The sequence below is a fragment of the Roseibium limicola genome, from assembly GCF_017313085.1.
Classification (GTDB): Bacteria; Pseudomonadota; Alphaproteobacteria; order Rhizobiales; family Stappiaceae; genus Roseibium; species Roseibium limicola.
In genome coordinates this window covers 169442-227112 of record NZ_JAFLNF010000007.1, presented here as the reverse complement: position 1 = coordinate 227112, position 57671 = coordinate 169442, and the positions used below count along the sequence as shown (strand labels likewise).

General features: G+C 58.4%; 51 protein-coding genes and 1 pseudogene (2 of these 52 running past the window's edge). 19 read left to right on the top strand and 33 right to left on the bottom strand.

Translation table 11 applies throughout. The annotated features are described in order from the left end of the window. Nucleotides 1-342: the start of an ABC transporter permease gene (locus J0X15_RS16150; RefSeq protein WP_206942881.1), read on the bottom strand. It extends 2229 nt beyond the left edge of the window; only the first 342 of its 2571 coding nucleotides appear in the window; the start codon lies at nucleotides 340-342; the stop codon falls past the left edge of the window. Then, nucleotides 339-1043 (bottom strand): ABC transporter ATP-binding protein, encoded by a 705-nt coding sequence (locus J0X15_RS16145; RefSeq protein WP_206942879.1) that lies wholly within the window; start codon nucleotides 1041-1043, stop codon nucleotides 339-341. Before J0X15_RS16145 ends, J0X15_RS16150 begins: the two co-directional genes overlap by 4 nt. 129 nt (nucleotides 1044-1172) lie before the next feature. Between J0X15_RS16145 and J0X15_RS16140 the strand changes: the two genes are divergently transcribed. The 3 genes from J0X15_RS16140 (at nucleotide 1173) to thpR (ending at nucleotide 3670) form a co-directional block, all read left to right on the top strand. After that, on the top strand, nucleotides 1173-1811 hold the full coding sequence (locus tag J0X15_RS16140; protein ID WP_231710452.1) for an arylesterase: 639 nt from the start codon (nucleotides 1173-1175) through the stop codon (nucleotides 1809-1811). Between the two features lie 53 nt (nucleotides 1812-1864). Beyond that, the gene (locus J0X15_RS16135; protein ID WP_206942877.1) at nucleotides 1865-2917 is read left to right on the top strand and encodes an NADP(H)-dependent aldo-keto reductase; all 1053 of its coding nucleotides are present in this window, start codon (nucleotides 1865-1867) and stop codon (nucleotides 2915-2917) included. 216 nt (nucleotides 2918-3133) lie between these two features. Next, nucleotides 3134-3670: an RNA 2',3'-cyclic phosphodiesterase gene (gene thpR, locus J0X15_RS16130; protein ID WP_206942875.1), complete on the top strand. Its 537-nt coding sequence runs from the start codon at nucleotides 3134-3136 to the stop codon at nucleotides 3668-3670. A 17-nt stretch (nucleotides 3671-3687) separates the two neighbouring features. Here the strand turns inward: thpR and J0X15_RS16125 are convergent, their stop codons facing one another. Then, nucleotides 3688-4887: a glycosyltransferase family 4 protein gene (locus J0X15_RS16125; protein ID WP_206942873.1), complete on the bottom strand. Its 1200-nt coding sequence runs from the start codon at nucleotides 4885-4887 to the stop codon at nucleotides 3688-3690. A gap of 75 nt (nucleotides 4888-4962) precedes the next feature. On the opposite strand from J0X15_RS16125, the gene J0X15_RS16120 reads away from it, so the two are divergent. Next, nucleotides 4963-5751: an alpha/beta hydrolase gene (locus J0X15_RS16120; RefSeq protein WP_206942872.1), complete on the top strand. Its 789-nt coding sequence runs from the start codon at nucleotides 4963-4965 to the stop codon at nucleotides 5749-5751. 6 nt (nucleotides 5752-5757) lie between these two features. Here J0X15_RS16120 and J0X15_RS16115 read toward each other — a convergent pair whose 3' ends face one another. Then, nucleotides 5758-6411 (bottom strand): DNA-3-methyladenine glycosylase family protein, encoded by a 654-nt coding sequence (locus J0X15_RS16115; RefSeq protein ID WP_209015395.1) that lies wholly within the window; start codon nucleotides 6409-6411, stop codon nucleotides 5758-5760. 128 nt (nucleotides 6412-6539) lie between these two features. On the opposite strand from J0X15_RS16115, the gene gluQRS reads away from it, so the two are divergent. Then, nucleotides 6540-7448, top strand: a complete 909-nt coding sequence (gene gluQRS / locus J0X15_RS16110; RefSeq protein WP_206942870.1) for a tRNA glutamyl-Q(34) synthetase GluQRS — start codon at nucleotides 6540-6542, stop codon at nucleotides 7446-7448. 343 nt (nucleotides 7449-7791) lie between these two features. Continuing rightward, nucleotides 7792-9792 (top strand): putative bifunctional diguanylate cyclase/phosphodiesterase, encoded by a 2001-nt coding sequence (locus J0X15_RS16105; RefSeq protein ID WP_206942868.1) that lies wholly within the window; start codon nucleotides 7792-7794, stop codon nucleotides 9790-9792. Here J0X15_RS16105 and J0X15_RS16100 read toward each other — a convergent pair. After that, nucleotides 9784-10746 carry an AEC family transporter gene (locus tag J0X15_RS16100; protein ID WP_206942866.1) on the bottom strand — a complete coding sequence of 321 codons (963 nt, stop codon included), beginning with the start codon at nucleotides 10744-10746 and terminating at the stop codon, nucleotides 9784-9786. The genes J0X15_RS16105 and J0X15_RS16100 overlap by 9 nt on opposite strands. Before the next feature lie 190 nt (nucleotides 10747-10936). On the opposite strand from J0X15_RS16100, the gene J0X15_RS16095 reads away from it, so the two are divergent. Both J0X15_RS16095 and J0X15_RS16090 read left to right on the top strand, forming a co-directional pair. Then, on the top strand, nucleotides 10937-12115 hold the full coding sequence (locus J0X15_RS16095; RefSeq protein ID WP_206942864.1) for an ATP-binding response regulator: 1179 nt from the start codon (nucleotides 10937-10939) through the stop codon (nucleotides 12113-12115). 95 nt (nucleotides 12116-12210) lie between these two features. Then, nucleotides 12211-13044, top strand: a complete 834-nt coding sequence (locus tag J0X15_RS16090; RefSeq protein WP_209015394.1) for a phosphatase PAP2 family protein — start codon at nucleotides 12211-12213, stop codon at nucleotides 13042-13044. Nucleotides 13045-13068: 24 nt separating this feature from the next. On the opposite strand, the gene J0X15_RS16085 is transcribed toward J0X15_RS16090, so the two are convergent. From J0X15_RS16085 to J0X15_RS16075, 3 genes and pseudogenes are all read right to left on the bottom strand, one after another. Then, complete coding sequence (locus J0X15_RS16085; protein ID WP_206942859.1) at nucleotides 13069-13521, bottom strand: baeRF12 domain-containing protein; 453 nt, start codon at nucleotides 13519-13521, stop codon at nucleotides 13069-13071. Nucleotides 13522-13615: 94 nt separating this feature from the next. Then, nucleotides 13616-13915, bottom strand: a complete 300-nt coding sequence (locus tag J0X15_RS16080; protein ID WP_206942857.1) for a hypothetical protein — start codon at nucleotides 13913-13915, stop codon at nucleotides 13616-13618. A 52-nt stretch (nucleotides 13916-13967) separates the two neighbouring features. Continuing rightward, nucleotides 13968-14433 (bottom strand): annotated as a pseudogene (locus J0X15_RS16075) (low molecular weight protein-tyrosine-phosphatase). 191 nt (nucleotides 14434-14624) lie between these two features. On the opposite strand from J0X15_RS16075, the gene J0X15_RS16070 reads away from it, so the two are divergent. Beyond that, a complete protein-coding gene (locus tag J0X15_RS16070) occupies nucleotides 14625-14915 on the top strand; it encodes a 4a-hydroxytetrahydrobiopterin dehydratase (protein ID WP_331461931.1) in 291 nt (96 codons plus the stop codon). Nucleotides 14916-14929: 14 nt separating this feature from the next. Here the strand turns inward: J0X15_RS16070 and J0X15_RS16065 are convergent, their stop codons facing one another. Continuing rightward, complete coding sequence (locus tag J0X15_RS16065; RefSeq protein WP_206942855.1) at nucleotides 14930-15163, bottom strand: sulfurtransferase TusA family protein; 234 nt, start codon at nucleotides 15161-15163, stop codon at nucleotides 14930-14932. 116 nt (nucleotides 15164-15279) lie between these two features. Here J0X15_RS16065 and J0X15_RS16060 point away from each other — a divergent pair, with 116 nt between their 5' ends. From J0X15_RS16060 to J0X15_RS16045, 4 genes are all read left to right on the top strand, one after another. Further along, a complete protein-coding gene (locus J0X15_RS16060; RefSeq protein ID WP_206942853.1) occupies nucleotides 15280-15831 on the top strand; it encodes a DUF924 family protein in 552 nt (183 codons plus the stop codon). A gap of 536 nt (nucleotides 15832-16367) precedes the next feature. Continuing rightward, nucleotides 16368-16706: a P-II family nitrogen regulator gene (locus tag J0X15_RS16055; protein WP_206942851.1), complete on the top strand. Its 339-nt coding sequence runs from the start codon at nucleotides 16368-16370 to the stop codon at nucleotides 16704-16706. 20 nt (nucleotides 16707-16726) lie between these two features. Further along, nucleotides 16727-18040: an ammonium transporter gene (locus J0X15_RS16050; protein ID WP_206942849.1), complete on the top strand. Its 1314-nt coding sequence runs from the start codon at nucleotides 16727-16729 to the stop codon at nucleotides 18038-18040. Nucleotides 18041-18365: 325 nt separating this feature from the next. Continuing rightward, the gene (locus J0X15_RS16045) at nucleotides 18366-19586 is read left to right on the top strand and encodes an ammonium transporter (RefSeq protein WP_206942847.1); all 1221 of its coding nucleotides are present in this window, start codon (nucleotides 18366-18368) and stop codon (nucleotides 19584-19586) included. A 54-nt stretch (nucleotides 19587-19640) separates the two neighbouring features. Here J0X15_RS16045 and J0X15_RS16040 read toward each other — a convergent pair whose 3' ends face one another. The 10 genes from J0X15_RS16040 to J0X15_RS15995 all read right to left on the bottom strand — a co-directional run bounded on the left by J0X15_RS16040 (nucleotide 19641) and on the right by J0X15_RS15995 (nucleotide 29319). After that, a complete protein-coding gene (locus tag J0X15_RS16040) occupies nucleotides 19641-20327 on the bottom strand; it encodes an HAD family hydrolase (RefSeq protein ID WP_206942845.1) in 687 nt (228 codons plus the stop codon). Nucleotides 20328-20343: 16 nt separating this feature from the next. Beyond that, nucleotides 20344-21162 (bottom strand): carbohydrate ABC transporter permease, encoded by an 819-nt coding sequence (locus J0X15_RS16035; protein WP_209015393.1) that lies wholly within the window; start codon nucleotides 21160-21162, stop codon nucleotides 20344-20346. Nucleotides 21163-21321: 159 nt separating this feature from the next. Further along, nucleotides 21322-22209, bottom strand: a complete 888-nt coding sequence (locus J0X15_RS16030) for a cation diffusion facilitator family transporter (RefSeq protein WP_206942843.1) — start codon at nucleotides 22207-22209, stop codon at nucleotides 21322-21324. A gap of 161 nt (nucleotides 22210-22370) precedes the next feature. Beyond that, nucleotides 22371-23183 carry a DUF1223 domain-containing protein gene (locus J0X15_RS16025; RefSeq protein ID WP_209015392.1) on the bottom strand — a complete coding sequence of 271 codons (813 nt, stop codon included), beginning with the start codon at nucleotides 23181-23183 and terminating at the stop codon, nucleotides 22371-22373. Nucleotides 23184-23298: 115 nt separating this feature from the next. Beyond that, nucleotides 23299-23907 (bottom strand): DsbE family thiol:disulfide interchange protein, encoded by a 609-nt coding sequence (locus J0X15_RS16020; protein WP_206942841.1) that lies wholly within the window; start codon nucleotides 23905-23907, stop codon nucleotides 23299-23301. After that, entirely contained in the window at nucleotides 23904-24095 is a 192-nt protein-coding gene (gene ccmD, locus J0X15_RS16015) for a heme exporter protein CcmD (protein WP_206942839.1), read from the bottom strand. The genes J0X15_RS16020 and ccmD overlap by 4 nt, the downstream gene beginning before the upstream one ends. Before the next feature lie 5 nt (nucleotides 24096-24100). Beyond that, on the bottom strand, nucleotides 24101-24868 hold the full coding sequence (locus tag J0X15_RS16010; protein ID WP_206942837.1) for a heme ABC transporter permease: 768 nt from the start codon (nucleotides 24866-24868) through the stop codon (nucleotides 24101-24103). Between the two features lie 131 nt (nucleotides 24869-24999). Beyond that, nucleotides 25000-25683, bottom strand: a complete 684-nt coding sequence (gene ccmB, locus J0X15_RS16005) for a heme exporter protein CcmB (RefSeq protein WP_206942835.1) — start codon at nucleotides 25681-25683, stop codon at nucleotides 25000-25002. Next, nucleotides 25680-26321 (bottom strand): heme ABC exporter ATP-binding protein CcmA, encoded by a 642-nt coding sequence (gene ccmA, locus J0X15_RS16000; RefSeq protein ID WP_206943044.1) that lies wholly within the window; start codon nucleotides 26319-26321, stop codon nucleotides 25680-25682. Before ccmA ends, ccmB begins: the two co-directional genes overlap by 4 nt. Before the next feature lie 205 nt (nucleotides 26322-26526). Next, nucleotides 26527-29319 (bottom strand): bifunctional aconitate hydratase 2/2-methylisocitrate dehydratase, encoded by a 2793-nt coding sequence (locus J0X15_RS15995; RefSeq protein ID WP_206942831.1) that lies wholly within the window; start codon nucleotides 29317-29319, stop codon nucleotides 26527-26529. A 626-nt stretch (nucleotides 29320-29945) separates the two neighbouring features. On the opposite strand from J0X15_RS15995, the gene acnA reads away from it, so the two are divergent. Then, nucleotides 29946-32621 carry an aconitate hydratase AcnA gene (gene acnA, locus J0X15_RS15990; RefSeq protein WP_206942830.1) on the top strand — a complete coding sequence of 892 codons (2676 nt, stop codon included), beginning with the start codon at nucleotides 29946-29948 and terminating at the stop codon, nucleotides 32619-32621. A 91-nt stretch (nucleotides 32622-32712) separates the two neighbouring features. Here the strand turns inward: acnA and J0X15_RS15985 are convergent, their stop codons facing one another. The 6 genes from J0X15_RS15985 to J0X15_RS15960 form a co-directional block, all read right to left on the bottom strand. Further along, nucleotides 32713-33354, bottom strand: coding sequence for a hypothetical protein (locus tag J0X15_RS15985; RefSeq protein ID WP_206942827.1), 642 nt, complete (start codon nucleotides 33352-33354; stop codon nucleotides 32713-32715). Between the two features lie 179 nt (nucleotides 33355-33533). Then, nucleotides 33534-34862: a signal recognition particle-docking protein FtsY gene (ftsY, locus tag J0X15_RS15980; protein ID WP_206942825.1), complete on the bottom strand. Its 1329-nt coding sequence runs from the start codon at nucleotides 34860-34862 to the stop codon at nucleotides 33534-33536. A gap of 49 nt (nucleotides 34863-34911) precedes the next feature. After that, nucleotides 34912-36180, bottom strand: coding sequence for a tRNA (N(6)-L-threonylcarbamoyladenosine(37)-C(2))-methylthiotransferase MtaB (gene mtaB / locus J0X15_RS15975; RefSeq protein ID WP_206942824.1), 1269 nt, complete (start codon nucleotides 36178-36180; stop codon nucleotides 34912-34914). Beyond that, nucleotides 36177-37091: a diaminopimelate epimerase gene (gene dapF / locus J0X15_RS15970; RefSeq protein WP_206942822.1), complete on the bottom strand. Its 915-nt coding sequence runs from the start codon at nucleotides 37089-37091 to the stop codon at nucleotides 36177-36179. Before dapF ends, mtaB begins: the two co-directional genes overlap by 4 nt. A gap of 200 nt (nucleotides 37092-37291) precedes the next feature. Continuing rightward, entirely contained in the window at nucleotides 37292-38197 is a 906-nt protein-coding gene (ypfJ, locus tag J0X15_RS15965; protein WP_206942820.1) for a KPN_02809 family neutral zinc metallopeptidase, read from the bottom strand. Between the two features lie 40 nt (nucleotides 38198-38237). Next, entirely contained in the window at nucleotides 38238-38765 is a 528-nt protein-coding gene (locus J0X15_RS15960) for a L,D-transpeptidase family protein (protein WP_231710451.1), read from the bottom strand. Between the two features lie 208 nt (nucleotides 38766-38973). On the opposite strand from J0X15_RS15960, the gene J0X15_RS15955 reads away from it, so the two are divergent. Together J0X15_RS15955 and J0X15_RS15950 are read left to right on the top strand one after the other, a co-directional pair. Beyond that, the gene (locus tag J0X15_RS15955; RefSeq protein ID WP_206942816.1) at nucleotides 38974-39657 is read left to right on the top strand and encodes a response regulator transcription factor; all 684 of its coding nucleotides are present in this window, start codon (nucleotides 38974-38976) and stop codon (nucleotides 39655-39657) included. Between the two features lie 105 nt (nucleotides 39658-39762). Then, on the top strand, nucleotides 39763-40248 hold the full coding sequence (locus J0X15_RS15950) for a Crp/Fnr family transcriptional regulator (protein ID WP_206942814.1): 486 nt from the start codon (nucleotides 39763-39765) through the stop codon (nucleotides 40246-40248). A gap of 17 nt (nucleotides 40249-40265) precedes the next feature. Here J0X15_RS15950 and J0X15_RS15945 read toward each other — a convergent pair whose 3' ends face one another. The 3 genes from J0X15_RS15945 to argC form a co-directional block, all read right to left on the bottom strand. Beyond that, entirely contained in the window at nucleotides 40266-41138 is an 873-nt protein-coding gene (locus J0X15_RS15945) for a protein-methionine-sulfoxide reductase heme-binding subunit MsrQ (protein ID WP_206942812.1), read from the bottom strand. Nucleotides 41139-41270: 132 nt separating this feature from the next. Further along, nucleotides 41271-41876: a 3-isopropylmalate dehydratase small subunit gene (leuD, locus tag J0X15_RS15940; RefSeq protein WP_206942809.1), complete on the bottom strand. Its 606-nt coding sequence runs from the start codon at nucleotides 41874-41876 to the stop codon at nucleotides 41271-41273. A 52-nt stretch (nucleotides 41877-41928) separates the two neighbouring features. Further along, nucleotides 41929-42879, bottom strand: a complete 951-nt coding sequence (gene argC, locus J0X15_RS15935) for an N-acetyl-gamma-glutamyl-phosphate reductase (protein WP_206942808.1) — start codon at nucleotides 42877-42879, stop codon at nucleotides 41929-41931. Nucleotides 42880-43303: 424 nt separating this feature from the next. Here argC and J0X15_RS15930 point away from each other — a divergent pair, with 424 nt between their 5' ends. After that, complete coding sequence (locus tag J0X15_RS15930; protein ID WP_206942806.1) at nucleotides 43304-48109, top strand: NAD-glutamate dehydrogenase; 4806 nt, start codon at nucleotides 43304-43306, stop codon at nucleotides 48107-48109. 82 nt (nucleotides 48110-48191) lie between these two features. Then, on the top strand, nucleotides 48192-49565 hold the full coding sequence (locus tag J0X15_RS15925) for an MFS transporter (RefSeq protein WP_206942804.1): 1374 nt from the start codon (nucleotides 48192-48194) through the stop codon (nucleotides 49563-49565). Nucleotides 49566-49616: 51 nt separating this feature from the next. Here J0X15_RS15925 and purH read toward each other — a convergent pair whose 3' ends face one another. The 4 genes from purH to htpX all read right to left on the bottom strand — a co-directional run bounded on the left by purH (nucleotide 49617) and on the right by htpX (nucleotide 55894). Then, nucleotides 49617-51233, bottom strand: coding sequence for a bifunctional phosphoribosylaminoimidazolecarboxamide formyltransferase/IMP cyclohydrolase (gene purH / locus J0X15_RS15920; protein ID WP_206942802.1), 1617 nt, complete (start codon nucleotides 51231-51233; stop codon nucleotides 49617-49619). Between the two features lie 171 nt (nucleotides 51234-51404). Beyond that, nucleotides 51405-53243, bottom strand: a complete 1839-nt coding sequence (locus J0X15_RS15915; protein ID WP_206942800.1) for a heparinase II/III family protein — start codon at nucleotides 53241-53243, stop codon at nucleotides 51405-51407. 133 nt (nucleotides 53244-53376) lie between these two features. Continuing rightward, complete coding sequence (locus J0X15_RS15910) at nucleotides 53377-54708, bottom strand: RsmB/NOP family class I SAM-dependent RNA methyltransferase (protein ID WP_206943042.1); 1332 nt, start codon at nucleotides 54706-54708, stop codon at nucleotides 53377-53379. A gap of 232 nt (nucleotides 54709-54940) precedes the next feature. Beyond that, nucleotides 54941-55894 carry a zinc metalloprotease HtpX gene (gene htpX / locus J0X15_RS15905; RefSeq protein WP_206942798.1) on the bottom strand — a complete coding sequence of 318 codons (954 nt, stop codon included), beginning with the start codon at nucleotides 55892-55894 and terminating at the stop codon, nucleotides 54941-54943. Nucleotides 55895-56074: 180 nt separating this feature from the next. Here htpX and J0X15_RS15900 point away from each other — a divergent pair, with 180 nt between their 5' ends. Next, nucleotides 56075-56317, top strand: a complete 243-nt coding sequence (locus J0X15_RS15900) for a DUF1674 domain-containing protein (protein WP_209015408.1) — start codon at nucleotides 56075-56077, stop codon at nucleotides 56315-56317. A gap of 168 nt (nucleotides 56318-56485) precedes the next feature. On the opposite strand, the gene pyc is transcribed toward J0X15_RS15900, so the two are convergent. Then, nucleotides 56486-57671: the end of a pyruvate carboxylase gene (gene pyc / locus J0X15_RS15895; protein ID WP_206942794.1), read on the bottom strand. The gene runs 2255 nt beyond the window's last position; the window shows 1186 of its 3441 coding nt (coding positions 2256-3441); its start codon lies beyond the right edge, outside the window — the gene reads right to left on this strand; its stop codon occupies nucleotides 56486-56488.

Genomic DNA, 57671 nt, shown 5'->3' with positions numbered 1-57671 from the left:
AATCAGCAGCTGATCGCTATCGTCTGTCGTGCGGGCCATGGCGCGCATGGTTGCGCTTTCAGAAACCTGACCCAGGCCGCTCAAATAGGTGCTCTCTGCCTCGCTCACCTGTCGGTGGACGATGGAAAAGGACATGTCGCCACCTAGGATCGCCTGGCCTTCCTGCGAGATCCCTTCGGTCAGAGAACGCGACAGCGAGGTGACGCCGGTGATTGCCGCTACGCCAAGCGCGATGCAGGTCAGGAAAATATAGAAGCCACTCAGGCCACCGCGCAGCTCGCGCCAGGCAAACCGCATGGCAAGGCGGAGGCCGCTCGGGGCGGCTGGGGAAAAGCTGTTCATGCCAGCTGGTCCTGCAGTGCCTTGCTGGGTTCTTCAATCTCGCCGGAGCGGACGCGTATCACCCGGTCGCATTGTTCCGAGAGGTTGAGGTCGTGGGTGACCAGTACCAGTGTCATGCCGCGGTCGCGCTGGGCAGAAAACATCAGATCGATAATCTGCTTGCCGGTGGTTTCGTCGAGATTCCCGGTCGGTTCGTCGGCTATCAGAATTTCTGGTTGAACAACGAGAGCACGCGCCACGGCAACGCGCTGTTGCTCGCCCCCGGACATCTGGGAGGGGTAGTGGTTGAGGCGATGGGCGAGGCCAACGGCCTCAAGCTCTCGTTTCGCCTTGGCAAAGGCAGCTGAGTCACCAGCGAGTTCCAGCGGAACGGCGACGTTTTCCAGTGCTGTCATGTTGGGGATCAGATGAAACGACTGAAAGATGATGCCAATGTTGCGGCCCCGGAACTGGGCGAGAGCGTCTTCGCTCAAAGGCTGCAGCGCGTGACCGGCAACAGTGACATCGCCTTTGTCGGCGCGTTCCAGACCGGCCATGACCATCAGGAGGGTGGATTTTCCCGACCCTGAAGGTCCAACGAGCCCGACGGAGGAGCCGGATTCGATCTTCAGATCAATTCCTTTGAGAATGTGGACCCTGCCGGCGCCGTGTCCGAGGCTGAGATGAACGTTTTTCAGGTCGATTGCCGGCTGATTTGCCATTCTTATCCCAATCTGGTCGTGAAGTTGCCGCTGTTGCGGCCCCATTCCTGCGGCAATATCTTGCCTGACGGGCTCCCGCGACCATATGGGGTCTGACTGCTGCTGATCCAGAGGCGAGGCGAAGGCAAAATGTATCGAAATTGTACCATGCGCATGAGCGCACTGTTTGCGGGCCTGTTGCTGATGACGGTTTCCAGTTGGGCCGAACCGCTGAAACTTGTCGTCTTTGGCGACAGTTTGACAGCTGGTTATCAGCTAGCACCGGAGGACGCTTTTCCGGTTCAATTGGAAAAAGCGCTGCAGGCGAAGGGGCTTGATGTCAGCGTTACCAACGCCAGCGTTTCCGGTGATACCACGTCCGGCGGGCTGGCTCGGCTCGACTGGTCGGTGGGCGAGGATGTCGACGCGGTGATCGTCGAACTGGGCGCCAACGACATGCTGCGCGGCCTGCCACCGGAGACCACCCGCAAGAACCTGAGCGAAATCGTCAGCCGGTTGAAAGCAAAAGGTGTGGAGGTGCTGGTGGCCGGAATGATGGCCCAGCGCAACCTCGGCGAAGGGTTTGCCGCAAGTTTTGACGGCATTTTCCAGGATATCGCTACGCAAAATGACGCGGTTTATTATCCGTTTTTCCTCGAGGGCGTGGCATTGGACCCGGCGCTGAACCTGGCAGATGGCATGCATCCGAACGGCGAGGGGGTTTCTGTTATTGTCGACAATATGATACCAGTCATCGAGACTCTTCTCTCGCGGGCGTCTGCTTCCTAAGGCAGCCCGCTTTTCATCATATCCGGAATTTTACAGCCTAAAGGACACTCCTTATGGATTACCGCCGTCTTGGCCGCACCGACCTGAAAGTCAGTTCCCAGTGCCTGGGAACGATGACCTGGGGTGAGCAAAACTCTGAGGCCGAAGGCCACGACCAGATGGATTATGCCATCGACAAGGGCATCAACTTCTTTGATGTCGCCGAACTTTATCCGATCCCGCCGAAGCGCGAGACCCAGGGGCGGACCGAGCGCGTCATCGGAACATGGTTCAAGGAGCGGAGCAGTCGCGACAAGGTCATTCTCGCCACCAAGGTGGTCGGCCGGACCGATATGGACTGGTTCCGCAAGGACGGCTCCAAGCCGCGTCTGGATGCCAAGAACATTGAGGAAGCGGTTGAGCAGTCGCTGCGCAATCTGCAGACAGACTACATCGACCTGTATCAGATTCATTGGCCGGACCGGAACACCGGTGGCTTCGGCTCCAACCCGACGCGCTGGAAAGATGTTGAGCCGGCTGCCGATGAAGTGCCGATTGCCGAGACGCTGGAGGTGATGGACAAGCTGGTGAAGGCGGGCAAGGTGCGCCACATCGGTCTGTCCAACGAGAGCGCCTGGGGCACCATGACCTACGTCAAGGAAGCCGAGACCAGGGGTCTGCCGCGCGTCGCTTCCATCCAGAACGCCTACTCTCTGGTGAACCGGACGTTTGAAGTGAACCTGGCCGAAGTGGCGCTGCGCGAAGATGTTGGGCTTCTGGCTTATTCCGCACTGGCTCAGGGGTATCTGACCGGAAAATACCGCAACGGGGCGCGTCCTGCGGGCGCACGAAAGACCTTGTTCGAACGTCTCTCGCGCTATGAAGGCGTGGGTGCCGATGAGGCCATGGAAGCTTATTTTAAGCTGGCTGAAGAGGCCGGGCTTGATCCGGCCCAGATGTCACTCGCATTTGCGGAAAGCAGATCGTTTGTTACGTCTCTCATCATCGGAGCGACGAAAATGGACCAGCTGAAGACCGATATAGATGCTTCCGAATTGAAGCTGTCAGATGACGTGCTGGACCGGATCGACGAGATCCATCAGCTGACCGGAAACCCTTGCCCGTAAGGCTTGCGGACTGACGACAACGAAAGGCCGGCTTGTTGCTGGCCTTTTTTGTTAGGCGGATGAGAATCAGCTTGGAGCGTTCATGCGCGTGTCGCTTTTTGCAGGATGTCTTTCGACTGAAGTTTTCGAATGCAGCCAGAGGGTTAGGGAAATCTCTTGCAGAGCAGCAAAAATTCGATTCCTGTTGAAGTCATCGGTATCAGCAGGGGGTGACCCATGCCACGACTATTCACAGGGCTTGAGCTGCCGGCACAGACCGGAATGATGCTTTCCATGCTCCGGGGCGGCTTGAAGGGTGCGCGCTGGATCGATCCCGAGAATTACCACATCACCTTGAGGTTCATTGGCGACATCGACGACCGAACGGCCGACGAAGTGGTCAATGCGCTGGATCGTATCCGGCGAGACCCGATTGAAATCCAGCTCAACGGGCTGGGTGCCTTCGGCAATGGCAAGCCGCATGCGGTGTGGGCAAGGGTTCAACCGTTGGCGGCCTTGGCAGAGTTGCAGGCGGAGCAGGAACGTATTCTGCAGCGGCTGTATCTGCCGCCGGAGCGGCGCAAATTTATGCCCCACGTAACTGTTGCGCGCTGTCGCAGCTCGACGAGCGAGGAGGTTGCCCGTTGGTTGTCGGAACGGGGCAACTTCCAGGCTCCGACCTTTACAGCGGGGAGGTTCGTGCTGTTTTCGGCAAAGTCCAGTGTCGGGGGCGGGCCCTATGTGGTGGAAGAAACCTATCCACTGGCTGCCTGAGCTGGGATTGCGTGCGCTTATAGCAGCTCGGCATAAACCTTGAGCGTGGCCCGACACATGGCTCCCACCGAGAAGTGTTGGCGGGCATGAGCGAGGCCTCTGTCGCAGAGTTCCTGCTTTGCTTGTGGAGGCAAGGCCAGCGCATGCTGGATAGCATCGGCCAGGGCGCCAGCATCTCCGGGGGGAACCCGCCAGCCAGTACGCTGATTGCTTGGCACTTCCGGTGGTGCGAGCACGGTTTCCGGCACTGCGCCAAGGTCTGACACGATCACCGGGACACAGGCGGCTTGCGCTTCGACTGCGGCCCTGCCAAAGGCCTCGGGCTCGACCGAGGCCACGACAGCCAGGTCCGCAAGAGCCAGGGCTGCTGGTACGTCCTGACAGTGGCCGACAAGGCGCACCCACCCACCCAGCCCGTAGCCATCAATCTTTTCCTGCAGCTCTGCCCGGTAGGCATCGCGACCTTGTGCATCACCAGCCAGCAAGACGGTCACCGGTGGCGCGCCTCTGCGGCCCAATTCCCCGGCAGCATCAATCAGGATCTTCTGGCCTTTCCAGGCGGTCAGCCGGGCCATGTTGATGATGACGGGTCCACGCTCTGAAGGGTCGGCTGGAAGATCCCAGGCTTGGGCCAGCGCCTGTGTTCGGTCGGCTGACACCGACCCTGGATGCAGGGCCTCGAGATCGGATCCGCGATGAATGACCCGTAATCGGCCTTCGGCAAAGGGGTGCCGGTCCGTGATCAGTGCTGCTGTGTAGCGGGAGTTGGCAATCACCCGATCACCGCGTGCCATGACCGAGTTGTAGAGGCCTTTCACGGCCGAGGACTGATTGTAAATACCGTGATAGGTGGTGACGAAGGGGCAGTTTTCGGCCCGTGCTGCGCCAAGGGCTGACCATGCCGGGGCGCGGCTGCGCGCATGGACCAGCGCGATGTTCTCTTGCCGAATGAGTTGCTGCAGTCGGTGCTTGTTGGCAAGCAGGGTGATCGGGTTCTTCGATTTGACCGGCAGGGTGATATGTCGGGCGCCAACGGCCTCGAGTTCGGCCACCATCGGGCCGCCCTGACTGACGACAAGTGCCGTTCCGCCTGCGGCCTGAATGGCAGCAGCAACATCAATGGTGGTGCGTTCGGCACCGCCGGTGACGAGATCTGGAATAACCTGCAGGATGACGGGTGCGTTTTTCCGGCGAGGTGTGGCTGCTTTGGCGGACATTCGGGTTTCGCCCTTCTTTTTCCGCGCCGGCTATGTCACATCGGCGTCAGGTGAATTCAGAGACAGAGCCATAGTATGTCCGACCATGATCCGCAATTCCTCGACGTTGGTGATCCGCTGCCCGGTCAAAAGGATTCGTCGCGGCGGATTGCCGTGATGCATCGCCCGGAGACACTACCCGGGCGACCGCAGCTGTTCTGGCTCTCGGGTTTCAAGTCCGACATGATGGGATCCAAGGCCGTCGCCCTGGATGGATTCGCGTGCGAACAGGGTCTTGCCTGTACCCGTTTCGACTACACAGGTCACGGCCAGTCGGGCGGGACCTTTGAGGACGCCTGCGTTTCTGACTGGCTGGAAGATGCGGTTGCGGTTTTCGACCGCCATTGCAATGGGCCGACGGTGATTGTCGGCTCGTCGATGGGAGGCTGGCTGGCGCTGTTGCTGGCCCTGTCGCGTCAGCAGGCGGATATTGTCGGGCTCGTGCTGATTGCTCCGGCGGTGGATTTCACCGAAGAGCTGATGTGGAAGCAGCGCTTCACCGACGAGATCCGCGAGACCATTTTGCGCGAGGGGCGCTGGGCGCAGCCGTCAGCCTATGGCGATGATCCTTATGTGATCACTGCCAGGTTGATCGAGGACGGACGCAAGCACCTGCTGCTCGGCAAGGAGATTGTCACCGGATGTCCGGTCCGTATCCTTCAGGGTGCCAAGGATCCGGATGTGCCGTGGCAACATGCGATGCGGCTGGTGCAGGCCTTGCCTGCGGCTGATGTGACTTTCTCGCTTGTGCCTGATGGCGATCACCGGCTGTCTCGCCCTCAGGACCTTGAGCTGCTGCAGCGTGCCGTAATGGAGATGCTCTGAAGCGTCTCAGACAGGCAGGGTCTCCTGGCCTTGCCGGTCGGCCTTGTACCAGGCCCAGAACAGTCGGGCGGCAATGGCGCGATAGGGTGCCCACTTTCGAGTCAGTGTGATCAGGTCTTTTGCCGGTACCTTTTCGCCCAGGTTTAGGGCGCGACCGACGGCGACCTGAAGCGCCAAGTCTCCAGTCGGGAAAATATCCGGGTGGCCGGCGCAAAACAGCAGATAAACATCGGCAGTCCATGGGCCGATTCCAGGCAGAGCGCAGAGGTCCGCATGGGCCGTTTCTGCCGGTCGATTGGCCAGGGCTTTGAGGTCAAGCCCGTCCAGGCAGGACTGGCTGAGAGCCCGCAGTGTCTTCAGCTTCGCCCGGGAGAGGCCCAGTCCGAGCAACTCTTCATCTGACAGGGCCTGAAAGCCGGACGGTGTGAGCGGAGAGGTTGCCGCTACCAGACGGCCAAATATGGCGGCGGCGCTGGCAACACTCACCTGTTGACCGACAATTACCTGAGCGAGACCGGCAAAGTCAGGCTGCCGACGCCGAAGCGGCAAATCTCCGGCCACTTCTGCAACAGGTGCAAGCGCTGGATCGAGTTGCAGAAGAGCCGCAAGCCCCCCGCGCAGATCCGTGTCTGTCTCAATGATCTTCAGGGGCTGGCTCATTCGGTCGTCTCAGGGTTTTTGGTCTTTGCAGAAAGAGGTGATAGGACGAAAATCGCGTTCCGCCCAGCCGGGTATTACCTGTCGGGCAAGAGATCGCTTGAAATCCGTCTTTTTGGGTCCGGCCAGCTTTGACCAACACACTCCCCTGCTTCCGATTTGCGCCATCTCCGAACGGGCACTTGCATCTGGGGCATGCATTGTCCGCCCTCCTGAATGGCCAGGCGGCGCAGGCAACGGGTGGAAAGCTTCTGCTGCGGATCGAGAACATCGATACGGTTCGTTGTACAGCGCGGCTTGAAGCGGATCTTCTGGAGGACCTTGCCCGACTGGGACTGCGATTTGAGGCAGAGGTCTGGCGGCAGTCGGATCGGTTTTCTGTATATGGCGAAGCCTTGAACCGGTTGGAAGCGTTAGGGGTGACGTATCGCGCGTATCTGACGCGGGCGGAGATCAGGCGCCATGTGGCGTCGCAGGAGTCATCAAGCGTTTCTTGGCCACGAGATCCGGATGGCGCACCGCTTTATCCGCGCGATGAGCTGGTGCTGAGTGGCTGCGAGATTGCACGACGGCGTGCCGATGGAGCGCCGTTTGCGCTCCGGCTGGATATGGCAGCAGCGCTTTCTTTGGTGAACCGTCCGCTTTTCTGGTGGGAAGGCGCTTCGGAGTTCGACGCTCGGGCAGCATTGCTTGCAGCTTGGGACGAGGGGCAGCTGATTGAAGCCGATCCGGCAGCCTGGGGGGATGTGGTTCTTGCCCGCAAGGATTGCCCGACCAGCTATCATGTCTCTGTTGTTGTCGACGACGCTGCGCAAGAGGTGACCGATGTCATTCGGGGGCGGGATCTTTATCATGCGACGTCGGTGCATCGGCTTTTGCAGGAGCTCCTAGGTTTGCCGGCTCCACGATATCGGCATCACCGGCTGATTGCGGCAAACGATGGCATGAAGCTGTCCAAGTCTTCTGGATCGCAGAGCCTTCGGGAGCGGGATTTTCAAATTTCTGAAATCTATTCCATTTTGGACTTAGTTGATAGATGATAATATCATTGTAAAAAATCACATTAATACTTCAATAAACAGATTTTTTGAAGCTTTAGTGAATTGTACATTTTAAAAACCTAATCTTCTGCAGGTCTGATTGTGGGGTTAAGGACTTTCTCTACTTCAGGTGGCGTGGCTTACTTCGGTTTTTGAGCGGTATCAGCTCTTCAGCTGAAGTTGCCTGTTTGCGGCGACTGCAAGATTGACGGGAAAGCGCTCTATTATGCCAAATTTTTCACGGGCCGTCCGAAGAACACGCCGTATCCTTGGTCGCGTGTTTGTCCGTTCGACGCTTTATATTGCTATCGTCCTGTTGGCTCTTTCAGTTCTCAACGGATTCGTGAGTTATCTTAATTCTACAAAGAAATTTGAGGCGCAACTGGTTGAGGACGCCTCCCATCATGCACAGGTTCTCATCAATCTGAGCCGCGGACACATCGTAGATTTCGACTGGAGCGAAATCCGCAGGCTTGCTCGCGGCATGACATTCGATACGCAGGTCGTTGGCGTCGATGTCTTCGACGCTTCGGGCGAGAGCTTTTTGCGTGACAAGCTGCGTCCGATCACCAGCCCGGAGATCCTGCAGTCGGTTTATGAAAATGGGCAGAGCAGCAAGATTGAAGATGCGGAAACACTCACCTGGTACGAACCTGTCATTGTCAGCTCTGAGGTCTCTGGTGTTGTCGCTATCGTCGTGACCAAGCAAGGATTGGCAGAGGCCAGAGCTGAAATCATTCAACAGTCCATTCAGACTACTTTGTTGATTTTCTTGTTCTTCTTACCAGTTGCAGCATTTTTGCTTTACCGCACGACCAAAGGCATCAGCACGGTCACCGTTGCGGCGAATGAGGCAGCTCAGGGGTTTCTGGATCCACATTTCAAGACTGACAGTGGTGGAGAAGTCGGAGAACTTCAGACTGCCTTCCGGATGATGGCTCAAAATCTCCAACGCACAATCATGCGGATCGAGCATCTCGCCAATGTGGATCACATAACTTATCTGCCCAATCGGCTGAAGTTCGGCAATGTAGCGAACAAGAAAATCGATCAGGTTCCAGGTGCCAAAGGGGCGATGCTTCTGGTCGATCTGGATCGCTTCAAATCGATCAACGACATGTACGGCCACGAAGTGGGCGACCGCTTGCTTTTGATGGTTTCGGAGCGTCTAGGATTGCTGTTTGAGCGGGCGGTGAAAGATGGACTGGACACCAAGCCGTTCCTGTCGCGTTGGTCGGGAGATGAGTTCGTCGTTCTGCTTCCCAACATTACGGACACTGACATCGTCAATGCACTGGTTGAGGAGATCCTGCGCGAGCTGAGACGCCCGCTCCGTGTCGACAATCTGAATTTGAAGGTCAGAGGGTCGGTCGGGGTGGCGATGTACCCGGAGCACGGAGAAGCGTCTGACGAGGTTTTGAGAAGCGCAGACATGGCAATGTTCGCGGCGAAGCAAAGCGGTCGCGACCGGATGGTCGTCTACAATCAGGCTATCCGCAATGCAGCGGAAGAGCGTGAGACCATCGAGAAGCATCTGCGTGAAGCACTGAACCACAATGAATTGCAGGTCTATTATCAGCCCAAGGTGGATCTGAAATCAGGCCGCATCATCGGTGCCGAGGCGCTGTTGCGCTGGCACAATCCGGAGCTTGGCAATGTGTCGCCGTTCCGTTTCATTCCAATGGCGGAAGAATGCGGATTGATGTCATCGATTGGCGAGTTCGTGCTTCAACAATCCCTGACAGATATGCAGCGTCTGAGCCTGGAAGGTTTCCGGCAGAAAATTGCCATTAATGTCTCGCCCGTGCAGTTTCAGGCGGATTTTTTCACGGATCGGACGCTTGGATTGCTCGGGGAAAGTGGGTTCCCGATGGATCAGATCGAGCTTGAAATTACTGAATCCGCGCTGGGCGCCTCAGCCGAAAGCGTGCGCCAGCAGATGATGCCGCTTAAAGAGGAAGGTGTGTCTTTTGCCATAGATGATTTCGGTACCGGTTTTTCCAATCTCGGCACACTGACATCTCTGCCATTCGACACGCTGAAGATCGACCGGTCCTTCGTCATGAACATCGGCGAGGACGAGAACAGGCGTGGAATGATTCAGGTCATTCTGTTGCTAGCACGGCAGCTGAAGATGCGCACTGTGGCCGAAGGCATCGAGACGGACCTGGAGCATGATTTTATGCGCGAGCTTGGCGCGAACATCGGCCAGGGCTATCTCTGGAGTCCACCAGTGCCTTATGACAAATTCCGTGAAATGGTGATCAAGGCTGACGCAACGGCCAATCTGGCAGCAACGAGCAAAGGGTTGGACATCCAGCGAACCGGCACCTCATCAGCCTGACCACATGTGCAGGAAACTGCCCCACATGCCTGTTGTGAGCACGGCAAAGAGGGTGGTCAGGGTGATCGAGTTGGACGACATGGCGTGGCCGGTGCCGTATTTGTTGGCAAAGATATAGGCGTTGACGCCGGTCGGGCAGGCGGCGGTCAAAGTTGCGACGGACGTCCAGAGCGGCGACAGGTTGAAGACGAAAGCCCCCAGGCAAAACACCAGAGCCGGCATTACCGCGACCTTCAGGCTGCTGAGCAGAATGCCCGGTATCAGGTTTCCACGAATGCCGTAGGCTACCATGCTCATGCCAAGAGAGAGCAGGGCCACAGGCAGCGCCGTCCCGGCAATTCTTTCCAGTACATCCTTCAAGATGCCGGTGACGGGCAAGCCGAAAAGGCGCCAGACAACGGCGGCGAGCAGGCCGATGACAATCGGGTTGGTTGCCAGGCTTTTCAGAACGCTTTTCAGGGTCTGTCGCAGGCTGGATCCTTCTCCTACCCCATCGCTCTGGGCGGCACGCTCCATGATCACGGCAATCAGCACAGTCATCACCGGCAAGTGGATCGACAGGATGAGGAGAAGGGCCGTCATGCCCTCATCGCCATAGACAGCGGACACCAGCGGCAGTCCAACCATCACCGTGTTGGCGAAGGATGAACTGATACCGGCGATAGCGCAGGCGCGGGCGTCACGATGAAACACCTTGCGGATCATCAGCGCGGCAATTGTCCAGTTGATGAAGACACCGCCGAAATAGGTCGCCCACAGAGCCCAAGGGGTTTCTCCTCCCAGATCCACGGTGCTCAGGGTCTTGAAGAGCAACACGGGGATGGCGATCACATAGACGAATTGTCCCAGAGCCTCTCCGACTTCCGGTGACAGAAGTCCAAAGCGCGCAACCAAGTATCCGATACCGATGAGGAGGAAGACCGGGGCGACAATGAAGAGAATTTCCAAAGACATTAGGTATTCGCCTGAAGCGGGAAGGCTGTGACGCCGGAGAGGCGGGGCGGGCAAATTTCGGTTCTGCTGCGCCTGTGGGACTGGTAGGCTGCCGAACAATGATTAACCGCGTAGAAATTCGATTGTGCGGTGCATCTGGATACAATTGCAAAAATGACCTGAGCAACGCGGTCTGGCAAGGGGGCGCCACTTGAAATCGGAAGAACGTCTGTCTTTACTTCTCCATGACCTCCGAACGCCTTTGTCTGCGATGCGGTTGACGGCAGATCTGATTGCCGAGGACGGGTTGAATGACCGGCAGGCACAGAGGATGGATCTGATGGTCGGGGCTATCGATGCGCTTCTGGATCTGACGCGGGAACTGGAGCCGACATCCGGCGATGATGGGGAAGGCCGCTCAACGGGGGACCCTCATGCGCCTGAAGCCCGCGCTCAGGATGGGGCTCGACTGATCAGGGACGTTGTTGCTCTCTTTCAGGCACGTGCAGACCAGCAGGATGTTGCCATCGCAGTGGATGAGGGGCGCGATGCGGTTCGCCTCAACGGCTCTCTGAGCCGGGTTCTGCGACGCACGGTGTCGGTTCTGCTGGATAATGCGTTGAACTACGCGGGATCGGGCGACGTGCATGTCTCGGTGGCAGTTGTTGCAAAGGCCGATGAACAGCGCGACCTATCCGGTGATGCTGCGTTTCTGCAGGTTATTGTCCGCGATCACGGCCCGGGAGTTGAGCCGGGTCTGGGGGATGGGCTGTTCAAGCCCTACGTCCGTGGGGGCCTTAGTGCAGAGCGAGCCGGCGGGCAAGGACTTGGGCTTTATGGTGCCCGAACGCTGCTGCGGGAGCATGGCGGCGAACTGTCGTATCGTGCCCCTGTAGATGGGTCCGGGGCAGTCTTTGAAGTGTCTGTTCCGCTTGCTCCGGAAAATCTGGTGCCGGTGGTTTGTGACCTCGCAGCAGCTGAAGATATTTCTCGGGGCTGCGGTCATGTGATGATCATTGATGACAATGGGCCGAACCGGCAGTTGCTGTCGGCTGTTCTGCAGTCATTTGCACATTCTTGTGACGTGGTCGGGGAGGTGGAAACTGCGCTGACACTGCTCGACCAGCGCAGTTACGACGGCTTTATTGTCGACCTTCACATGCCGGGTGGAAACGGCATTGCATTTGCTCATGCGCTGAAAACTCTGGAGGGGCTCAACACACCCCCGGTCCTTCTGGTGACGGCCGGCTCCGAGACCTTTTCGGAAGACACATGTCGGGAAGCTGGTATCACCGCCATCGTTCGTAAGCCGGTTGATCCTGCGATCCTGTATGAGGCTACCGAAGTGGTGCGGACCTATCGGGAGCGGATCCGGGAGGGCGTGCTTTGAAGAAACCGGTCCGGCGACGGGTTGTTTCGGCCATTGGCGCTCGCGACTGAATGGGCTAAAGAGCGCCGATGGAAGATGGCTTGGAAAACAAGACTATGAAAACTGCGGCTCTGTCAGCTGGCTGTCGCTGGATTGCACATCGGCCGGTTGTTTCTGTCTGTCTTTATATCGTGGCAGTGTCGGCGTTCTTTTTGCTGTTTCCACAGGTCGACCTGTGGGCGAGCGGGCTGTTTTATTCCGATGTGGGCGGATTTTTCGCCAAGTCTGAGCCGTTGCTTCGTCGCTTTCGCCATCTTGGGCCGCATCTGGTTAAGCTGATCGCGATTGCCTGCCTCCTGACCCTGTTACTCAAGCTGGTGCTGCCAGGACGGCGCCCGCTGATGCCACTGCGCATGCCGGTGTTCCTGCTGACCAGCCTGATCCTCGGTCCCGGCGTTCTGGTCAATTTGATCCTGAAGAACAATTGGGGGCGGCCGCGTCCGGTGATGGTCGAGATTTTTGGCGGCGATATGCCCTATCAGCCGGTCTGGAAAATCACCCAGTGGTGCGACACCAATTGCTCCTTCGTGTCCGGGGAGGCTTCTGCCGGCATGTGGCTTGTGGCAGCTGTCGTTTTTGTGGCGCCGCTGGCCTGGAGACCGCTGTTTCTGGCGTTCTTCCTGCCCCTAAGCCTGTTGCTATCGCTGAATCGGATCGTCTTTGGCGGGCATTTTCTGTCCGACACACTGCTGTCCTGGGGGCTGACGCTGCTTGTCATCCTGCTTGTCCATCGGCTGATTTATCGCCCTGGAGCGGGAGGTTTGCGGGATAGCTGGCTGGACGAGAAATTCACCCGTTTTGGACGCAGACTTCATGTTGAGGCAAAAAGAACCGGTGCGCGGTTATCAGGGGCCGCGCACCGGTTTCTTGGTAAGTTCAAAAGCGGCTGATCACCGCTCAGACCTAGGCTGACATCAATGGATGTTGGCCAGGATCTTTTCGATCTCATGGGGCGGGTGCCCGGTCAGTTCCTTGTCGACTTCAGCCACGATTCTGGACTTGACCTCCTTGTGGAACGCCTTTCGCAGGTCGCCCAAAATCATTGGCGGAGCCGCGACGACCAGTTTCTTGAAGTCGCCTCTGTGGGCTGCCTTGTAGAGCATATCCGCCATATCCTTGGCGAAGCGGTGCTTCTCCAGTGTGTGCCAATCTGTGGTTTCCGCCGCACTGCGCTGCGGGCCAGGGCCGTCGTTGAAGCGGCCCGGGGCATCGGTTCCCTGTTCGCTGGTCTTTGGATTATCGGACTGCACATGTCGGATCACCTGAAGGTTCGGGTAATCCTTGTCGCCTTCATTGCGGAAGACGAGCGCCTTCTCTCCATCTCCGATAAACACCCAAGCGTCATGGTCGATGCTGATGCCAGTCATGGCTGAACTCCCAGTTGAGCGATGCGGTCATGATGGCCGCAACGCATGTGCCCAGTTAACCCCAAGACTCGATGTGGAGATCCGAAATGTGACTTCAAGAGGACGTTTGTGGCAGTTGCTGCTGAGGCGCTGTTGGTCGTGTGGCCGGGCGCGTCCGGCGCAGAATGCGGGCGAATTGGCTCGGCGTGCGGTCTTCGATCCAAATGAAGAGGCTGTTGAGCCGGCGGCCGGTTTTGCGTCGTTTTCGCAAGGTCCGTGCTGCCTTGCGGCTGCTGCCGATCAACAGGATCAGGCCGAATGCCATCAGAGGAACGCCTGTCGGGATCGGTAACCAGACAGTTGCCAGCCCAAGGGCAAACAGAAATAAGGCAATAACCGACCAGATCAATTTCATTGAGGAGTCACCTTCTCAAACGGCTTCCATGTTTTAGAAAGATCGCGCAACGCTATTGTGAACGTGTGTTCGGTCTCACTTCATCGAGAAGGCGTAGGCTGCCTTGGGAAATCAGCTGGAACACGGTTTCGAATCCGTCCTCACCACCATAGTAGGGGTCTGGAACGGCTGCCGGCGGATCTTGCAGAAACAGCCGGGGACGGGTGCCGCCAAGCTGTTTGTGTAGACGCGTCAACGCGGCAAGATTGTCCGGATCCATAGCCAGAATGAAATCAAACTGCTGAAAATCCGCGGGCTGGACCTGCTGGGCGCTGCCGGGAAATGTCGATGCCATTGGCGTCGGCGATCGCGATCGAGCGCGGGTCTGGCGGGTTGCCCACATGCCAGGCGCCTGTCCCGGCGGAGGCGACTTGAAATTCGCCCTCGATGCCGGCGCGTTTCACGGTTTCGCGGAAGATACCTTCGGCCAGAGGCGAGCGGCAGATGTTTCCAAGACAGACAAAAAGCACAGAGGTCATGGCTGATCCGAATTGTGTTGCCGGGCTTTGCCGTCGGGTGAAATGATGTGGAACCGGAGCGGTCCGCGAGACGTCTGCTTTCTGGATACTCCTTCGTGGCCGCCCTGTCAGCGGCGTGTGACGAGGGAGCGACGAGCGGCGCAAGAGACGAAAGCGCTCATTCTCAAACTGCGGTCGAAATGGAGGTAAAAGTGGCTACACGACTGACACCAGGTGAAGTGGCGGTGAAATTGCAGCCGTTGCAGGGATGGAATGCCTTGGACGAGAGCGGCGGGGTCATCTCCAAGACGTTCAAGTTCGCAGACTTCAGTGAAGCGTTTGGTTTCATGTCGCGCGTGGCGCTGATGGCGGAAAAGCTCGATCATCATCCGGAATGGAGCAATGTCTACCGCACGGTGAATGTGAAGTTGACCACCCATGACGCGGGAGGTTTGACCGATCTGGATTTTGAACTGGCGGCAGCCATGGACAGCTACGTCTGAGGCGGTCCCGTCGATCAGGCCTTCTCGATCAGGAAGCGTCCGTTGTCGCCATCCTTTTCGCTGCTCTTCAGCTTGTGCCCGTGCTCATTGCAGAAATGCGGAATGTCGATGAAGGCCATGGGGTCCGTGGTGATGACTTCCACGGTGGTGCCGCTGGCGAGGGCCTTCATGGCCTTTTTCGTTTTCAGCACCGGGAGCGGGCATTTCAAACCCTTGAGATCCAAAACTTCTACGTCGGGCAAAGCCATGATCCTGTACGTTTCTTAAAGAAGGCCGCTGGCACAACTTCTTCTGTCTGCCGGACTTCCTATATCGCAAACAGGCGGTGCGTGTCTCGCATCGGATAGAGCAAAGGGACGGTAACATGGACAAGGGTACAGCCGGAGCAATCGACGTTATAGACTTTTGGTGGGCGGCTGGCGCACCGAAGTGGTTCGCACGCGACGACGCTTTCGACGCGGAAATCCGCACCAGGTTTTCAGAGGTGATGAAACTGGCCAGTGAGGGCAAGCTTTCTGATTGGGAGGCCACACCGCATGGGACGCTGGCGTTGATCATCCTGCTCGATCAGTTTCCGCGCAACGTCTATCGTGGTGACGCCAAAGCCTTCGCGAGCGATCCGGATGCCTTGAGGTTGGCGCGTCATGCCTGCGACAATCGGTTTGACATTGTCTTCCCCAAAGAGGTCAGGGCGTTTTTCTACCTGCCGTTTGAACACGCTGAAGATATGGCTGCGCAGGACATGTCTGTTGATCTCTGCCGGCGTCTCGGCATTCAGAATTATTACCACTATGCCCTGCTGCATATGGATGTGATCCGCCGGTTTGGCCGGTTTCCGCACCGCAATCAGGTCTTGGGTCGCGACACCACCCCGGAAGAAGCGGCGTACCTGAAGGACGGCGGGTTTTCCGCCTGAGGCTTGGCGTTTCGAGAGAAACGCATGTGCCTGGCTGCGCTGATCTTGCGGATTGGCGCGGCACCGAGCCAATTCTTTCTCAAAGGTAAATCGCTGCTGTTTGCGTCCAAAGCCACGGCGTTTGCTCCAAACTGCAGCAGAAACCTTGCATGGATTTTAGCCGATGACATGGTTTCGACATGTCTTTGCGTGTTTTGTGTGCGTTTTTCAGTAATTGCACATTTTCTGTGCGATTGACGGGTATCGCACCTGCCGAATCCCCCTTCGTAATTTTCCGCATTCCTCCGTTCACTTGCTTGAAACCCCGGAATTCTGCCGTTCTGCGACATGGTCTGCCGAGTTGGCACGGTACTTGTTTCTAAGAGACCGACACCGGCTCCGGTTTTCGTCTCTCCCTGTCCGAAAGGGGGGCGGGACAGGTCCGAGAGAGGAGGCTCTTCCGAGAGCCTTCACCGGGACCCGAGAGGGGACCATACGGGCCGGTTGAGTGCCTCTTCACCGGGAGGGGGCAACAGGAAAAGGAATGGGAACGAGCAATGAAAATTGTGATGGCCATTATCAAGCCGTTCAAGCTCGATGAAGTGCGTGACGCGCTCACCGGCATCGGCATCCAGGGCCTGACTGTGACCGAGGTAAAGGGTTATGGCCGACAGAAGGGTCATACCGAAATCTACCGTGGTACCGAATACGCGGTCAGCTTCCTGCCGAAACTGAAGATTGAAGTCGCTGTCTCCGGCGACGCAGTCGAAAAGGTCGTGGAAGTCATTTCCGTTGCTGCCAAGACCGGCCAGATCGGCGACGGCAAGATCTTCGTCTATTCCATCGATCAGGTGGTCCGTATCCGCACCGGCGAAACCGACGCCGAAGCTCTTTGATTGTCTTGAGGGAAAAAATCATGACCAAACTTGTCGCTAAAGGCGCGGCTACGCTTGGCGCTCTTGGGCTTATGGTAGCCCCTGCGCTGGCTCAGGACTCCGGTGTGACCGCTGAGACCCAATATATTCTCAACACCCTGCTCTTCCTCATTGGCGGCTTCCTCGTCATGTGGATGGCTGCAGGCTTCGCAATGCTTGAAGCCGGTCTCGTTCGCTCCAAGAACGTTTCCATGCAGTGCCTGAAGAACATCGCCCTGTATTCCATCGCAGGCCTGATGTTCTGGATCACAGGGTATAACCTGATGTACGCTGGCGTTGACGGCGGCTTCATCGGCTCCTTCGGTCCGTACTCCTTCGATCCGGTCGGCGGGAATGCGCTCGACACCGGTTACTCCACAGCGTCCGACTGGTTCTTCCAGATGGTGTTCTGTGCCACGACCGCGTCCATCGTGTCCGGTACCCTGGCTGAGCGCATCAAGCTGTGGCCTTTCCTGGTCTTCACGGTCGTGCTGACCGGCTTCATCTACCCGATCGCCGGTTCCTGGCAGTGGGGCGGTGGCTTCCTTTCCGAAATGGGCTTCTCCGATTTCGCTGGTTCCACTCTTGTTCACTCCGTTGGTGGCTGGGCAGCTCTCGCTGGTGCTCTTATCCTTGGTGCTCGAAAGGGCAAGTACGGCGCTGACGGCTCCGTCTTCCCGATGCCGGGTTCCTCCATGCCGCTGGCGACCCTGGGTACATTCATCCTGTGGCTCGGTTGGTTTGGTTTCAACGGCGCATCCCAGCTCGCAATGGGCACAATCGGTGATGTTTCCGACGTTTCCCGCATCTTCGCCAACACCAACATGGCTGCTGCAGCCGGTGTTGTTGTTGCCATCATCCTGACCCAGATCCTCTACAAGAAGGTCGACGTCACGATGGCCCTGAACGGTGCTCTTGCTGGTCTCGTCTCCATCACTGCTGAGCCGCTGGCTCCGTCCGTGCTGCAGGCTGTGATCATCGGTGGTATCGGTGGTGCGATTGTTGTCTTCGCCGTACCGGCGCTGGACAAGCTGAAGATCGATGACGTTGTTGGCGCCATCCCGGTGCACCTGCTTGCAGGTATCTGGGGCACCTTCATCGTACCGTTCTCCAACGCTGACACGTCCTATGGTACCCAGCTGATCGGTATCGTCTGCTACGGTGTGTTCACGCTGGTTGCTTCTGCGATCGTCTGGTTCATCCTGAAGGCAGTCATGGGCATCCGCGTGACGGAAGAGGAAGAGGCACTGGGTCTCGACAAAGTCGAAATCGGCGTCGAAGCCTATCCGGAATTCGGCATCGGCTCCGGTCGCTAAAAGCCAACTTCCATAGCGGTCTGCTCGTTCAGACTGTCAGAATTAAGCCCGGGGTTCGTCCCTGGGCTTTTTTTGTCTCCGCAGGTCTCTTGTCGCTTTTTGACCTTAAGAACTGGCGGAGATGTTGATTTGACTATTTTTATTGCGTTTGCCTATTTTTTGCGCCCTTTATTTAGGCGATGACTGCCGATCCTGAAGAATCTTGCTTGTTTCTGTTTCATTTGATGTGGAATTGGGCGCTTCTGCCTGACTGGCATGCGGCTTGTATAGCAGGTGGCTATAAACCGCCTAAAAAATAAGCGGGCGGCATAAAAGGGAGCAACTAATGTCCAATTCATCGGTGGGCGGAGACGTGTTCTTCGTCCTGATGGGAGCCATCCTGGTTTTCGCCATGCACGGCGGCTTCGCCTTTCTGGAAGTCGGCACGGTGCGGCACAAGAATCAGGTGAATGCCCTGGTGAAGATCCTGGTCGATTTCGCCATCTCGACCGTTGTCTACTTCTTTGTCGGCTACAGCTTCGCCTATGGCACCAGCTTTCTGGTGGATGCGGCCACATTGTCGGGCGGCGGGGGGGACTTCGAGCTGCAAGGTCTGACCTTGGTCAAATTCTTCTTCCTGACGACATTTGCAGCCGCTATTCCGGCTATCATTTCCGGCGGCATAGCCGAGCGGATGAAATTCCTGCCGCAGTGCCTGGCAACGGCTGCCCTGGTGGGGATCGGGTACCCGCTGTTTGAAGGTATTGTCTGGAACGGCAACTTCGGTCTGCAGAGCTGGCTTGAGCTGACATTTGGCGCAGGCTTTCACGACTTTGCGGGGTCTGTTGTGGTGCATGCCGTCGGTGGCTGGATCGCCCTGGCGGCCGTACTGCTGCTCGGCACCCGTCTGGGGCGCTATGATGCCAAGGGGCGTGTTATCGGCATTCCGCCGTCTTCCATTCCGTGGTTGGCGCTGGGATCATGGATGCTGTGCGTTGGCTGGTTCGGCTTCAACGTCATGACCGCTGGCTCGCTGGGAGCCGCTTCTGGGCTGGTTGCCATCAACTCGCTGATGGCGATGGTCGGCGGCATCCTGACTGCGCTGGTGGTGGGTCGCAATGATCCGGGCTTCGTCCACAATGGCGCACTGGCGGGTCTGGTGGCCGTGTGTGCCGGCTCGGACATCATGCATCCGGTCGGCAGTCTGATTGTCGGTGGTCTTGCCGGTGCGCTCTTCGTCAAGGGTTTCGAGCTGTGTCAGAACAAGCTGAAGATAGACGATGTGCTGGGTGTCTGGCCGTTGCATGGGCTTTGCGGCCTGTGGGGCGGTATTGCTGCGGGGATTTTCGGGCTGGAAAGCCTGGGCGGTCTGGGAGGTGTATCGCTCGTCTCGCAGCTCATAGGCACCTTCGCCGGCGTTGCCTATGCCTTCGCGCTGGGGCTCGTGGTCTATGGCGGACTGAAGGCTGTCATTGGCCTTCGGCTGAGCGCAGAAGACGAGCGCAAGGGTGCGGATCTGGCCATTCACAAGATCAGCGCGACACCGGAAAGCGATATCCTGCGCTGAGCAGCTCTAGAATATCATTTCAGGCCCGGGTGGAGTATTTTCGCCCGGGCTTTTTTATGCGCTGGCCAACCGGGCCAGATGATCGGCCATTTCTGTGTGGTTGGTGAAAACCCTGTCAGCACCAGCATCCATCAGGGTCTCTGACAGGCCGTCGTAGTTGTGGCCGCCACCGACAAAACCCCAGACAGTCATGCCTGCTGCAATGCCGGCCTGAACGCCGTTGCGGCTGTCCTCGATGACAATGCAGTCTGCCGGAGGGGTGGCGATGGCCTGCGCTGTCATCAGAAAGAGATCGGGTGCCGGCTTGCCGTTTTCGACCTGATCGCCAGAGTAGATGTGGTGATCGAAGAAAGGTGAAATTCCGGTCTTTTCGAGCTTCCAATGTAGCTTGTCGAGCGCGGAGGAGGAGGCCACGGCGCGCGGTCCGATGTGGCTGCGCAAGAGGTCGTGGATGCCGGAGATGGCTTCGAGGTCTGTCTCCATCCGTGCGTAAGCCGTGTGCATCATTCTGACATGGAAATCCTCAGGAAAAGTCCCGGATCCCATTTCTTCGTGGTCGGCGCGCAAGCCGGAGATAAGGTCTCGGCTGTTCAGACCGAGAAAGCGCTTGCGATAGGCGTTTTCGTCATATGTCAGGCCAATCGTTGCCAGGTGCTCGGCCTCTGCTGCCAGGTAGATGACTTCTGAATCGACCAGAACGCCGTCGCAATCGAAGATGATGGCGGGATGAGCATGAGACATGGGCGGGGTTTCCTGATCAGTGACTGCCATCGAACAAGCCTTTGACGAACTGGCGCTGAAACACGAGGATCAGCAGGGCGGGGGGAAGGACGGCTAAACAGGCCAGCATCTTGCCGTAAAGGCTTCCGTTGCCGAAGTACTGAAGACCGCGAACAAGGGTGTATCCGTCCTCGCTTGAGGTGACGAGCACCGGCCAGAGATATTGATTCCAGCCGGTGACAAACAGCACCAGGAACAGGGCGCCGGCCATTGGTGCGGAGAGCGGCACGAGAATGTCGCGAAAGAAGCGGAAAGGCCCGGCGCCATCGAGGCGCGCGGCTTCGACCAAGGTTTCCGGCAGGGTTTTCAGGAATTGCAGAAAGAAGATGGTTCCCAGCCCGGAGGCAGCCAATGGCAGCACGAGTCCTGCGGTGGTGTCGACCAGCCCGAAGTGGGTCAGCACGTCGAAAGTCGGCAGGAAGCGGGATTCCAGCGGCAGCATCAATGACAACAGCAACAGCCAGAAGATGAAGCCAGCCGCAGGAACCCGGAAGTAGCTCAACCCATACGCTGCGGCCAGCGAGAAGCTGACCTTGACCGCTGCAAAGCCGGTGGCGAGCAGAAAGGAATTCCAGATCATGCCAAGGGCTGTGATATCGCCGCCAAAGCCGGCCTTCAGGGTCAGCATGTCCCGGTAATTTTCTAGAAAATGCGATCCGGGGACCAGGGTCAGGCCACTGCTACCCGGTGTACCTGCTTCGTGTGTGGTTGCCAGAAACACCATGCAGAGCGGGACGCACATGATCAACGAACCGGCGATCAGAATAGTGTGGTCGACGAGGTTTTGGCGGGTCAAGAGCTGGTCCGGCGTAGGGGCATTCGAAAGGTGATACCTGCACAAGCAGAAGTACCGGGACGGTTCAACACCTAGTCCATTCGTAATTTTTGAACAAGCAGTTGGTGGCTCTTTGTGGCAGCTAAGAAAAGCAAGGTGTCGCGCATGTGCGACAGATGCTCAAAGCACAAGAATTCCGCTGTGTTTTGCCTTGTGCTCCGGTTCGACGTGGATGGTGACGTGAGCTCCGGGAACCTTGTGCCCGATTGCCTGTTCAACGCGGTCGCATATCTCGTGTGCGGCATCGACGCTCAGTTCTCCTGGAACCACCAGATGGAAGTCGATGAAGGTCACCTTGCCGGAGAGGCGGGTGCGGAGATCGTGGGCTTCCAGTGCGCCGTCGCCATGGTCGCGGATCATGGCGCGGATCTGATCTTGAACGTCTTCGGACGCCGCTTCATCCATCAGGCCGGAAACCGAATCCTTCATTACGCCCCATCCCGTCCAGAGGACGTTGAGGCCTACAAGTCCAGCCAGGATGGGATCGAGTTTCTGCCAGCCGGTCAAGGTGACCAGGCCGACACCGGCGAGTACACTCAAGGAGGTGACAACATCGGCGACGAGATGTTTCCCGTCGGCCTTGAGGGCAGGTGAGCGGTGCCTCTTGCCCGTTCTTATGAGCACAGTTGCCCAGATCGCGTTCAGCCCGGCCGCTGCAGCATTGACGCCAAGTCCGAGGGCCGAATAGGTCACCGTGGCGCTGCTGACGTAGCTGTTCCATGTGGCGTGGAAGATCGAGATCGAGGATAGGACAATAAGCACCCCGACGAGAACAGCGGCGAAATACTCGGCCTTGTCGTGGCCGTAGGGGTGATTGGAATCCGCCGGCTTGGCAGCGAGCCACACTGCGAAGATCGTCGCTAGAGAGGAGGCGACATTGACGATGGTTTCGAGGGCGTCGGCGTAGAGCGCGGTGGATCCGGTGAGCCAATAAGCGTAATATTTGAGGCCGAGGGAGAGAATCCCGACAAGAAGGCTGCCGAGGGCAATTGTAATCCGTGTGGACATGAGCAGGTCTGCCGTCGTTACGTTGGACCAGCTGTTTGCCGACCCGATCTCCCGCAGCGACAGGTATCAGATTTCGAAGCGCGCGAAAACTCCGGCATTTGGATTAGCCGTGGACCCACGCGTTTAGTAATAGTCTGTGAGAGTGGCAAAGCCGGCCGCGGCTACTTGTTGTCTGTCCAATTGATCGTCTGGGCGCCGAGAATGCGGCTGGGGCCAGTTTCGGTTTCAATCTGCACCAGAACGACGCAGGTGTGCATGCCGGTCAGCTTGATCTCGCTCATCGGCATACGGAAGATCTCGTCACCTCCGGACCACATGCCGATCGGTTGCAAATGGTGGGCAACATTGACGTAGGTCACGGTCTCGCCGGCATTCTCGCCGCGGTTGATCGGGACTTCACGGCGCGGTTCCAGCATGCCGAAGAAGACGGTGGCCATTTTCACGTTTTTCGGCAGGGTGCCCTTGATCCGGGCTTCGACCGCCATGTCGTTGAGGGAGAGCGCAACGTGCGTGGTCAGAGGGTCAGCGCGTTCCAGGGCGGCTTTCACGTCTGTCGGCTTGCTGCCAATGACGTGTTCGCCGCCGTTGATGACCATCTGAGGCGTATAGACTGCGCGGTCGCCGCGAAACTCGGCATAGGCGTGCTGGCGATTGGAATTGGCGCGGCTGGCCAATGTGTCCTTCCAGCCAAGGTAATCCCAGTAGTCGACAGGCAGGGAGAGGGCCAGAATGCCGTCCTGCGCGCTCAGCTGCTCAAGCAGTTCATCGGCTGGGGGGCAGGAGGAACAGCCCTGGCTTGTGAAAAGCTCGATCACGGCCTTGGGCTGGGCGTGCACCGGCGTTGCAATGAGCGCAGCGCAAACGCCGAGAAGGCGGATCGCGCGCTTCATGTGACGACGCATACTGTTGCGGCTGAGAATTGCCTCGCCGTCTGGTTTCTGCGCGCTTGCCTGGTGGCTGTATGTCCGGTGCATTTCCACTGGATCCTTATGACCAATATTTCAGCACACTATTGTTTTTGCCGATCGAGAGCTATTCACGAGCCGGTTATAGGGGCGTTCGGGCGGTCACAGTGTCGCGAGGAAGACGTTAACTGGCGGGTTGTTCGCTCTGTAGTTTTCGCAGTTCCAGCAGAAACCCTTGATAGTTTTCCGGAGTCAATGGCCCGAACATTTTGTAGCGGATCATTCCGGTCCGGTCGACCAGAAAGGTTTCGGGAACGCCAGTGACGCCCCATTCAATGCCGGTGCGGCCAGTTTCGTCGGCGCCGATGCGGTCGAACGGGTTGCCGAAGGTGCTGAGAAAGCGGCGCGCATTCTCTGGCGGATCCTTGTAGTTGATAGCGATCATCTGCAAACCGGGTTCGCCGGAGAGTTCCTCAAGCAGCGGGTGCTCCAGCCGACAGGGGCCGCACCAGGAGGCAAAGACGTTCACTGCGGATATTTTCCCGATGAAATCGTCATTGGTAAAGCCGGGAACATCCGCGCCGTTGTCGGTGAAGCCGACAATTGGCGGAAGGTTTGTTGTCGGCGCGGCTTTGTTGAGCAGTGCCGAGGGGATGACGGAAGGGTCACGTCCCAGCGTCAGCTGCACCAGAAACAGCATGGCCAGGGCGACGAAGAGAAACAACGGCAGCAAGACAAGAACAGGAATGCGGTGGCGTTTCGGCTGAGGCGCGGTTTCGGGTTGGCCGGTCATTTGGTCTCCGAAGATGCGGGTGTCCTGGCGCTCTTGATCTTGCGGGAGTGTCCGTGTGCCGCGAGTTGTTTCAGGCTGTCTTCCAGGGTCTTCCGATCAATTCGGATCCAGGCAATCAGCGCGATGATGATCAGCGCCGAAATGCCATAGGCGGCATAAATGAAACTGGCATATGGTCCAAAATCCATGTCGGTTACTCCGCAGCAGTCGAGGTGGCGGTCATGCGGGCAGGCCGCGTGCTCGAGGCGGCCCTTAGGCGGAGCGCCCGGACCCGGCGGCGCATGATCTCGTTCTGCATCGCCTGCAGGTGCAGGACGAAGAACAGAAGTGTCGACGCAAGGGCCATGATCAGCAAGGGGGTCAACAGCGCCGGATGGATTGTCGGCCCGTCCATGCGCATGACGCTGGCTGGTTGATGCAGCGTGTACCACCAGTCGACGGAAAACTTGATGATCGGCAGGTTCAGCGCGCCGACCAAAGTCAGGATTGCTGCAGCCTTGCCGGCCTTGATCGGGTCTTCCATGGTCCGCCACAGGGCGATCAGGCCGAGGTACATCAGCAATAGAACCAGCACGGAAGTCATCCGGGCATCCCACTCCCAATAGGTGCCCCACATGGGGCGCCCCCAGAGTGAGCCGGTGATCAGTGCGATCAGGGTGAAGGCTGCCCCAATCGGGGCTGCTGCCTTGGCAGACACATCTGCCAGTGGATGCTTCCAGACAAGCGTGCCGAGTGACGACAGTGCCATGATCGAATAGGTCATCATGCACAGCCAGGCTGCCGGAACGTGAATATACATGATCTTGACCGTCTGGCCTTGCTGGTAGTCTTCAGGCGCCACGAAAAGGCTCATGTAGAGACCGACGGCAAAGGCAATCACGCATGCGCCTGTGAGCCAGGGAAGGATCCTCTGGCTCAGGCGCAGGAAACGTGTCGGGTTTGCATAGTCCAGTAAGGCCATGGATCACAATCTAGGTGTTTGATCGGTTGCAGCAAAGAGCCAGATTGCCGCATTTCTCGCATTGCGTTTAATCAAAGCCGAGGCAAGAGGCCAGAGCCTCGGCTTCAGTTTTCCGTTATCGCAGTCCTATCCTAATCTGCTGAAAAGCGCAGGGCCATGGCCGCTGCGACCGGACCAACGACGCCGGAAATCAGGCTCAGGGCACAAAGAACGACAAAGGGCACTTTGAAAGGTGTGCCGACGACCAGCGCTGCATTGGCGGCGCTGACCCCGAAGATCAGCACGGGAATGGTCAACGGAACGACGAGGACTGCGAGCAACAAGCCGCCTCGGCGTAGGCTGACTGTCAGTGCTGCGCCAACAGCTCCGATTAAGGTAAGAGCCGGGGTTCCGGCCAAAAGAGTCGCAGTGACTGCGCCCATGGCCAGTGGTTCCAGATTGAGGAAGATACCAAGAATGGGGGCCGCGAGGACGAGTGGCAGACCTGTCGCCAGCCAATGCGCCAGGCATTTGATCAACACAACCAGTTCCAGTGGTCGGCCAGCCATCAACATCAGATCCAGTGTGCCGTCATCACGGTCGGCCTGAAACAGTCGGTCGAGTCCCAGCAAGGTGGCGAGCAGGGCACCGATCCACAGGATCGCCGGGCCGATGCGTGCTAGAAGATTGAGATCGGGCCCCACGCCGAAGGGGATGACGGTCACCACCGCCAGGAAGAACAGCACGCCGACCAACGCCCCGCCACCGATCCGAACGGCGAGGCGGAGTTCGCGTTGCAGAAGTGCGAGGGCCCAGTTGTTTTCTGGAGACGTCACGCCGGGCTCTCCTCTTCATCCGCCAGCTGCAATGTCAGACACGGAGACATGGTCAGCGGCGTGTGGGTTGCGGTGACAATCATGCCACCATTGTCGAGATGCGCCTGCATCAACTGCAACAGCAATGCCTCGGAGGCCGTATCGAGTGCTGATGTGGGTTCATCCATCAACCAGATGGGGCGCGGACAAACGAACAGTCGGGCCAGAGCCAGTCGACGGGTTTGTCCAGCCGACAAATAGGCTGCAGGCAGGCTGGATGTGTGTTCCAGACCCAGCAGCTCCAGAATTGCGGAAGGCGATTGGGCCTGCGGGGTGAACCCGGCAGGCAGTGCTGGACTGAGAAAGTCCTGCCAGAAGACGAGATTTTCCAGCGTTGTCAGGGCCGGCTTCACGGCACTTTGGTGGCCAAAGTAATGGGCATGCTCGGCGACGGTCTTTTCAGGTTCAGCGCCTTCCAGGGAAAGCTGTCCCTGAGATGGAGGAACAAGCCCGGCCAGTGTTCTCAGGAGTGAAGACTTGCCAATGCCGTTTGGCCCGGTGACGACGAGGCCATGTGCTGCAGGCAAGGCAAATGACAGGCCGGTGAACACCCGGCGTCCGCCACGGTCGATCGAGAGATTTTCGGCAATGAGTTTCAGGGGAAACGCTCCGGGTGGACTTCGGCCCCTGGCGGGCTGGGCTATCTGCCAAGTCGTGAATAACGATCAGATTTGCGCAAACTGAAGCTGTTTTCCTTCAAAAAGCAAGAGGGCAGGATGTCTCTCGACATCCTGCCCTCCTCAGATTCTTGGCTCTTTGCCGGTCCAGGCGAGATGGCGCGGACCGGAACAAGGAAGCTGTGTCCTAGAAATGGACCGACAGGCTGTCCAGCGGCTTTTGCAGCGGCGGGGCGAACTTGGTCAGATCGATCCCTTCGACGGCGGTCTTGTATTCTTCGATTGTTGGTGTGCGACCGAGAATTGCGGAGAGTACGACGACCGGCGTGGACGCCAGCAGGGACTCACCCTTCTTGCCCTCGGCATCGGCCACAACACGGCCCTGGAACAGGCGGGTGGACGTGGCCAGCACTGTGTCACCCTTGGCTGCCTTTTCCTGGTTGCCCATGCAAAGGTTACAGCCGGGACGTTCGAGGTACAGAATGTTTTCATATTCCGTACGGGCGACGCTCTTGGGTGCCGTGTCGTCAAACTCGAAGCCGGAGTATTTCTGCAGGACGGACCAGTCGCCCTCTTCCTTCAACTCGTCGATGATGTTGTAGGTCGGGGCTGCAACCACCAGCGGGGCCTTGAATTCGACCTTGCCCTGCTCCTTCTCCAGATTGCGCAGCATCTGGGCGACGATCTTCACGTCTCCTTTGTGCACCATGCAGGAGCCGACGAAGCCCAGGTCCACCTTCTTTTCCGCGCCGTAGTAGGAAATCGGACGAATGGTGTCGTGGGTGTAGCGCTTGGAAACGTCAATGTTGTTGACGTCAGGATCAGCGATCATCGGCTCATCGATCAGGTCCAGGTCGACCACGACTTCTGCCGCATACTTGGCATTGTCATCTGGTGTCAGCGCCGGCTTTTCACCGGACCGGATTTCCGCGATGCGCTTGTCCGCCTTGTCGATCAGGCCCTGCAGAACCTGGGTGTCGTTGTCCATGCCCTTGTCGATCATCACCTGGATACGGGCTTTCGACAGTTCCAGAGAACCGATCAGCGTTTCGTCATTGGAAATACAGATAGAGGCCTTGGCCTTCATTTCTGCGGTCCAGTCGGTGAAGGTGAAGGCCTGATCGGCGAGCAGTGTACCGATGTGGACTTCAATAACGCGGCCAAGGAAGACGTTGTCGCCATGTTGCTGCAACATCTGGGCCTGGGTTGCATGCACCACATCGCGGAAGTCCATGTAATCCTTCATGGCGCCTTTGAAGGTCACCTTGACGGATTCCGGGATCGGCATGGTGGCTTCACCTGTTGCCAGAGCCAGTGCAACCGTGCCGCTATCGGCTCCGAAGGCAACGCCTTTGGACATGCGGGTGTGGCTGTCGCCGCCGATGATGATGTCCCAGTCATCCACAGTGATGTCGTTCAGCACCTTGTGGATCACGTCCGTCATCGGATGATAGACGTCCTTGGGGTCGCGGCCGGTGATCAAGCCGAACTTGTGCATGAAGGACATCAGCTTTGGCGTGTTGGCCTGTGCCTTGAGATCCCAAACCGACGCGGTGTGACACCCAGACTGATAGGCACCGTCAACGGTCGGGGAAATCACGGTCGCTGCCATGGCTTCCAGTTCCTGCGAGGTCATCAGGCCGGTGGTGTCCTGGGAGCCAACGATGTTGACCTTGACGCGCGTATCGGAGCCTGCGTGCAGGACCTTGCCCGGCGTGGAGCCGACGGCATTGGCGTTGAAGATCTTTTCAACGGCGGTCATGCCCTGACCCGCGTGAGAGACTTCCTTTGAGGGAGCGAAAACCAATGGCGCTTCGATGCCAAGCACTTCAGCGGCCAGTGTCTGGAGCTTCTTGCCGAAGACGACGGCGTAGGAGCTGCCGGCTTTCATGAACTCGACCGACTGCGGCAGGAACGCGGAAGAAACGTCGTTCAGCTCTTCGCTTCCGTCTGCATTGTAGAGCTTCTTGGTTTTTGTGTTGATCTTGAGGACAGTGCCCGTTTCGACAGAGTACTTCTGTTCCAGAACCGGGTTGCCGTCGTTGTTGAGGATCGGCTTGCCGTCGGCGTCGAGCTTCTTGACCCAGTTCTTCAGGTCGAGACCAATACCACCTGTCACGCCAACAGTGGTCAGGAAGATCGGCGAAATGCCGTTTGTTCCGGCGACCACCGGAGCAAAGTTCACGAACGGAACATAAGGGCTGGCCTTCTTGCCGGTCCAAAGGGCGACGTTGTTGACACCAGACATACGGGAAGAACCGACGCCCATGGTGCCTTTTTCGGCGATCAGCATGACGCGCTTGCCCGGGTGCTGCAGCTTCAGCTCTTCGATGTGCTTTTGAGCCTGCTCGGAGATCATGCACTTGCCGTGCAGTTCACGGTCGGAGCGTGAGTGCGCCTGGTTGCCCGGCGACAGCAAATCGGTGGAGATGTCACCTTCGGCCGCAATATAGGTAACGACCTCGATTTCCTCGTCCACGTCAGGAAGCTTGGTGAAGAACTCGGCCTTGGCGTAGCTGTCGAGAAGGTCAGCTGCGATCTCGTTGCCGGCCTTGTAGGCGGCTTCCAGGCGGTCCGTGTCTGCTTCGTAGAGGAATACCTGGGTTTTCAGGACTTCCGCAGCGTCGCGGTTGACTTCTTCGTTCTCACTCAGCGCCAGGTCGAGAAGGACCTCGACCGACGGGCCGCCCTTCATGTGGGACAACAGCTCGAATGCAAAGGCAGGGGTGATTTCCTTCACCACTGCTTCGCCAAGGATGATTTCCTTGAGGAATTTCGCCTTGACACTGGCGGCGCTGGTTGTGCCCGGCAGGGTGTTGTAAATGAAAAAATTCAGAGACTCGTCGCGGTGTTCGTTGTCCAGATCGCGGATCTGGGCAATGAGCTCGTTTACCAGCGCGCCGTCGTCAATCGGCTTGGGGTGCAGGCCGTCAACTTTGCGGCTTTCAATTTCTTTGAGGTAGTCTTTGTACAAGCTCATTACGATACCGGCGTCCTTTTTTAGTTGAAGCTCGTGCGCCGGATCGCGTCGCGTACTCGCGAAGCCGGGCCAAGCTTGCTTGACGGGGTCATATTATAGTATACATATGTATGCAAGATAATTTCAGTCGCGCTAATCTGGACTTTTCGCAAAATCGTGGGAGTTCGCGCCTTCGTTATGCGCCATCGCTCTTCCTTTGCCGAATGGCCTTTGTTGGACAGCGCCTTCGAAAACGGACGGTCGCCTGAGACCCCGCACACAATTGCTGTCTTTTGGCACGGTGTCTCAGCCAGCCGCGTTGGTGTTTGCAGTGTGTCGCATTTCAGCCCCTGCCCAAATTTCTTCGGAACGGATTTCCAGCAGGGGACTTGATTTCCTGACATGCTTTCCGATTTTCTGCCCGAGAATGCGGCGGCGCACCATCTAGCGGTTGGAGACAAAATTTTGTAAAACAAACACGTTAATAATTGCGGCAGCGAAAATGGGGGAGAGGCTCTGTTTGCGTCAGCTGCGCGACGGCTCCTCGGAGCCAAACAGACTTCCCGCCCTGGGAGGCCTGCAGAGACCAGCCCGGTGGTCAGGGGATGCGACCCTGCCGCAGGAGGCATGTGAAGGAGATCGCCCGCGTGACCCAATCCCTCGACAGCTTCAAATCGAAAACAACGCTGCAGGTCGGTGACAAGACCTATACCTACTTCTCTATTCCCGAAGCGGAAAAGAATGGCCTGGAGGGTGTCTCCAAGCTGCCTTACTCGCTGAAGGTGGTTCTGGAAAACCTGCTCCGTTTCGAAGACGGTCGCACCGTGAAGGCCGAAGACATCAAGGCTGTCGCTAAGTGGCTTGTCGAGCGCAAGTCTTCCCATGAGATTGCCTACCGACCGGCCCGCGTGCTGATGCAGGACTTCACCGGGGTTCCGGCGGTGGTCGATCTTGCCGCCATGCGTGATGCTGCCGTGAAGCTCGGCGGTGATCCGAAGAAGGTCAACCCGCTGGTTCCTGTTGATTTGGTCATCGATCATTCGGTCATGGTCGACTATTTTGGAACCCAGGATGCGTTCAAGAAGAACGTCGAAATGGAATATGAGCGCAACGGAGAGCGCTACGAGTTCCTGCGCTGGGGTCAGTCCGCCTTCGACAATTTCCGTGCTGTTCCACCGGGAACCGGCATTTGTCACCAGGTGAATCTGGAATACTTGGCCCAGACCGTCTGGACCAAGGATGAGGATGGCGAAACGGTCGCCTATCCGGATACGCTGGTCGGCACAGACAGCCACACCACCATGATCAATGCGCTGGCCGTATTGGGCTGGGGTGTCGGCGGCATCGAAGCAGAAGCAGCGATGCTGGGTCAGCCGATCTCCATGCTGATCCCGGAAGTCATCGGCTTCAAGATGACCGGCAAGCTGAACGAGGGCATCACCGCCACCGATCTCGTGCTGCGGGTAGTTGAAATGCTGCGTGCCAAGGGCGTTGTCGGCAAGTTCGTCGAGTTTTACGGCGAAGGCCTGGATCATCTGTCTCTGGAAGATGAAGCAACCATTGCCAATATGGCCCCGGAATATGGCGCGACCTGTGGCTTCTTTCCGGTCGACCGCGACACTCTCAACTATCTGGAAGCCACCGGCCGCGACAAGGATCGCGTCGCTCTGGTGGAAGCCTACTCCAAGGCGCAGGGAATGTTCCGCTCAGGGACGGAAGAACCGGTTTTCACGGATACCCTGGAGCTTGATATCTCCACGGTTGTTCCGGCTGTCTCGGGTCCGAAGCGCCCGCAGGACCGGATCAACCTGTCCGATGCCGCTGCAGGCTTTGCCAAGACGATGGAAGACGAATTCCAGAAGGCCGGCGAACTTTCCAAGCGCGTTGCCGTTGAAGGCAAAAGCTTTGATATCGGCAACGGCGACGTCGTCATCGCGGCCATCACGTCTTGCACCAATACGTCCAACCCGTCCGTTCTGATCGGCGCGGGCCTTGTTGCCCGCAACGCTCTGGCGAAGGGGCTGAAGGTCAAGCCGTGGGTCAAGACCTCGCTGGCTCCTGGCTCCCAGGTGGTCACCGACTATCTGAACAAGGCCGGCGTTCAGGACGACCTGGATGCGCTGGGCTTCTCGCTGGCAGGCTACGGCTGCACCACCTGTATCGGCAACTCCGGCCCGTTGGATCCGGCGATTTCCGAGGCCATCAACGCCAACGATCTGATTGCCTGTTCTGTTCTTTCGGGGAATCGAAACTTTGAAGGCCGAGTAAACCCGGATGTGCGCGCCAACTACTTGGCGTCTCCGCCGCTTGTCGTTGCCTATGCCATCGCCGGCAACCTGAACATCAATGTTGCCGAAGACTCTCTCGGCGATGATCAGGATGGCAACCCGGTGTACCTGAAGGACATCTGGCCGAGCACCGCAGAAATCGCGGCGCTGATCCGCTCTTCCATCAATGAAGGGATGTTCCGCGAGCGCTATGGCGATGTGTTCAAGGGTGACGAGCATTGGCAGGCGATCAAGGTCGAGGGCGGCATGACCTACAAGTGGCCGACGTCGTCGACATATGTGGCGAACCCGCCGTATTTCGAAGACATGACCATGGAGCCGAAGCCGCTCGAGGACATCGAAGGCGCGGCCGTGATGGGGCTGTTTCTTGACAGCATCACCACCGATCACATCTCACCGGCAGGGAATATCAAGGCGGAAAGCCCGGCGGGTGAATATCTGGCCGAGCACCAGGTCGCCCGCAAGGACTTCAACTCCTATGGCGCGCGCCGCGGCAACCACAACGTCATGATGCGTGGCACTTTCGCCAACATCCGCATCAAGAACCAGATGGTTCCGGGTGTCGAAGGGGGGGTGACCACCAAGGACGGCGAGAAGAAGTGGATCTATGACGCCTGCATGGAGTACCAGGAAGCCGGGACGCCGCTGGTTATCTTCGCCGGCAAGGAATACGGCTCGGGCTCGTCGCGTGACTGGGCTGCCAAGGGAACGAAGCTGCTCGGTGTCCGCGCGGTGATTACGGAGTCGTTTGAGCGTATTCACCGGTCCAACCTTGTTGGCATGGGCGTCATTCCGCTGGTCTTCAAGGAAGGCGAAAGCTGGCAGTCGCATGGCATCACCGGCCAGGAACGCGTCACCATCAAGGGCATTGCGGACATCAAGCCGCGCTGCATGATGGATGTGGAAGTGACCTATGCCGATGGCACAACCAAGGTTATCGAGTGCCTATGCCGCGTCGATACCGAGGACGAGCTGGAATACATCAAGGCCGGCGGCATCCTGCACTACGTGCTGCGCAACCTGGTCAACAGCTAAGCTTTCTTACAAAGCTTTGTCAGATCATCAGAGCGGGCGTCGAAAGGCGCCCGTTTTTCCGAAGAATCCAGTTTATCTATGAATATTTAATTTAGTATTTTTCTATTCTTATAGTTGAGCCTTTTAAGGCGTTATTTGAGATAATTAGAAATTTGTCCCATTTATTCGAGCAATCCACCTTTTTGTCTGTTATAATACAAATTTCTTGTTTAATTAATTCGTATTCTGTTTCCGGGACATATTCTGTGCCGCCTGGTCGCCAAGTTATGTTGCCTCGGCCATCCGCTGTATAAAGTCCGTAAAGAGCATTCAAAAACACACTTACACTCAGACAAAACTCATCAAATGCTTTCTGCATTTCCTTATTGTGAAAAGGAAATCTATCCTCATCATGATAGGTTCGAATTTCTTTGAGACCATCATATGATGGTTGTTCGATGTATGTTTCGATTGCATAGTTCTTCAATATATAAGATTGCTGAAAATCAATTTTCTTTAAGATGAAGTTCAATTTTTCTGCGTCTTGATTTACTTCGTTTTGCCTAGATTTGTCGATATTTGGAAGGTCTGCTATTTCAATGGCGACCCATGTTATTAAGCAACCCATAAATATTGTCAGTGCAGCAGGGCTAACTTCTTCTAGATTAAGAGGCCATTGAATCCAAATAAGTGAGCCAAGGAGCGATAAAATAGCCCCAATTCTCGCTAGTTTCTTAGGATGCTCTGGTATCATCAAAAATTTCTTTATGTTTTTTTGTTCTCAAGAATTACTGTTTTAATGAGCTAATGTATCATCTCTTAAATACCTTGGAGAGATTGCTATGCGCGTTGATTTGAAATCAGCGAAAATGGCGTTCGTTTTCCTGAATTTTTTGCAGGGACTGTCAGCGCGAGTGTATTGGCCGCCCATCCTTACGCCCCACCGGCGATAGCTGTCGCAAAATCCTTGGCGGAGAAGGGTTCCAGGTCCTCAACGCCTTCACCGATGCCGATAAAGTGGACCGGGAGTTTGAACTTGGCGGCGATGGCGACGAGGATGCCGCCGCGGGCCGTGCCGTCGAGCTTGGTCATGACAAGGCCGGTGACGCCTGCAACACGGCCGAAGATCTCCACCTGATTGAGCGCATTCTGGCCGGTTGTCGCATCCAGCGTCAGCAGCACATCGTGCGGGGCTTGCGGGTCGTGCTTCTTGATGACGCGGATGACCTTTTCCAGCTCCTCCATCAGCTCGGTACGGTTCTGCAAACGGCCGGCAGTGTCGATCAAGAGAACATCAACACCCTTTTCCTTGGCTTCCTTCATTGCGTCGAAGGCCAATCCGGCTGCATCTGCGCCGGTGTCGCGGGCGATAACGGAGGCGCCGGTGCGCTCGCCCCAGATCTTCAGCTGTTCAACGGCAGCGGCGCGGAACGTGTCGCCGGCAGCCAGCATCACTGTCTTGCCTTCGCGGGCGAGTTTCTGCGAGAGCTTGCCGATTGTCGTTGTCTTGCCGGTGCCGTTGACGCCGACCATCAGGACGACGTGAAGCTTGTTGCCGCGGTTCAGATCCAGCGGCTTTGCCACCGGCTCGAGCACTTTTTCGACTTCCTCGGCCAGAATGGCGCGGACTTCTTCCGGAGCGATTTCCTTGTTGTAGCGACCATCCGACAGGCGCTCGGTGATCGACATGGCTGTGTCGACGCCCAGATCCGCCTGGATGAGAACATCTTCCAGCTCCTCCAGCATGGCGGCATCCAGCTTGCGCTTGGTGAATATCGAACTGATGCCGTCGGTCAGCGCTGAAGACGAGCGGGACAGACCTGCACGCAAGCGGTGGAACCATGACTGTTTTGGCTGGTCTGGTTCGTCCGAAGTGACGGGCGCTTCCGCGGGAACTGGGGTTGCAGCTGCAGGCTCAGCTTCTGTCACTGGCGTCGGCTCAGGAGGTGCGGCAACGTCAGGCTCCGGCCAGGCTGCGTTTTCCACTGCTGGCTCGATGGCCTCTGCCGGAGCGGTGCCGGTCAGCGGCGGCAGCTCTGCGGCTTCTCCGTCTTCCTGCTGTCCGGGGTCTGGGACAGGCGGGGCTTCAGCGGGTACGACGCCGTCGGGAATTGCAGCAGCAGTCGGCGTTTCGGATGCATCCGTCTCTGACGCGGTGTCCTCGGCGGGGCTGTCGGTCTTGACGTCTTCCGGAGCACTTTCGGGTTTGTCGTCCTTCGCACCGAAGAGACGTCCGAAAAATCCGCGCTTGGTTTCGCTCATGGAAAATGCCTTGAATGTCAGTCAACAGGTGCAGCCGGATCGGAAATGATCAGGCTGCTTTCGATACCACATCACCCAGAAGGTGGCGGTCGCTGTGTCCGGTGATTTTCACGGTCAGGATCTCGCCGGCCACGCCACCGGAAAGCTCCGTCTGGGTGAAGGCTTCCGTGCGTCCCAGGCCTTCCTTTTCGATCAGGACAGGCAGGGTCTTACCGACTTCGCCAGCGAGATGTGCCTTCAGAACTTCTTCGCCCCGGGCTCGTAGCCGGGCGCCGCGTTCCTTGATGATCGGGCGTGCCAGCTGCGGCATGCGTGCCGCCGGCGTGCCGGGGCGCGGTGAAAACGGGAAGACATGCAGATGGGTCAGCCCGCATTCGTCGATGATGCGCAGGGAGTTGAGGAACATCTCTTCGGTTTCGGTCGGAAACCCGGCAATGATGTCGGCGCCGAACACCACATCCGGGCGCATTCGGCGCACTTCTTCGCAGAAGGCAATGGTGTCGGCCCGCAGGTGGCGCCGTTTCATCCGCTTCAGGATCATGTCGTCGCCTGCCTGAAGCGACAGATGGAAGTGGGGCATCAGCCGCTCGTCTTCGGCAATCACCCGCATCAGGTCGTCATCGGCCTCGATGCTGTCAATGGAAGACAGGCGCAGGCGCTTCAGTTCCGGCACCATCTTGAGGATCTTCGCCGTCAGCGTTCCGAGTTTAGGTGTGCCGGGCAAATCAGAGCCATAGGAGGTGATATCGACGCCGGTGAGGACAATCTCGTTGTAGCCGTTTTCAACGAGACGGCGGATCTGGTCGATCACGACACCCATCGGGACAGAGCGGGAATTGCCACGGCCGTAGGGGATGATGCAGAAGGTGCAGCGGTGATCGCAGCCGTTCTGCACCTGAACGAAAGCGCGGGCGCGACCTTCCAGCCCGTCAATCAGATGGCCCGCGGTCTCCTCGACACTCATGATGTCGTTGACGCGGACCTTTTCGCTCTCGTCGATGCCAAAGGCGGCGACGCTTTCGTAGGACTTGCGTTCCAGCTTTTCCGTGTTGCCGAGCACCAGATCAACTTCGCCCATTTCGGAGAAGGTGGCGCTTTCCGTCTGAGCGGCACAGCCAGTGACGATAATGCGGGCTTCCGGGTTGTCGCGCCGCGCCTTGCGCACAGCCTGACGGGCCTGACGCACGGCTTCGTTGGTCACGGCGCAGGTGTTGATCAGGATGGCGTCTTTCAGCCCGGCGGCTTCCGCCTCGCGCTTCATGACCTCGGATTCATAGGAATTCAGGCGACAACCAAAGGTAACGACGTCGATGCTCACGCAGCACCTCCGGTCGCTTCCTGTGCCTGATCATTGTCGCCGGGTGCGGTCTTGGTCCACTCGATTGTTTCCAGATCGACTTCACCTTCGAATTCAATCTCGGTCGGGCCACTCATCATCACATGGCTGTCGCTCTCGCGCCATTCGATGTTCAAAATGCCGCCGGGCAAATGAATCTTCGACTTGCGACCAGCGCGGGTGTCGCGCACGGCTGCCACGGCAACGGCGCAAGCGGCCGTTCCACAGGCCTGCGTCAGGCCGACGCCACGTTCCCAGACCTTCACCCGAATTTCGTCCTTGCCGATAAATTGAGCCAGCGAAATATTCGCTCCTTCCGGGAAAACCGGATGATGTTCCAGCAGCGGCCCGACCTTGCTCAGGTCATAGGCCTCAATGTCCTTGACCCAGAAGATGCCGTGCGGGTTGCCCATGTTGACGACCGCAGGGGTGTGCAGGATTGGATCATCGATCGGGCCGATCTGCAGCTCGATGGCACGCGTGTCGGCGAATTCTTCTGCCAGCGGGATCTGATCCCAATTGACGCGCGGCTTGCCCATATCGACGGTGATCTCACGCGGCGCGCCCGCTGCCGTGGCGCTCAAAAGCCCTGCATTGGTCTGGATCATCACGGCGTCCTTGCCGCTTTCTTCCAACAGCAGGCGTCCGACGCAGCGGGTGGCATTGCCGCAGGCGTCGACCTGGGATCCGTCGCAATTGTGAATGCGCATGAAGGCATCAACGCCCGAGACAGTCGAGCGTTCGACGGTGATCATCTGATCGAAGCCGATGCCGGTGTCGCGCGACCCGAGTTTGGCGATGATTTCCGGCGTAAGCACAAGCCTGGTGTCGCGGGCATCCCAGACGACAAAATCGTTGCCGAGGCCGTTCATTTTCAAAAAGGGTCTGCGCATCTGCGCCTGCCTGTCCGTCAGATCAATCGTTAAGTCTAGGGGGTTTGGACCGGTTCTGGAAAAGTGGCTGCACTTCCAGAGCCGGTTGAAGCTTCTATATGGCGGAAAGATTGCCGAATTGCTAGAGCCCGCAAGCAAAGCTGCCCTGCACGGAACTCAGGAATTGCGGCTTGGGTAAACGGCCGTCAGGCGCATCTTTATTACAGGCGATCGGTGCTGAAGGTGTCACAGGCCTGGATGCGACCAGATTTGAACCCCTCACGGAACCAACGAACCCGCTGTTCGGACGTGCCGTGATTGAAGGATTCCGGCACCACATAGCCACGAGCTTGCTTTTGCAACGTATCGTCGCCGATGCGGCTGGCGGCGTTAAGGGCTTCTTCGATGTCGCCATCTTCAACAAAGCCTTGTTGCTGGGCGGCGAAATGCGCCCAGATGCCGGCAAAGCAGTCAGCCTGCAATTCAACCCGGACGGAGAGCGCATTGGCATCGCGTTCGCTCATGCCCCGGCGGGCCTTGTGGAATTCAGGCAGAACGCCCAGAACATTTTGCAGATGATGGCCGACTTCATGGGCCAGAACGTACGCTTGGGCGAAGTCACCGGGGGCCTGCAATTGGTTGGCAAGCTGGCGGTAAAAGGTCAGGTCGATGTAGATCTTGCTGTCCTGACTGCAGTAAAACGGGCCGACTGCCGAGCTGGCCTGACCGCAGGCGGAACGGACCGCATCGCTAAACAGAACCAGCTTCGGCTCCGGATAGGTCATGCCGTTCTGAGCGAGCAAATCGTTCCAGGTGTTTTCGGTGTCTGCCAGAACGACGGAGACAAATTTTGCAGTCTCGTCGCTTCGTGGGCTGGTTGCCGTCGTGGAACTTTGCTGGGGACCGCTGTCGTAGGACTGCCCCTGGTCGAGTCCTAGCAATGTCAAAGGATTGACGCCTGTCACCCAGGAAATCAGCAAAACGACGACAATACCGCCGAGACCGATGCCACCGCCACGACGGGTTGTCTTGCCGCGTGGCATGGGGAAGCGCATTGATCTTCCAGCAGTCCGAAAACTGCGTCTGTCCTCGACATTGCCGCTGCCGCGACGTCCCTTCCAGCGCATGGCCACCTCTTCTGTACTGTTCGGCGCTCAGCCGCCGCGTCTAGCGAATGTTTATATGAGCCCCTGGTTGCACGCGCTCCAGGATTGCCCGCATGTGAGAGGGGGCAACTGCCACGCATCCCTCGGTGGGGCTATAGCCTTCCCGGGCGATGTGAAAAAAGATTGCGCTGCCGCGTCCAGGCACCGCCGGGAACATATTCTGATTTAATAACACGACAATATCGTAGAGACGATCCTCCCGCCACAGGACTTCATGCCCGGCGGCGAAGGGAAGGTCGACTGGTTGATTGTAATGCGGATGGGCCGGGTCGTCACACCATCCGTCGGTCGCAGCCAAGGGTGTGACGGGCAACACCGTCTTCGGACGCAGGCCGCGGTCGGGTCGGTAGAGGACGCTCATCAGCTCAAACCGTCCTAATGGTGTTGCACCGTCGCCTTCCGACTTGCGCGCAGTGCGGCCGGTGCGCCCAAGAGCACATGGAACCGTGAGCGCTCCGCAGGTCAGGATACCGCGGGTCGATTTGGGCGTGAGGGCATGGACGCTCAACTCTCCGGCCAATTTGTTCAAGGGGACGCTCCGGGTGTCATGTAGCTTGAAGAGGCGATAGGCTGGTTTCAGTAAAGTTGCCATAAAGGCTGCGTGAACAAGAATTGACGAAGCGGCGGTTGTCCAGCGATGATTTACCTCGCACAAACATGTGAGGCCTCCCATATTATTGGGAAAGCATATTGATACGTTGCGGTTATCGCCGCAGGGAGCGAACGAGGGAAACTCAATGACCGCACGTACCATTTTGATCATCGATGATGATACGCAGTTGCGTGAAGCTCTTGTGGAGCAGCTCTCTTTGTATGATGAGTTCGCGACTTTGCAGGCAGATTCTGCATCATCGGGCCTCAAGATGGCCAAGTCGGAACATGTGGACCTGCTTTTGATGGATGTCGGCCTGCCGGATATTGATGGCCGGGAAGCGGTCAAGCTTCTGCGCAAGAACGACTTCAAGGCTCCGGTCATCATGCTGACGGGGCATGACGGCGACAGCGACACGATCCTTGGCCTGGAAGCCGGCGCCAATGATTACGTTACCAAGCCGTTCAAGTTCGCCGTTTTGCTGGCCCGCATTCGGGCACACCTGCGTCAACACGAGCAGAGCGAAGACGCGACCTTCGCTATCGGACGGTTTTCGTTTCGTCCGGCGGCCAAGCTCATGCAGGACGATGATGGCGGCAAGGTCCGGCTGACGGAAAAGGAAACCTCGATCCTGAAGTTCCTGTATCGCGCTGGTGAAAAGCCTGTGACGCGCGATATTCTGTTGCACGAGGTTTGGGGCTACAATTCCGGCGTGACCACACATACGCTGGAAACGCATATCTATCGCTTGCGGCAGAAGATTGAACGAGATCCGTCCAACGCCGAGCTGTTGGTGACGGAAGCCGGTGGATACAAGCTGGTGCCTTGAGTTTCCAATCGCGGTCCGGAGCGGGGCTCTTCTAAATGTGTGCGGTTGCCACTTGGGAGAGTACAAACTCTGGACCGTCTGAGCGAAGCATCGTAAAGCTTGATCATGAGCCTCACTGACGACATCAGCCTCTTGCAGCAGATCCCTGTGTTCGCCGACTTCGCCGACGACCATTTGCGGTTGCTCGCGTTTAGCGCGGAGAGCCTGGATTATCGCAGTGGCTCTACCTTGTTCGATGAGGGCGAGCGCGCCGATGGCGGCCTTGTGGTCGCTGAGGGGGCGGTCAGCCTGCTGAAGCGCGGCCCGGATGGCTTCGATGAAGTCGACAAGGCCACCGTTGGAACACTGCTGGGTGAAACCGCTCTATTAGTCGATACCAAGCGGCCTTGCCGTGCTGTCGCTGTTGGTGGAGTTCGAGTCATCCGCATCCGCCGGGCGCTGTTCAAGCGGATGGTTCAAGAATATCCGGAGTTGGCGCAGCGGCTGTTCAACAAGCAGGCCCAACGCTTTCAGACTACCGTTTCGGCCCTGAGGCCTATCGGCGAGCGGATTGCCGAACTTCAGCGCATTGCCGGCGACAAGCTGGACTAAGGCGCTCCGGGAGCGTTTCAGGCGGACTTCAACCGGCCTATGGTCTGTCCGGTGGCCCAGACAAGTATTTTCAGACCTGCAACTGCAAGACCACCAACGCCGACCCAGATGGCAGGACGCCATGTGTAAGCGAGGGAGAAGTTTGCTGAAAACACTCGCTCGGCCGGTAGATTGGTTGCAAGCGCATACCAGGCATATTCCAGACCGGCCGTCGCACAGGCGGCCAGAGTGGCCACAGCGATCAGCGTCAGCACATTGTCGATTGGCAGTTTGCGCCAGACGGCAATGCGGTACAGCATCAACAGCACGAATACCCCAGTAAGCAGGGTGGGCGCATAAACGTCGGCCTTTGACTGCAAGAAGTAATGCAGCAGCGCCAGAAAGGCGATCGAATAGGCGGCCTTGTGCAGTTGGGTCCAGCGCCGCCCCATCTTGCGGACAGCCTTGTCAAAGGATGTGGCACCGAGCGCGATGAGCCCGAGAAGCGCGACAAATCCGATGGTTAGGTAGATCCGCAGAACGATCTCGGACACGACCTTCGCCAGATCGAAATTCTCTTGCGCCATGTAGAGAACCAGATGAAGGAGGCCGTAGCCCAGGGCTGCCAGGCCGATCATCCGCCGAACGCCGATGATCTTGTTCCAGCGAAAGATCCGGCGAGCCGGGGTGACGGCCAGTGAGACGATCAGAAAGCGGACGGCCCATTCCCCCATCTCATGCAGCGCATGTTCGTAAGGCTCCGGTCTGATCGGGCCGAAAAACAGGTCGGACAGGATCGAGACGCCCGGGATCAGCAGAGCAATGAACACCAGCAGACGCAGAATTGACAGCTGGCCGGTTCGGTCTGCCCAAGGGGCGTAGGGCGCTATGGATGCGGAATAAAAAGACATGGAGACGACTTAAGCACAGAATGTGATCCGCACAGGCCAATTTTCTTCAAGCCTTTGTGAAGACACAAAAAAGCCGGGGCATCCCCGGCTTTTAAAAGTTTCAGCGTGCAGGGATCTTGCGATCCACCCGGGTCAGGCCCAGGGACGGCTGTCTGCTGTCTTGGATTCGTATGTGTCGATGGAAGGGGCCTTTTCCATCGTCAGGCCGATGTCGTCGAGACCGTTCATCAGGCAATGCTTGCGGAACGGATCGATTTCAAAGGAGATCTCGCCGCCGTCCGGACCCTTGATCACCTGGCTGGCCAGATCAACCGTCAGGGTTGAGTTCGCACCGCGCGAGGCGTCGTCCATCAGCTTGTCGAGTTCCGCTTCTGTAACCTGGATCGGCAGGATGCCGTTCTTGAAACAGTTGTTGTAGAAAATGTCGGCAAAAGACGTGGCGATGACACAGCGGATGCCAAAATCAAGCAGAGCCCACGGAGCATGTTCGCGTGACGAGCCACAGCCGAAGTTGTCGCCAGCGACCAGAATCTGAGCGTCGCGGTAGGCTGGCTTGTTGAGAACGAAATCCGGGTTTTCCGAACCATCTTCGTTGGTTCGCATTTCGTGGAACAAAGCAGTGCCGAGACCGGTGCGCTTGATGGTCTTCAGGAACTGCTTCGGAATGATCATGTCGGTGTCGATGTTGATGATCGGCAGCGGCGCGGCAACTCCGGTGACGGTTTCGAATTTTTCCATGGCGATTGCTCCAGAAGTTCTTATCTTTATCTCACTGAACCTGGTGGCGGCGTTAAGCCACCAGGCTGATGTCCGCTTCGGCCCCGATCATCAGATTGAGGTTCTGCACGGCCGCGCCTGAGGCGCCCTTGCCAAGGTTGTCGTAGGTGGCCATCAGGACGGCCTGGGCCTTTTCGTCATTGGCAAAGACATGCAGGCGCATGGCATTGGTGTTGTTGTGTGCCTGGGGGTTCAGCCCGTCAGAGCGTTCGATGGCCTGCAGTGGTGCAACCTCGACATAGCTGCCGGTGAGGCCGCAGAAATGATCGGCGATGGCTGCATGCAGCTGCGCGCCGGTCGGAACGGTCGGCAGGACGGAAAGCTGCAGTGGAACAGCCGTCAGCATCCCTTGCGCGAAGTTGCCAACGGCGGGCACAAACAGCGGTGTGGTCGCCAGACGGCCATAGGCTTGCATTTCGGGCAGGTGCTTGTGACCAAAACCAAGGCCGTAGGGCGCATAGGTGTTGGCGTTGTCACCTTCGGCTTCATACGCTTCGATCATCGACTTGCCGCCGCCGGAGTAGCCTGAAACGCCGTTCACCGTGATAGGGAAGTCAGCCGGGATCAGCCCGGCCTCGATCAGGGGCCGCATGACGGCAATCACACCCTGTGGCCAGCAGCCAGGGTTTGCGACGCGCTTGGATGCGGCGATCCTTGCGCTTTGATCCTTGGACATTTCGGCAAACCCGTACTCCCAGCCATCCATGATCCGGTGGGCTGTGGAGGCATCGATCACCCGTGTGCTGTCGCTTTCGATCAGCGAAACAGCCTCGATCGCTGCCGCATCTGGCAGGCAAAGGATCGCAACATCGGCGGAATTCAGCAGATCCGCCCGTGCGCCGGCATCCTTGCGCAGATCTTCGCGGATGGAGAGAAGCTCGATATCACGGCGTGCAGCCAGGCGCTCGCGGATTTGCAGCCCAGTGGTTCCAGCTTCACCATCGATGAAAACGCGCGCAGTCATTGCCCGGCTCCCTCTCCTAAGATCCTCAGAATTCGTGCCAGCCTAATACACCCAAACAGCAAGGAAGTCACTGGTCTGGCACGGGTCTTGAACTCAAACGCTTATTGAATCGATCTCATCTGTCGGGCGGGCGAGATGACAGACAGCAATGGAACCGTAACCCTAGGCGAGCTATTGTCTTAACAGCAGCATATTCGCGCGTGCATTGGAAAGCCGGGGGCGCCGGGCGATTTCTTCCAATTGCGATCATTTCTTCCCTCGCTCATGGTGACGAAAGGGATCTTTTTAACCTCATTGCCTACACCATTGCCGACACACTGATTCAGTCGGATATTTGATCGGATCGCGCTGCGACAAGATGTCTTGTCGCAAAGGCCTGCTAGACAACGAAAAGACGGCTCGCAAAAAGTCGAAAGGGGCGGAAATGCCGGATATGTCGGAAATTGCAAAAGCCAAGTTGATCAAGACGCTTGTAGACACTCTTGCAGGTGAAAACGCCGAACTGGCTGCCTTCACGCAGGAGTTTTATCTGCGCGGAGCTGCCGAGGATCTGGCGACCTACTCCGAAGCGGAACTCCTGGCCTTTGCGCGCCATGCGTATGAGGATTTCCAAAACCACGAGAAGGGCTCCCATCGCATCACGGTGGCGAACCCGAGCTTCCGGGTGAAGGGTGACAAGGCAGGCGACGTCACGATCATCGAGATCGTCAACGACAACATGCCGTTCCTGGTGGATTCGGTCATGGCTGAGCTGCAGGACAGCCGGCTGGAAGTGCATCTCGTGTTGCACCCGATCTTTTCCATTGAGCGTGCTGACGACGGCAAACTGGTTTCCGCGACAGGCAAAAAGCGCGGCGCGCCACGCGAGGAAGACCAGGAAAGCCTGATCCACATTCATGTGTCCCGACTGGACAGCGAAGAGGCGCGTGCCGCACTGCATGAACGACTGGACGCGGTCCTCAAGGATGTCCGCTCTGCCGTGCGCGACTGGGATCCGATGCAAAAGCGCCTGCGTCGAGCCATCAACACCTACAAGACCACACAGGCCATCGGTGCCGGTGACGAGTTGTGGGAAGCGATCCATTTTCTGGAGTGGATGGCGAAAGACAATTTCATTTTCCTCGGCATGCGCGAGTACAAGTTCGAAGGCGGTGTCGAGGAGGGAAACCTCTCGCCCTTTGACAGCACAGGTCTCGGACTTCTGGCCGATCCGGATGTGCGCGTGCTGCGGCGCGGGTCGGAGTTTGTGCAGATCACGCCGGAGATCCGTGAATTTCTGTTGAAGCCCGAGCCGCTCATTATCGCCAAAGCCAACGTGAAGAGCCGGGTTCATCGGCGGGTTCACATGGAATACATCGGCGCCAAGCTGTTCGATGATGACGGCAAGATGGTCGGTGAGCTGCGGATTATCGGGCTGTTCGCCTCGACCGCTTACACCGAGCCGACGAGCACCATTCCCTTCTTACGTCGCAAGGTGGCCAGTGTCCTGGCCAAGGCCGGTTACGATCCGGAAAGCCACTCCGGCCGGGCGTTGACGAATGTTATGGAGAGCTTTCCTCGCGACGAGCTGTTCCAGATCGAGCGTGACAAGCTTTATGATTTTGCCCTGACGATCCTGCAGCTGGACGAACGACCTCGGATCCGGGTGCTGGCGCGGGCCGACAGGTTCGACCGCTACGTTTCCATTCTCTGCTTCGTTCCGCGAGATCGGTACAACACCGAGGTGCGGCTGAATATCGGCAGCTATCTCGCGTCGATCTACGAAGGCCGGTTGTCGGCCTGGTATGTGACCTATCTCGACCGCCCATTGACGCGTGTGCATTTTATCATCGGCCGCGACAAGGGGGAGACGCCACAGCCGGACCAGAGTGAGCTGGAGGCCGCCGTCGCTTCAATGGTTCGCACCTGGCCGGACAATTTGCGTGACGCATTGAAAGTCCGGTTCGATCCGGTCACGGCGCGTGCCCTGTCGGACCGTTACGCCCTGGCATTCCACGGTGGCTATAAGGAAGTCTACACTGCGGAAACGGCGTTGAATGATGTTCTCAAGATCGAGACGCTGAATGCCGACACCGATACGGCGATCACCTTCTTCCGCAGCAGTGGTGCCTTGGACACACGTCTGGCTCTGAAGGTCTATCACCGCGGTTCGCCCATTCCGCTGTCTGCCCGTGTTCCGCTGCTGGAGAACATGGGGTTCCGCGTGATCAACGAGCGGACCTACCGGGTGACTCCGACCGGGGAACCCTTGAACTACCTGCACGAAATTACGCTGGAAGCGCGTGACGGCAGCGAAATTCCGGTCGATGGACCGATGGTTACCCGGCTTGAAAGCCTGTTCATGGCGATCTGGGATGACCGGGCGGAAAATGATGGCTACAACGCGCTGGTTCTCAGTGCGGGTCTCGCCTGGCGGGATATCGCGGTGCTGCGTGCCCTGTCGAAATACCTGCGTCAGGCCGGTATCCGCTTTTCTGAAGACTACATGTGGACCACGCTCAATGCCTATCCGCATGTTGCTTCGAAGCTGGTAGAGCTGTTCCATCTGCGCTTCGACCCAACCCGGTCCGAGAGCGACAGGACGGTCGGGATAACCAAGCTGGAGACAGAGCTTGCCAGCGATCTGGAGACGGTCTCCAGTCTTGATGACGATCGCATTCTGCGTCGCTTCCAGAACACCATCGACAACATCCTGCGGACGAACTTCTATCAGCTCGACCATGCTGGTCAGCCGAAGCCGACGTTTGCCTTCAAGATCAATTCGCGCGGCATCGAGGACTTGCCTCAGCCGCGTCCATACCGGGAGATTTCCGTCTATAGCCCACGTGTCGAAGGCGTGCATTTGCGCTTTGGCACGGTGGCGCGCGGTGGCTTGCGCTGGTCCGACCGGCCTCAGGATTTCCGTACGGAAGTGCTGGGTCTGGTAAAGGCTCAGCAGGTCAAGAACGCGGTGATCGTTCCGGTTGGGGCCAAGGGCGGTTTCGTGCCCAAACGATTGCCTGACATGAGTGATCGCGAGGCGTGGTTCAAGGAAGGTACCGAGAGCTACAAGATCTTTATCAATGCGCTTCTGGATGTCACCGACAACCTGGTCGACGACAAGGTGGTTCCGCCGACGCTGGTTCAACGCTACGACGCGGATGATCCCTATCTGGTGGTTGCTGCCGACAAGGGCACGGCCACGTTCTCCGATACGGCCAACGGGATCTCCCAGAGCCGGGATTTCTGGCTTGATGATGCGTTTGCCTCTGGTGGGTCTGCCGGATACGATCACAAGAAGATGGGCATCACGGCACGCGGCGCCTGGGAAGCGGTGAAGCGGCATTTCCGTGAAATGAACCGGGATATCCAGACCGAACCTTTCACCGCTTGTGGTGTGGGCGACATGTCGGGCGATGTCTTCGGAAACGGTATGCTTTTGTCCAAGGCGACAAAGCTGCTGGCGGCATTCGATCATCGGGATATTTTCATCGACCCGGATCCGGACCCGGCTAGCACATGGGACGAGCGCAAGCGCATGTTCGACTTGGGACGGTCGTCCTGGAAGGACTATGACACCTCGCTGATTTCCAAGGGCGGAGGGGTTTTCTCACGGTCTCTGAAATCCATTCCGCTGACCCCGGAAATGCAAAAGTTGCTGGGGCTGTCGCGCAAGCAGGCGACACCACAGGAAGTGATGATGGCGATCCTGAAGCTGAACGTCGATCTGCTGTGGTTCGGCGGTATCGGAACTTACATCCGCGCTGCTTCTGAGACGGATGCGGATGCAGGCGATCGGGCCAATGATGCCATTCGCATCACGGCAAGGCAGGTCGGAGCGAAGGTCATCGGCGAAGGCGCCAATCTGGGTCTGACCCAAAAGGCGCGCATCGAGTTCGACCGCAATGGCGGCCGCTGCAACTCCGACGCCATCGACAATTCCGCCGGCGTGAACTCCTCCGATATGGAGGTGAATATCAAGATTGCCCTCGGCGCTGCCGTGAAGTCGGGCAAGCTGAGCGTGGAGAACCGCAATACGCTTCTGGCGGAAATGACCGAGGAAGTGGCCGCTCTGGTTCTACGAAACAATTATCAGCAGACCCAGACGCTTTCGATGACTGAAAAGCGTGGATCGGAGAACCTGGGTTATCAGGTTCGCATGATGCGGCAACTGGAACAGGCGGGAGAACTTGATCGGCAGGTCGAGTTCCTGCCGGACGATGCCGCTTTGTCGGAAATGATCAAGTCGGGCGTTTCGCTCACACGACCGGAGTTGGGTGTGCTTCTGGCCTATGCGAAACTGCATCTCTACGATGAGCTGCTGGAAAGCAATGTGCCGGACGACAGCTATCTGGAGCGTGAGCTGTTCCGTTACTTCCCGAGCCAGATGACGGACATCTACCAGGATGAAATCAAGGGGCACAGGCTGCGCCGCGAGATCATCGCAACCATGCTGTCCAACTCCATCATTAACAGGGGCGGAGCGACATTCCTTACCAAGGTCGCGGATCAGACCGGTGGCAAGGCCTCCGAGATTGCGCGTGCCTTCGTTGCGGTGCGCGACAGTTTTGGTCTGACGGCGCTGAACAGCGAAGTCGATGCACTGGACACGAAGATTGATGGAGCCCTGCAGCTTGATCTTTACATGTCGATCCAGAGCCTGCTGATTGAGCAAGTTGTCTGGTTCCAACGGAATGTCGGCTTCGAGAATGGCATTGCCGATGTGATCGAACGCTTTGCGGCTGGCATCGAGTCCCTGCGGCCGGAGTTGAAGAACCTGATCGGCGATGCCTCAGCCGCCGAGTTCAGCAAGCGTCAGCAGTCCTATCTGGATGCAGCAGTCAGCCCGGAGCTGGCCGAGCGCATTGCCTGGTTGCCGGCCGAGCGCTCCGTTCCCGATATCGTCATGATCGCGGAGGGTACGCGTGCCGATTTGAGTGAGGCGGCGAAAGCCTTCTTTGAAGTGGCGTCCTACTTCCGCATCGGTGCTATCGACCGATTGGCCCACACGCTCAAGATTGCCGATTATTACGATGGCTTGGCACTCGATCGGGCACGGTCCATTCTGGCGGGGGCACATCGCAAGCTAGCCACGGAAGCCATCGAGGCGGGCGGCTTTGCGGCCTGGCTCAGTGAATATGAAACGGCGGTCAAGCGGACGACATCGACCGTGAATGAAATTCTTGACGGCGAGCTCAGCGTCTCGAAATTTTCTGTCGCGGCCAGTCTTTTGGCAGAGATTACACGCTGATCTTGCTTCGAGTTTACGCCTTGAAGGCCGGCAGTCACGCTGCCGGCCTGCCTTGTTTCAGAACTCCGGAGTTCGGCCTAAGATGACGATGTCACGCTCTCCCGCACGTGTCGTGCCGGGCCCGCTCGCGCGGGTGTCCTGGGCCTTCTTCGATTGGGCGGCGCAGCCGTTTTTCACCCTGGTCACAACCTTCGTCTTCGCTCCGTATTTTGCCTCGGCGCTGACAGAGACCCCTGCGCGGGGGCAGGAGCTGTGGGGGTATGTCACGGCAGCTGTGGGACTGGTGATTGCCCTGAGCGCGCCGATTCTGGGGTCCGTTGCGGACGCTTCCGGCCCTCGCAAGCCTTGGATACTGGCGTTTTCCATTCCCTTTGTCGTTGCGACATGGATGCTTTGGTATGCCGCTCCGGGGAGTTCCATGGCCATTCCCATTGCTTTGCTGGCTTTTGGCTTTGCCACACTGGCGATCGAGTTCGCCACGATCTTCAACAACGCGATGATGGTTGATCTTGTTCCGCGCGCGCGAATTGGCCGGCTGTCAGGGCTCGGTTGGGCTTTGGGCTATGCCGGAGGCTTGGTAAGCCTGATCATTGTGCTGGGCCTGATGGCCAGCAATCCGGAGACAGGGAAAACGCTGCTGGGGTGGGCCCCGCTTTTTGGGCTCGACGCGGTGACGCGTGAAGGGGACCGCGCGAGCGGCCCGTTCTCTGCCATCTGGTACCTCGTCTTCGTGCTGCCGATGTTTCTCTTCGTTCCAGATGCACCGAAAAAAGCGCCCCTGATGCAGGCCGTGCGCAAGGGCATTTCAGACGTCGGCACCTCCTTGCAGGCGTTGAAAGATGAAAAGGGACTGATCACCTTCTTGCTCGCGAACATGGCCTACAAGGACGGGCTTGTTGCCCTCTTTGCCTTCGGCGGCATTTATGCCTCCGGCCAGCTGGGCTGGACGACGATCGAAATCGGGACGTTCGGAATTCTTCTGACGATCACTGGCACGTTTGGCGCGCTGGTGGGCGGTCGTCTGGATGATCGCTTCGGGCCGCGTGCCGTTCTGCTGGGGGCCTTGGCCATCCTGATGGTCTGTGGGTTGGGATTGATCTCACTGGATCGCACGACGGTGTTGTTTGTTGTGGGCGTCGCCCCGGGGACGGGAGAGGGCCTGTATTCCAGCTTGCCCGATCAGATTTTCCTGGCGCTGGGCGGGTTCATCGGGGCAGCGGCAGGGCCGTTGCAATCGGCCTCGCGCAGTTATCTCGTCCAGCTGGCTCCGCCGGACCGGATAACGCAGTCTTTCGGCCTGCTTGCCCTTTCGGGCAAGGTCACCAGTTTCATGAGTCCGCTTGCCGTTGGCCTGGTCACGGCTGCCACAGGATCCCAACGGTGGGGCATGTCGGTGATCCTGGTGTTCTTCGTCGCCGGAGCCTTGCTGCTGAAACGTGTCGAGGCGCGGGGTTAGCCGCGCCTCGGGGTCACCTGCAAGAGCAGGTCAATGTGTCATGCCACGGGCTTAGTGGCGGAAGTGGCGCATTCCCGTCAGGACCATGGCTAGACCGGCTTCGTCGGCAGCGGCGATCACTTCGTCATCGCGCATTGATCCACCAGGCTGGATCACTGCGGTTGCGCCCGCCTCTGCCGCAGACAGCAGGCCATCGGCAAACGGGAAGAAGGCGTCCGAGGCCACAACGCAGCCCTTGGTCAGAGCTTCGCTCAATCCGGCGGCTTCTGTTGCGTCCTGTGCCTTGCGGGCGGCGATACGAGCGCTGTCAATGCGGCTCATCTGGCCTGCACCGACACCAACGGTGGCGCCGTCCTTGGCATAGACGATGGCGTTGGACTTGACGTGCTTGGCAACGCGGAAGGCAAACTTCAGATCGCTGAGTTCCTGCTCGCTCGGGGCCCGCTTGGTCACCACCTTGAGGTCGAGATCGTCAACGACGCCGTTGTCACGGTTCTGCACCAGCAGGCCACCGGCAACGGACTTGACGAACAGGCCCTTGGCACGCGGATCGGCAAGCCCCCCGGTGAGCAGCAGGCGCAGGTTCTTCTTGGCGGCGATGATTTCCAGTGCGGCTTCATCGGCGTCTGGCGCGATGATCACCTCGGTGAAGACCTTGACGATTTCGCTGGCGGCTTCTGCATCAAGCTTGCCATTCAGGGCGACAATGCCACCGAAGGCCGAAACCGGGTCGCAGCGCAGCGCCAGCTCGTAGGCTTCGCGCAGGCTTGCGGCTTCCGCCACGCCACAGGGGTTGGCGTGTTTGATGATGGCAACAGCGGATGTGCGGGCAGGGTCAAATTCACTGACCAGCTCGAAGGCGGCATCCGTGTCGTTGATGTTGTTGTAGGACAGGGTCTTGCCCTGAAGCTGGCGCGCTGATGCGACGCCTGGGCGCTTTTCGCCGGTCTTGTAGAAGCCGGCCGACTGATGCGGGTTCTCTCCGTAGCGCATGACTTCGGCCAATGAGCCGCCAACAGCGCGGTGCGCCGGAGTGGCTTCCTCAAGCTGATCGGCCATCCAGTTGGAAACAGCTGCATCATAGGCGGCGGTGCGGGCAAACGCCTTCAGGGCCAGCTTCTTGCGCAGGTCGATCGGCGACTGGCCGTTGTTTGCATCCAGAGCGGCGATCACATCATCGTAGTCTGCAGGATCCGTCACCACGGTCACATAGGCGTGGTTCTTGGCAGCCGCACGGGTCATCGCCGGGCCGCCGATGTCGATGTTCTCGATCCCGGTCGCGTAGTTAGCACCCTTCGCAACAACATCCTCAAACGGATAGAGATTGCCGCAGAACAGGTCGATGCCAGTGATGCCGTGTTCTGACATGGCCGCCTGATGGTCGGCGTCATCGCGAATGGAGAGCAGGCCGCCATGAACGCTCGGATGGAGTGTCTTGACCCGGCCGTCCATGATCTCGGGGAAGTTGGTGACTTCCGAAATGTCGAGGACTTCAAGGCCGGCTTCCTGGAGCGCCTTGTAAGAGCCGCCGGTGGAGACGAGCTCGACGCCGCGCTCGGAAAGCGCCTTGGCGAAGGGCACAAGCCCGGTTTTGTCGAAAACGGAAAGCAGCGCGCGTTTCACCGGAACGAGCGGCGGTACGGGAACACTCTTGGACGCGATGGCCATGAAGTTTGCCTCGTGAATTGGAGAGACGGGAGGATTGGCGTGCCCGTATCACGAAAGCTGGAAAATCAAAAGCCTAAGAGCGCAGTTTGCGGCCATTCCGACTGTAGAAACGGGGCGTGGACCTGGTTCGACTTATATTGAGCCGATTAACTTCAGGAGGAAGTGTGATCGTCAGGGGGGCGAAACCTCGTCAGAACCTGACGCTGCCTGGGACGTCAGGTCAATGCCGGTTTCCTCGTGCTCATCGGGCGTCTCGAGGGGCAGTTCCGGTGTTTCCAGAGCTTCAGCCCGCACTCTGTTGAGCGGTCGACGTTCCGTGTTGGCCACGGCAGTGCGACGGAACTGCCAGACGACTGCAGGGGACGATGCGATACGCCCATATATGACCATCTGCATGGTCTTGCGGTGGCCGTAGACGTCAGACAGATAGATGGAATCCTCCAGTGCCAGCTCCTGACCGGGTGAATCGAATTCCCATGCTTCGCCGTCCGGGCAAACCAGCAATACGGCAGTGCCGCCGCGCAGGACGCTGGCCTTAATCAAGGGATGAAGATGGAAGCGGATGGCAAACTGATCGCCCACCTTGTTCGGTTTGGTCTGCGGAAAACTATCAATTCCATCGAGCACCGAGCCATCGCCTGCGAGGCGGACATCGCGGCAATGGATGGTGCCGAAAGCCGACAGATATCCATCGTGGGAGGCGGTGACACGGGTTCCTGCTTCATCTTGCTGGCGTTCCACCGGGACCGTTTTGGGGCCGGCGACGACGGGCGCCCCGAGCCAGCGGCTGAACGGCCAGACCGCCAGGAACCGGCAAGACGAGGTGTCTTCCAGAGTCGCGGTGGAATGAGCCGGAGTTGAGCGGCTGACTTTGCGCCAAGCATCGCTGCTGCGCTCTGAGACGCCGCAATTGACGATGATCCGGTTGAGCCCGGAGGAGAATTCAAAGGACAAACAGCCGGCATGGGCAGATCCGCTGACGGCATCTCTCGGTGGCAGACCCGTGTCCATGATCATGACGCTCTGATTGCCGATTAGGCGCTGATAGCCGGTGTGTGGAACATTTAGGGGCGCCGCTCCACGGGCATCATCGTAGGCCATGATGGTCGCGACAAGATCGTTTGGGGTAGACCCCATGCCGTTGAAATGCGCCAGAGCGCCGTCGTGATGTCGGAAAAAGCGCAGCATCGGCATCATACGGTCGACGGACTGGATGACCGTGTCGGTCATTTCCAGCCCCTGCGCCAGGAACACCTGCCGGACAGGCAGGAGGTCTGCGAGGATCTCGACCAGCGCGCGGGGGTTGCGCGACACATGACCGCCATCTGGCAGGATCTGGCGCGCCAGCTCGTAGTCGAGGCGGCGCAATGCCTGCCGCGTGAAGCGCGACTGACCGGACAGGCAGACGCTTGCGGCGGCGATGGCCAGAGCTGCCTGTAGCCGCTCGACCCCGTCCTGGGTGTCGTTGATGGTTCGGCGCAGATAACGCTGATGCCGGGCGAGGGACCTCAGGAAGCGCGTGTAGAAGTCCCGGTCGCTTTCTTCCAGCAGAAATGGCGAATGGGACAGCCACGACAGCATGCGCCGGGTGACAACGGGGGGCTGCCAGGCAACCCGGTCCCAACGACCACAATGGGTGATCCAGTCATCGGCGAGTACACGGGCGTTCTGACGGGAGATCTGACTGCTTGTTGCGCGCAGATCGCGCAGCCATTCGAAGCCGTGCAGTGAGCGATACCAATCGGGATGAGCGCCTTCCGTCAAAAACGGTGACTGTCCACGGGTTTCGACCAGATGTCCGGAAAACAGGAAGCGGCCGCCGTAGATGTCGGCGGCATTGGTCTCATCAGCCGTTCGCAGGTCTTGCGGGGCAATGACCAGCCGGTCAGGGACCGAGGGGCTGGGCAGCAGACGAAACAACGGGCCACCGTGAAACCAGCGCATGCCCTTTTGCCAGACATGACCCATCGCCAGGCGCCAGATTCGGCCCTGTTCGGTGACCGCTTTCATCGCTGGGTCACCTCCTGGATTACTGTCTGCGGACGTCCGAAAATGGGCCCGACCCTTCGCTCGATTTGATGCAAACTATTAAGGTTAGCAAATGCTTACCTCTAAATAGGCCCTATTAACGGTTTATTCCGCGTTAAAACTTGCGAAGGCGAGCGGCAAAAAAGCCATCGAGGCCGATTAAAGACCCGTCGGCAGTGGCGGGATGGAACGGCAGGGTCCGCAGGAAGCCCTGCGGCGTGATGCTTGTGTCCAGACCGCCGATTTCTTCGGCCTTGACCGGCAGGATTTCTACGTCCTGGCGGTTCTTCAGAAGCGCGTCAATCTGTGCGACGCCTTCTTCGGGCTGCAGCGAACAGGTGCAATACACCAAGGTTCCACCGGGCTTCAGCCAGGACAGGGCGCGTTCCAGCAGTTCGCTCTGGATCTCTGACAGCTTGCCGATGTCATAGGCCTGTTTGATCCAGGGCAGGTCTGGATGGCGGCGGATGGTGCCGGTGGCACTGCAGGGGGCATCGAGCAGAATGGCATCGAACGGCTCGGTTGGTTCCCATGTCTTCAGATCGGCAGTGACCACATCGGCCTGCAGCTTGAGGCGTGCCAGATTTTCACTCACCCGCTTTAGTCGGCTTTTGGAGATATCGACTGCGGTGACATTTGCTCCGGCGGCAGCGAGCTGCAACGTCTTGCCACCGGGCGCAGCGCACAGGTCGGCGACCTTTTTGCCGGCAATGTCGCCGAGAAGACGGGCGGGTAGCGTGGCGGCGGCGTCCTGAACCCACCAGATGCCATCCGAGTAGCCTTCCAGCTGATCAACCGCGGATTTTTCGTTGAGCCGGATGGAGCCGCCGGCGACGATGGTTCCGCCGAGCTTTTCAGCCCAGGTTTTCGCGTTCTCGTCGCTCCACTCCTTGAAGCTCAAATCGATGCCAGCTTCGCCCTGATGGGCTTCGGCAATCGCGCGGGCCGTGGCGGCGTCAAAGCTTTCAACCCAACTCTCATAGAGCCAGTCAGGGGTGTTCAATCGTATCGCATCAAGCTCGGCGGTGACGTTCGCACGCTCCCGGCCCAGGCGGCGCAACACTCCGTTGACCAGGCCTTTGTAAGGGCGGGCCCGGCGGTCGGCGCCGGCGTGGTCAACGGCAAGATCGACGGCCGCCCGATCCGGCACTTCGAGGAAAAGCATCTGGGCGATGGCAATATGCAGAATGTCGACCACACGTCCGGTCTTCTCCGGAATCTTGCGGTCGAGCAAACGCGCCAGAATTTCGTTGATCTCTCCGCGGTGGCGCAGGGAGGCGCCGACGATGGCCCGGACGAGCCCGCGGTCGTTATTAGGCAAGCTTCTGAACCCGCTGTGGCCGGACTGCAGGTCCAGCTCCGCATCAATTGCATGCCGCTTGTGAACCACGTTGCCGAGAATATCGGCTGCAGCTTTGCGTGCGGCAAAGCCCGGTTTGGCGGCCATCGCGGACAGCGCTCCTTCGGTCTTTGGAGCATTGGGGCGGTTGGTGCGGTGCGGGCCGTCGGAAGTTCGTGCCACGGATTTGATCCAGTCTTTTTGGGTGTCTTGCACGTTAAACAAGAGGCGCCGCAGCCCGGGTCCGGACAGCGGCGCGTGTTGCGGCCAGTTTAGGCGTGGGGAGTGACCGGCGAAAGCCTTTTCTTGCAACGTGGCTTACGGGTGCTTTGACATGGGCTTAGCCCCAGGGGCCTTTGGGGCGGCGTGGATGATCCGGCACGGGAGAGCTGCCGGAATGCGGCGCTGTCGCCTTTGGTCGGGAAGGGGCGCTCCGGAAGGCGGCTGAGCCGCCAGTGGAGGCCATTTCACGCAGCGCCGCGATGCGGTTTTCGGTTGCCGGGTGAGTGGAGAACAGGTTGTCCATCTTCTCTCCCGACAGCGGATTGATGATGAACATGTGGGCGGTGGCGGGATTATGTTCCGCGTCCGGATTGCGCACCTGCGCGACGCCGCCAGCAATCTTGTTGAGGGCGGAAGCCAGGGCCATGGGCTCGCCACAGATTTCAGCGCCCATCCGGTCGGCGGCATATTCGCGGGTTCGCGAAATTGCCATCTGAACGAGCATGGCCGCCATCGGAGCGACGATCATCGCTGCCAGAACGCCGATGAAGCCGAAGGGATTGTTGTTGTCCCGATTGCCGCCAAAGAAGAAGGCGAAGTTGCCCAGCATGGAGATCGCTCCGGCAAGTGTCGCCGTGATCGTCATGATCAGCGTGTCGCGGTTTTTCACATGCGCCAACTCGTGCGCCATCACGCCAGCGACTTCCTGACGGCTGAGCATGTGCAGCAGGCCAGTGGTTGCGGCGACGGCAGCATTCTCCGGGTTTCTCCCGGTGGCGAAGGCGTTCGGTTGCGGGTTGTCAATCAGATAGACTTTTGGCATCGGCAAGTCCGCACGGGCGGCGAGCTGGCGCACCAGACCGTAATATTCAGGGGCGGAGCTTTCGTCAATTTCCTGCGCATTGTGCATGCGCAGGACCATCTTGTCGGAGTTCCAATATCCGAAAAGGTTCATCGCAGCTGCGATCACGAGCGCGATCATCATGCCCGCCTGACCGCCGATCATGAAACCGATGCCCATGAACAAAGCGGTCATGCCCGCAAGAAGCATTGCCGTCTTGATGTAATTCATCTTTGCCCGTCCAAGACCTTTTTGCATTCGTCAGCGTGGGGCTCTATATCCCAACTTCAGAAGAAATGGGATCGTTCCGCCGTTTGCGCAAGGTTTGTTGCATTCGATGAACGGTCGAAATGCTGACAGATCAGAAGAGCCGACATCATGTCCGACACACCGAAAGTGCCCTCCACCGCAATGCCCGGCTACACGGTCGCTGCCGACGCACCGTCCCTGGCGCCGAAGACGGATGAACAGCCGGCGCGCAAATTTGAGGACTTGCCCCCTGCGGCACAGCGGGCCTTGCAGGAAGCGGAAGCCCGCCGCAAGGAAATCGATGCGCGACAGCAGAAGTTGCCGAAGGAAGTTGATGGCCGCGGCGGTCTGGAGCCAACGCGCTACGAAGATTGGGAAATCAAAGGTCTGACGGTTGATTTTTGAAGGTATGAGCAAAGGGGCAAGCCTGTGTAAGCCCCGGTTCCTTCCCTCTCCTCTGTCATGCCGGGCTTGCCCCGGGCACCCATTGTTTTGAATCAAAGGCTGTTCTGTATCCTCGGGACACGCCCGAGGATGACACTGGCGAAGGCTCTGGCCGTTAGACCTGCTTGATCATTTGTAGACGATCAGCAGGTCCTTGGCGTCGATCTGGCTGCCGTGGGTGACGAGAATTTCGGAGATTTCGCCATCGCGTTCGGCATGGAGAGCGGTCTCCATCTTCATTGCCTCGATGGACAGCAGCATGTCGCCAGCTTTGACTGTTTGGCCTGACTGAATCGCGATTGTCGAGATCACGCCAGGCATCGGCGCGCCCAGATGGTTGGCATTTCCTTCCTCGGCCTTGCGCTTTGCCGCTGCCCCGGTTGCACCGTGGATCCGGTCCGGAACCTTGATGATCCGTGGTTGGCCGTTGAGCTCGAAGAACACCTTGCGGTCGCCGTTCTCATCCGTCTCGCCAATGGCCTGACAAACGACGACGAGGGCTTTCCCCGGTTCCAGTTCGACGAGGATCTCATCACCGACTTCCAGCCCGTAGAAGTAGACCGGCGTCGGCAAAACCTCCGTGGGGCCATAGAGCTGTTGAGCCTTGTCGAAGTCGGAAAAGACCTTCGGATACATCAGGTAGGCGGCCAGGTCCTGATTGGTCGGCTCGGCGCCGATGATTTCCTTCAGCTTGTCGCGTTCTGCATCGAGATCTGCTGCGGGGATAAGCGAGCCCGGACGTACGATGATCGGCTGGCCGCCCTTCAGGGCCTTCTTTTGAATGGCTTCGGGCCAACCGCCGGGTGACTGACCGAGATCGCCATGCAGCATCTGGATGACGCTGTCAGGGAAGGCGACATCCTTGGACGGATCAGCGACATCTTGCGCCGTCAGACCCTGGCTGACCATCATCAGAGCCATGTCGCCGACCACCTTGGAGGAGGGCGTGACCTTGACGATGTCGCCGAACAGCATGTTGGCATCGCGGTAGGCTTGCGCCACCTCGTGCCAGCGGCTTTCAAGACCAAGCGAGCGGGCCTGCTCCTTGAGGTTTGTGAACTGGCCACCAGGCATTTCGTGCAGATAAACTTCCGACGCACCGGCCTTCAGATCGCTTTCGAAAGCGGCGTACTGGTTACGCACGGCTTCCCAGTAAAACGAGATCCTGCGAATGCTTTCGGGATCCAGACCGGTCGCCCGATCTGTGCCGCGCAGTGCTTCGACGATGGAGCCGAGGCAGGCCTGCGACGTCATGCCGGACAGGGCATCCATTGCTGCATCGACGGCGTCGACGCCAGCGTCAACCGCAGCCAGG

Coding starts and splice junctions, on each gene's coding strand:
- J0X15_RS16055 (WP_206942851.1), top strand. CDS start 16,368: ATGAAAATTGTGATGGCCATTATCAAGCCGTTCAAGCTCGATGAAGTG.
- J0X15_RS15955 (WP_206942816.1), top strand. CDS start 38,974: ATGACCGCACGTACCATTTTGATCATCGATGATGATACGCAGTTGCGT.
- J0X15_RS16145 (WP_206942879.1), bottom strand. CDS start 1,043: ATGGCAAATCAGCCGGCAATCGACCTGAAAAACGTTCATCTCAGCCTC.
- J0X15_RS15910 (WP_206943042.1), bottom strand. CDS start 54,708: ATGGCCGCCAAACCGGGCTTTGCCGCACGCAAAGCTGCAGCCGATATT.
- J0X15_RS16135 (WP_206942877.1), top strand. CDS start 1,865: ATGGATTACCGCCGTCTTGGCCGCACCGACCTGAAAGTCAGTTCCCAG.
- ypfJ (WP_206942820.1), bottom strand. CDS start 38,197: ATGCGCTGGAAGGGACGTCGCGGCAGCGGCAATGTCGAGGACAGACGC.
- J0X15_RS15950 (WP_206942814.1), top strand. CDS start 39,763: ATGAGCCTCACTGACGACATCAGCCTCTTGCAGCAGATCCCTGTGTTC.
- J0X15_RS16010 (WP_206942837.1), bottom strand. CDS start 24,868: ATGGCCTTACTGGACTATGCAAACCCGACACGTTTCCTGCGCCTGAGC.
- J0X15_RS16040 (WP_206942845.1), bottom strand. CDS start 20,327: ATGTCTCATGCTCATCCCGCCATCATCTTCGATTGCGACGGCGTTCTG.
- thpR (WP_206942875.1), top strand. CDS start 3,134: ATGCCACGACTATTCACAGGGCTTGAGCTGCCGGCACAGACCGGAATG.
- J0X15_RS16115 (WP_209015395.1), bottom strand. CDS start 6,411: ATGAGCCAGCCCCTGAAGATCATTGAGACAGACACGGATCTGCGCGGG.
- argC (WP_206942808.1), bottom strand. CDS start 42,879: ATGACTGCGCGCGTTTTCATCGATGGTGAAGCTGGAACCACTGGGCTG.
- J0X15_RS15915 (WP_206942800.1), bottom strand. CDS start 53,243: ATGAAAGCGGTCACCGAACAGGGCCGAATCTGGCGCCTGGCGATGGGT.
- J0X15_RS15925 (WP_206942804.1), top strand. CDS start 48,192: ATGACGATGTCACGCTCTCCCGCACGTGTCGTGCCGGGCCCGCTCGCG.
- J0X15_RS16140 (WP_231710452.1), top strand. CDS start 1,173: ATGTATCGAAATTGTACCATGCGCATGAGCGCACTGTTTGCGGGCCTG.
- J0X15_RS16025 (WP_209015392.1), bottom strand. CDS start 23,183: ATGCACCGGACATACAGCCACCAGGCAAGCGCGCAGAAACCAGACGGC.
- J0X15_RS16125 (WP_206942873.1), bottom strand. CDS start 4,887: ATGTCCGCCAAAGCAGCCACACCTCGCCGGAAAAACGCACCCGTCATC.
- J0X15_RS15995 (WP_206942831.1), bottom strand. CDS start 29,319: ATGAGCTTGTACAAAGACTACCTCAAAGAAATTGAAAGCCGCAAAGTT.
- purH (WP_206942802.1), bottom strand. CDS start 51,233: ATGGCCATCGCGTCCAAGAGTGTTCCCGTACCGCCGCTCGTTCCGGTG.
- J0X15_RS16060 (WP_206942853.1), top strand. CDS start 15,280: ATGGACAAGGGTACAGCCGGAGCAATCGACGTTATAGACTTTTGGTGG.
- J0X15_RS16080 (WP_206942857.1), bottom strand. CDS start 13,915: ATGAAATTGATCTGGTCGGTTATTGCCTTATTTCTGTTTGCCCTTGGG.
- J0X15_RS15985 (WP_206942827.1), bottom strand. CDS start 33,354: ATGATACCAGAGCATCCTAAGAAACTAGCGAGAATTGGGGCTATTTTA.
- J0X15_RS16085 (WP_206942859.1), bottom strand. CDS start 13,521: ATGACTGGCATCAGCATCGACCATGACGCTTGGGTGTTTATCGGAGAT.
- J0X15_RS15930 (WP_206942806.1), top strand. CDS start 43,304: ATGCCGGATATGTCGGAAATTGCAAAAGCCAAGTTGATCAAGACGCTT.
- dapF (WP_206942822.1), bottom strand. CDS start 37,091: ATGCGCAGACCCTTTTTGAAAATGAACGGCCTCGGCAACGATTTTGTC.
- ftsY (WP_206942825.1), bottom strand. CDS start 34,862: ATGAGCGAAACCAAGCGCGGATTTTTCGGACGTCTCTTCGGTGCGAAG.
- ccmD (WP_206942839.1), bottom strand. CDS start 24,095: ATGGATTTTGGACCATATGCCAGTTTCATTTATGCCGCCTATGGCATT.
- htpX (WP_206942798.1), bottom strand. CDS start 55,894: ATGAATTACATCAAGACGGCAATGCTTCTTGCGGGCATGACCGCTTTG.
- J0X15_RS16120 (WP_206942872.1), top strand. CDS start 4,963: ATGTCCGACCATGATCCGCAATTCCTCGACGTTGGTGATCCGCTGCCC.
- J0X15_RS16100 (WP_206942866.1), bottom strand. CDS start 10,746: ATGTCTTTGGAAATTCTCTTCATTGTCGCCCCGGTCTTCCTCCTCATC.
- J0X15_RS16045 (WP_206942847.1), top strand. CDS start 18,366: ATGTCCAATTCATCGGTGGGCGGAGACGTGTTCTTCGTCCTGATGGGA.
- J0X15_RS16065 (WP_206942855.1), bottom strand. CDS start 15,163: ATGGCTTTGCCCGACGTAGAAGTTTTGGATCTCAAGGGTTTGAAATGC.
- J0X15_RS15900 (WP_209015408.1), top strand. CDS start 56,075: ATGCCCGGCTACACGGTCGCTGCCGACGCACCGTCCCTGGCGCCGAAG.
- J0X15_RS16090 (WP_209015394.1), top strand. CDS start 12,211: ATGAAAACTGCGGCTCTGTCAGCTGGCTGTCGCTGGATTGCACATCGG.
- J0X15_RS16030 (WP_206942843.1), bottom strand. CDS start 22,209: ATGTCCACACGGATTACAATTGCCCTCGGCAGCCTTCTTGTCGGGATT.
- leuD (WP_206942809.1), bottom strand. CDS start 41,876: ATGGAAAAATTCGAAACCGTCACCGGAGTTGCCGCGCCGCTGCCGATC.
- J0X15_RS15945 (WP_206942812.1), bottom strand. CDS start 41,138: ATGTCTTTTTATTCCGCATCCATAGCGCCCTACGCCCCTTGGGCAGAC.
- J0X15_RS16050 (WP_206942849.1), top strand. CDS start 16,727: ATGACCAAACTTGTCGCTAAAGGCGCGGCTACGCTTGGCGCTCTTGGG.
- J0X15_RS16020 (WP_206942841.1), bottom strand. CDS start 23,907: ATGACCGGCCAACCCGAAACCGCGCCTCAGCCGAAACGCCACCGCATT.